The following is a 49,484-nucleotide window of genomic DNA, read 5'->3' on the forward strand; positions in this document are numbered from 1 at the left end:
CAGCCGCGACAGGCTTTACCGGTAAAGCCTGTCGCGGCTGATGGCCCTAGGCCACCCAGAGCCGCTCCTACAGAGGTGCCGCCGTTCAGCCCGGCGGCGTGCCGAGTTTGAGTGACAGGTCAATCGCCTGCACGTGCTTGGTCAGGCCGCCGATCGAGATGAAGTCCACGCCGTCCTCGGCGATGGCGCGCACGCTGGTCAGGTCGACGCTGCCGGAGACTTCCAGCGGAATGCGCCGATCGAACGGTGCGGATGCGGCGATACGCACCGCTTCACGCCGCGTGGTTGCGTCGAAGTCATCGATCAGGATCCGGTCACAGCCAGCCTGCAGCGCCTCGCGCAGCTCGTCCAGGGTTTCGACCTCGACGATCAGCGGCAGCGTTGGCTGCTGCATGCGCGCGGCCTGGACGGCAGCCGAGATCGAGCCGGCGGCGCGGATGTGGTTTTCCTTCAGCATCACCGCATCGAACAGGCCGATCCGGTGATTGACGCCACCGCCGCAGCGCACCGCGTATTTCTGCGCCAGGCGCAGGCCGGGCAGGGTCTTGCGGGTGTCGAGAATGCGTGTGCCGGTGCCGGCCACTGCGGCGACGTAGCGCGCGGTGATGGTGGCGGTGGCCGAGAGCGTCTGCAGGAAGTTCAGCGACGTGCGTTCGGCGCTGACCAGGCTGCGGCTGCGGCCTTGCAGTGTCGCCAGCACGGTGCCGGCGGTCACGTGTTGACCCTCCGTGATGCGCCAGTCGATCCGCACCTGCGGGTCCAATGCCTGGTGACAGGCGTCGAACCAGGGGCGGCCGGCGATCACTGCGTCCTGCTTGCATAGCAGGTAGGCGCGGTCCTCGGTATCCGGCAGCAGTGCCGCAGTGACATCGCCATTGCCGATGTCCTCGGCCAGCGCGCGTGCGACGTCAGCCTGTACCACCAGTGGATCGGGAGCGGTCACGGCTTGCATCGCGGCGAATTACTTTTCCGGGAAATCGGCCACCTGGGCGGTGGCGATGGCTTCTTCGGCCAGCAGCACCGGAATGCCGTCGTCGACCCGGAACAGCTGCTTGCGGTCACGGGTGACCAGCGCCTCGCGCAGCGGCTGTTCCTGGTGGCTGCCATCGGCGCGCTGCACGGTGCCGGCGGCGATGGCGCGATTGAGTGCTTCCAGCCCCTTGGCGTCCAGCAATGAAAGCGACTGGCGGGTGTCGGGCGAGCACAACAGGTCGAGCAGTTTGCGGTCCATGAGCCTTCGTCGGGTCTTGGTCTTGCGTGGAAGACGGCTAGAATACGTCTTTAAGGCAGGACAGGGCCATGACCTCCAACCAATCCGCGCCGCTGGTCGGCATCGTGATGGGCTCCCGTTCCGATTGGGAAACCATGCAACATGCGGCACAAAAGCTCGATGCGCTGGGCGTGCCCTACGAAGTGAAAGTGGTCTCGGCGCATCGTACGCCGGACGTGTTGTTCTCCTACGCCGAACGGGCGAGCGAGCGCGGCCTGCGCGCGATCATCGCCGGTGCCGGCGGCGCGGCGCATCTGCCGGGCATGTTGGCGGCGAAGACCGCCGTGCCGGTGCTGGGCGTGCCGGTGCAATCCAAGGCGCTGAACGGCATGGATTCGCTGCTGTCGATCGTGCAGATGCCGGCGGGCATCCCGGTGGCGACGTTTGCGATCGGCAATGCCGGCGCTGCCAACGCGGCGTTGTTTGCCGCGGCGATGCTGGCACCGGAGCAGCCCGTGATCGGCACGGCGCTGGCGCAATTCCGTCAACGCCAGACCGACGATGTGATGGCCGCGGACGATCCGCGCCAATGACGACGGTTGGCATCCTGGGCGGCGGGCAGCTGGCTCGCATGATGGTCCTGGACGGTGCACCGCTGGGGCTGCGGTTCGTGGTGCTCGATCCGTCCACCGATGCTTGTGCGGGGCAGGTTGCGCCGCTGCGGGTGGGCGGGTTCGAAGACAAGGCTGCGCTGGCCGAGTTTGCCGCTCAAGTTGACGTGGTCACCTTCGATTTCGAGAACGTACCGGCGCGCAGTGCGCAGTGGTTGGCTGAACATGTGCCGGTGTTTCCGAATCCGGGTGCGTTGGCGGTGGCACAGGATCGGCTCAGCGAGAAGACGCTGTTCCGTGAACTGGACATCCCCGTGCCCGACTTCGCTGCGGTCGATGATCGCGCCGGACTGGATGCTGCGCTGGCGCGCATCGGCACGCCATGCATTCTCAAGACCCGTCGGTTTGGCTATGACGGCAAAGGGCAGTTCCGGATCAAATCGTTGGCTGATGCCGATGCGGCGTGGGCCGCGTTGGGTGAGCAGGCGGACAAGGCGGGCCTGATCGTCGAGGCGTTCGTGCCGTTCCAGCGCGAGGTCAGCGTGGTGGCGGTGCGCGGTCGCGATGGCGAGTTCCGCGCCTGGCCGCTGACCGAGAACTGGCATGTCGACGGCGTGTTGTCTGCGAGCCTGGCGCCGGCGGCGATCGATGCCGGCATGCAGCAGCGTGCCGAGGCGCATGCGCGCAAGTTGGCAGAGAAGCTGGATTACGTCGGCGTGTTCGCGTTGGAGCTGTTCGTGCGCGATGGTGAGTTGCTGGCCAACGAGATGGCGCCGCGGGTGCACAACTCCGGGCATTGGACCATCGAAGGCGCAGAGACCTCGCAGTTCGAGAACCACGTGCGGGCCGTGCTCGGCCTGCCGCTGGGCAGCACCGCAATGCGTGGGCATGCCTGCATGCTCAACTGGCTTGGCGAGATGCCGCCGGTCGCGGCGTTCCTGGCGGTTGCCGGTGGGCATTGGCACGATTACGGCAAGCAGCCGCGTGCCGGGCGCAAGGTCGGGCACGCGACGTTGCGTACCGACAGCATTGAGACGTTGAGTGCGGCGTTGGCGCAGGCGGGTGAGGCGCTGGGCCGTCAGGCGCAGGTGGCGCCGGTGCTGGAGCGGTTGGCGCAGGCTTGATCTTGTGTAGGAGCGGCTTTAGCCGCGATGGAGCTTTCTCGGTAAAGCCCCATCGCGGCTGAAGCCGCTCCTACGGAACGCGTCATTGCAGCCGGCTGGCGACGAAATCCCAGTTGACCGCTTTCCAGAACGCTTCCAGATAGGCTGCACGCGAGTTCTGGTGGTCCAGGTAATAGGCGTGCTCCCAGACATCGCAGGCCAGTAGCGGCGTGTCATCACCGGTCAGCGGTGTTCCGGCGTGCGGGGTGCTGACCAGAGCCAGAGCACCATCCGGTCGCTGCACCAGCCACACCCAGCCCGAGCCGAACAAGGCGAGCGCGGCACGGTTGAACTCCTGGCGCAGGTGCGCGACACCGCCGAAGGCCGCACCGATCTTCTCGGCAAGCAGGCCGCTCGGATCGCCACCGCCGCGTGCGCGCAGGCATTGCCAGTAGAAATTGTGGTTCCAGACCTGCGCGGCCGCATCGAACAGGCTGCCCTGGGCGCGTCGGACGATCTCCTCCAGTGCAAGCTCGGCGAACTCGCCGCCTTCGATCCGCGCATTGAGTTCATCGACATAGTGCCGGTGGTGCTGGCCGTAATGGCTGTCCAGCGTCGCCGCCGACAGGTGTGGTTCAAGAGCGCTGCGGGAGTAAGGCAGGGAAGGCAGTTCGATCGGCATGAAGGCTTTTTTCCAGGGGCGGTCCACGCTTGGACATGGGGGGCTTACAATGTCTGCCCAACGCGGAAGTCTATCTGACCAGGACGGTCGAGCTTCTGCCCTGCAAGGAGAATCCCATGGCGGTGATCGAGCGGATCCAGGCCGAAGTCGAGCGGTATCCCATCGTGCTGTTCATGAAGGGCACGCCGCAGTACCCGATGTGCGGATTCTCCAGTCGCGCAGTGCAGGCGCTGCTGGCCGCGGGCGCCGAGCAGTTGCATACCGTCAACGTGCTGGAGGAGCCGGAAGTCCGCGCCAACCTGCCGCGTTTCTCGAACTGGCCGACCTTCCCGCAGTTGTTCATCCACGGCGAGCTGATCGGCGGTTGCGACATCACCCTGGAGCTGTTCGAGTCCGGCGAGCTCAAGCGCATCGTCAGCGAGGCCTACCAGCCGTGAGCCAGGTGGAAGACATCGCCTCGCCAACATCGGCGTTGGCGGGGCGTGTCGTGTTGGTTACCGGTGCGGCCGGTGGGCTGGGTGCGGTGGCGGCGCGGGCTTGTGCCGCGGCTGGCGCGACCGTGGTGTTGCTCGGCCGGCAGGTACGCAAGCTGGAACGCATCTACGACGTGGTGGCTGCGGCCGGGCCGGAGCCTTTGTTGTATCCGCTGGACCTGGCCGGGGCGACGCCGGACGACTACGCCGAGCTGGTCGGGCGCGTACAGGCAGAGCTGGGACGCCTGGATGGCGTGCTGCATTGCGCAGCGGATTTTCCGGGACTGACGCCACTGGAGAACACCGAGCCGGCGACATTGGCGCGTTCGCTGCATGTCGATCTCACCGCCCGTCTTTGGTTGTCGCAGGCCTGCCTGCCATTGCTGCGCCGTCGCGACGACGCAGCGCTGGTGTTCGTGGTGGATGATCCGGTGCGAATGGGGCAGGCCTACTGGGGCGGTTACGGTGTCGCGCAGCATGCGCAGCATGGGCTGGTTTCGAGTCTGCACCAGGAAACCGCCGCAAGTCCGGTGCGGGTCAGTGGGCTGCAGCCGGGGCCGATGCGTACGCCGCTGCGCGCGCGTGCTTTCCAGCATCAGGATGACCATGAAGCCGCCGATCCGGGCCGCTACGCCGACGCCTGCGTGACATTGCTTTCTCCGTCGGGCATCCCGCACCGCGGCGCCATCTGGAATTTCCGGGCATGACCATCCTTTCCGCGGCGCTGCTGCTGTTCCTGATCCTCGATCCGCTGGGCAACATTCCGGTGTTCCTGAGCGTGCTCAGGCCGCTGCCGTCGCGACGCCAGCGCGTCGTGCTCGCGCGCGAACTGCTGATCGCGCTGGCCGTGCTGATGGGCTTTCTTTGGGGCGGCAAGTACGCGCTGGAGTTGATGCACCTGCGTCAGGAGTCGGTGGCGATCGCTGGCGGCATCGTGCTGTTCCTGATCGGCATCCGGATGATCTTCCCTCGCCCGGAAGGGCTGATGGGGGAGATCCCGGACGGCGAACCATTCATCGTGCCGCTGGCGATCCCGCTGGTGGCCGGCCCGTCCGGCATGGCGGCGGTGATGTTGATGGGCAGCAACGAGCCTGCACGCCTGCCCGAATTCAGCCTGTCGCTGTTGCTGGCATGGGGCGCGACCGCGGCGATCCTGTTCTGCTCGCCCTTGCTCTACAAGTTGCTGGGCCACCGAGCCCTGACCGCGCTGGAGCGGTTGATGGGCATGCTGCTGGTGGCGATCTCGGTGCAGATGTTCCTGGATGGCCTCGGGACCTATCTCAAGCTGCCGGTGAACGTCTGACGCGGACAGCATGTGTGTGACAGATTGATGGCGTGCGAAGACATTTTTCTTGCTCTTCTATGTCAATGAATGTCTCGTTTGAAAAAAACGGAGACATATGCCGGCGACATGCCTCGCTTAACGTGATCCTCACGTTTTAAGCAGTCTCCCGCGCATTGTGCGAATCAAGCACCAGCCAGGCCAAGGGCCGCGCTGGCGGGAAGGTTGTGTCCATCCGCATCCCGCCAGCCTTATGAGGTCATTCATGAAATCCCGCCAGCCGTTCCCGTTGTCGGTGCTCGCCATCGCACTAGCCAGCGTGCTCTCCAGCCAGGCCCATGCCCAGAGCACCGATGCCGACGAGCAGAGCACCCGCGTCACCGCTTCCAGCACCTCCAACACCACCGCGGCTTACGAGACCAAGCGCGTACAGGAGCTGGACAAGGTCAACGTCACCGGCAACAAGGATGCGTACGTGCTGGGCGGTGGCAACATGACCGTGCAGACGGCGAGCAAGGCGATCTCCACGGTGACCCGCGAGGCGATCTCGCATGCATCGGGCGGCAGCAACTTCACCCAGGTGATCGATGCGATCCCGGGCGTGGACGCATCCACCAGCGACGTGACCGGCCTGAACAACGGCAACTACAGCCTGCGTGGCTTCGACTCCTCGGCGATCGGCATCACTGTCAACGGCGCACCGGTCACGGACAGCGGCAGCTACTCCGTCTATGCCACCGAGTATGGCGATGCCGAGAACTACAACGACATCACCGTTATGCAGGGCACGCCGAACGTCGACCAGCCGGAAATGGGCGCCACCGGCGGCCAGATCGCCTGGTCCACGATCGATCCGACCCATGACTTCGGCGTGGACTTCAACCAGAGCTTCGGCAGCAACGACTACCGTCGCACCTTCATCCGCGTGAACACCGGCGACACCGGCCCGGTGCGTTCCTGGATCTCCTTCTCGCGCAATACCGCGGACAAGTGGAAGGGCGCGGGCACGATGGATGTCAACAAGATCGACGGCAAGACCCTGTGGGATATCAGCCCCGGCAACTCGATCAGCGGCTCGTTCCAGTACAACCGCCAGTCGAACTACTCGTACAACACCGCCAGCAAGACGCAACTTGCCAGCGACTACGAGTACGACTACGTCGATACGTGGGGCAGCGGCTCGACCTCCTACTACAAGCTGCGCCGCAACCCGTACAAGAGCCTGCTGGCCAGCCTCGATGGCGAGTTCACCCTGAGCGACAGCCTGCGCCTGTCGGTGGTGCCGTATGTGTGGTGGGGCCAGGGCGGCGGTTCCAGCGCCAGCACGGTCAAGACGACGACCAACAGCAGTTCGAACTTGTATGGCTATTCCACCAAGGTGGACGGCAGCACCGACTACATCTACACCTACTCGTATTCCAGCACGGTGCGCCCGGGTGTAGTGGCCAAGTTCTTCCAGGACATCGGTCTGGACCACAACCTGGTCTACGGCGTGTGGTATGACCGTTCGCGCAAGAGCCAGAACAGCAGCAGCGTGGCGGTGAATCAGTCCACCGGTGAAGCCTGTGATGTCTGGGCCGATACCGACAGCTGCTTCATCACCTATCCGGACGGCTCGGTGCAGCAGAGCTACCGCACCTACACCGTGACCACGGTGCAGAAGTACTTCATCCAGGACAACTGGACGCCGGCCGACGACTGGGCGTTGAACCTGGGGGTTTCGTGGATCCGCGCCAACCGCCAGGGCCACAACTACCAGTGGCCGGGTTCCACCAAGGAAATCGCGGTGGATTTCGACAACGACTACAGCAAGCTGCTGCCGGCATTCGGCGTGAAGTACAGCCCGGACAGCCACAACCAGTTCTACTACGGCGTTGCCAAGACCTTCCGCGTGCCGGCGACCAACTCGATCACGTTGAACCTGTCGACCGACGAGGTGATCCCGCAGCCGGAATCGGCCTGGACGCACGACATCGGCTGGCGTTACTACGGTGATCGCTTCTCTGTCTCGTCGATGCTCTATCAGAGCAACTACAAGAACAAGCAGATGACCAGCTATGACAACAGCACCGCGCTGACCACCTATATCTCGATCCCGAAGGTGCGCATGCGCGGTTTCAACACCGAAGCCAGCTATGCCTTCACCGACAGCCTGAAGTTGTATGGCTCCTACACCTACACTCAGGCCCAGATCCAGAGCGCCACGCTGGCGGTGGGCACCTCCAGCGGCACCTACCAGTACGCGGTGGATGGCAAGCAACTGGCCAATACCCCGAAGAACCTTGCCAACCTGCGCCTGAGCTACAGCTACGGCGATTTCTGGGTCGCGCTGAAGGGCCGCTACTCTGGCTCCCGTTACGGTGACTACATGAATACCGAGCGTGTCGGTGGCTACACCACCTTCGGCATGGATACCGGCTATACCTTTGGCGACTGGGGCTGGCTGAAGAAGCCGTCGATCAAGGTGAACCTGTACAACCTGACCAACAAGCAGGCGATCACCTGGGCCAGCAGCACGCAGGTGCTGGCGGCTTCGGGGGCGAGCGAGTATCCGGACGTGGTCTCCACCGGCACTCCGTACTACCAGGTGCTGGAATCGCGTGCTTTCGGCATGACCTTCGGCGCATCGTTCTGATCTGATCGTTCAAGTTCTGCCCGAATGGGCAAGAGGGCCGACGCATCGCGTCGGCCTTTTTTTGTCCGCGTTTTTTTCGCCAGTTGTGGCGGTGAGTTGGCCCGCCGGATGACATGCGGATGTCATCTTTTCGTCGCCTGGTCGGGGCGATGGCCGATCGGCTCCAGTCCGGCCGGGCTCTGCAACTTGCTCATGGGGTGGGGCGAGGGTTTTGGCCTGCCTCATGAATGAGTTCAGCAAATGCCGCCCAGAACCCCCGCTCTGATGGCAGGCGTGCGGCCTGCCTGAGCCGTTTCAGGCGCCGGATATTGGTCTCCGGATTGCAGGCGGATTCACTTGTCGGCATAAATGTCCATCAATGCGAAAAATGTCACGTCTTCGTCACAACGCGCGAATACCGTGTTAACCTGTTGTTAACCGTTGCGGCTGCAACCGGCTGCCCGGTCAGGGAACCCCAAAGCACAACATCGACTTTCATCCCCCTCAAACGGGATGGATTAGCGCGCTTTTTTGCGTATCCGCCAAATTTACGTACCCGCCAAATTTCGCATCGAGGCTACCGAAATGACTGACCCACGCCGTCTCCGCATGTCAAAGCTGACACTTGGTCTCGTGGTGGCGCTCGCCGCCGCCCCCGTCTTCGCGCAGAGCACCTCCTCAGGTGTCGGCGGTCTGGTGACAACCACCAGCGGCCAACCGGTTGCCGGCGCCGAAGTGACCATCACCCATGCCGAGTCGGGCACCGTGAGCCGCGCGACGACGGACAACGCCGGTCGCTACAACGCGCGCGGCCTGCGCGTCGGTGGTCCGTACACCATCACCATCACCAAGTCGGGCGAAGGCACCCGGACCGAGGATGGCATCTATCTGACGCTGAACCAGGTCAGCACCATCAATGCACAGCTGACCGGTGACCTGACCACGCTGGAAACCGTCAATGCGGTCGCCATGGCTGGCGGCTCGGAAGTGTTCAGCGCGACCAAGACCGGTGCCGGTACCTCCATCAGCCAGGAGAAGATCGAGGCGCTGCCGTCGATCAACGGCAACATCCAGGACTACATGCGCCTGGATCCGCGCGTGGCTTTCGTAGATCGTGCTTCGGGCACCATTTCTGCCGGTGGCCTGAATCCACGCTACAACTCGGTCAGTATTGATGGCGTCGCTGCCAGCGACACCTTCGGCCTGGAAGGCAACAACATGGCGACCCGTCGCCAGCCGGTGTCGATGGAGGCCATCGAAGCGATCGACATCAACCTGTCCAACTACGACGTAAGCATTGCCAGCGCTGCGGGCGCCACCGTCAATGCCGTCACCAAGTCGGGTACCAACGAGTTCCACGGCTCGGTCTATGGCACCTATCGTGATGGTGACTGGTTCGGCGACAACCCGGATGGCACGCCGTTCAATGGCTTCACCAAGGAAAAGACCTACGGCATGACCTTGGGCGGCCCGATCGTCAAGGACAAGCTGTTCTTCTTCGCCAACTACGAAAAGTTCGAGCAGAACGCGCCAGGCGCCGATCTGGCGAGCACCGCCTACGGCAAGACCAATGCGGTCATCAACGATGCCTACATCGCGCGTGCCCAGCAGATCGCCCGGGACACCTGGGGCATCGATCCGGGCTCGCTGAGCAGCAACGGCAACACCGATCTCGAAGAGTACGCGCTGAAGCTGGACTGGAACATCAACGATCAGCACCGTGCCAGCATCCGCTACAGCAAGCTCGACCAGAGCAAGCTGCGCATCAACGGCATGACCAGCAGCTCGGCTTCGCTGAGCTCGTACTGGTATCAGCATGAGAAGTCGATCAAGAGCTACGTCGGCCAGCTGTTCTCCGACTGGAGCGACAACTTCTCGACCGAGTTCAAGGTGTCTTACCGCGACTACTCGGCCATCCGTGTCACTCCGACCACCGCGCCGAGCATCCAGATCCAGCAGGGCTCCGATTCGCTGTACCTCGGTACCGAGCTGAGCTCGCAGAACAACATCCTGACGACCAAGACCTGGAACTACTACGGTGCCGGTACCTGGACGCTGGGTGACCACGACCTGAAGTTCGGCGTGGACTACAGCACCAACGAGATCTACAACTACTTCGCCCAGAATGGGTGGGGCAGCTACATCTTCCAGGGTCTGGACAACTTCGCCGCCGGCATCTGGTCGAGCTACCGCCTGGCCGCCGAGACCTCGCCCGGTTCGATCCCGGCCGACTACAAGTACAACAACCTTGGCCTGTTCGTGCAGGACACCTGGTACGTCAACAGCAACCTGACCCTGACCCTGGGCCTGCGTGGCGACCGTCCGGACACCAACCCGTCGCCGACCTACAACGCGGCGGCCTCGAATACCTTCGGCTACAACAACAGCAAGATCTTCAGCGGCGACTTCCTGCTGCAACCGCGCTTCGGCTTCAACTACAACTTCGACAGTGAGCGTCCGACTCAGCTGCGCGGTGGTGTGGGCCTGTTCCAGGGTGACTCCCCGCAGGTGTGGATCGGCAACAGCTACTCCAACACCGGTCTGAACTACACCTCGTACAACCAGACGACCTACAACGCGGCCGTGCCGTTCTCGCCGGACGGCCTGAACCAGCCGGTCCCGACGGTGGCCGGTTCGGCGCTGCAGAGCGTCAACTTCGTCGGCAACGACTTCAAGCAGCCGTCGCTGTGGAAGGCCAATCTGGCCCTCGACCACGAACTGCCGTGGTACGGCATCGTCGCGTCGGCCGAGCTATTGGTGACCAAGGTCAAGGATGGCCTGTACTACCAGGCGCTGAACCTGGGCCCGGGTTACACCGGTCCGGACGGTCGCACCCTGTACTGGAACCCGAACAAGGTCAGCTGGACCTCGTCGGAAACCGGCAGCAACTCGGCTGCCAGCCGCTATGGCCGTTACAGCAACTACGATGCCGTCTACCTGATCGACAATACCGACAAGGGCAAGACCTCGCAGTTCACCGTCTCGCTGACCAAGCCGTTCAGTGAAGGCAGCGACTGGTCCTGGACCCTGGGCTACACCTACACCCATGCGACCGAAGTCGGCCCGCTGACCAGCTCCACTGCCAGCTCGGGCTGGGCGTACCAGTACGCCTTCGACGTCAATTCGAACCAGGAAAACACCTCGCGCTACGAGATCAAGGATCGCATCAGCGGTTCGCTGGACTGGAAGCACAAGTTCTTCGGTGACTACGAGACCCGCATCGGCCTGGTGTACGAAGGCCGCAGCGGTCGTCCGTTCAGCTACGTCTTCGCCAACGACTTCAATGGCGACGGCCGTACCTACAACGACCTGTTCTACGTTCCGAATGGCGACGTACTGTTCGGCAGTGTGAGCAGCGCCGGCCAGTTCACTGCGGACGCGGCGATGGCCGCCAACTTCAATGCATGGCTCGCCGCGCATCCGGAAGTGGCGAAGTACGCTGGCGGCTACGCTCCGGCCAATGCCTTCCGCACCGGCTTCGTGAACACCTTCGACGTGCGCATCAGCCAGGAGCTGCCGGGCTTCTTCAAGGGCCACAAATCGCAGATCTGGCTGGACATCCAGAACGTTGGCAATCTGATCAACAAGGACTGGGGTCACATCGTCGACTACGGCTTCTATGCCGATGCTTCGGTGGCGCGTCTGGCCGGCATCTACAACGGCCAGTACGTGTACAACTACACCGGGACGAGCAATCCGACCGCCGCCAACTCGGATGCCGACGGCTTCAACGTCGGTGTGTCGCAGTGGTCGATGCAGTTGGGCTTCCGCTACGAGTTCTGATCGCTCGCGGTACTTAGGCAGTCCACCGAAACGGCCGGGGCAACCCGGCCGTTTCCTTTTGGGTGGGGGAGTGCGCTACATTCCCGCGGTTGCAGACAGGAGCACATGATGGAAACAAGCATTACGGCATCGAGGGCGTTGCCGGTGGTGGATGCGCGGATCTACCCGCGAGGCGGTCTGGACGTGCTGTCGCGCGCGGAGGTCGCCCGGTTGCGCGATGCCTCCAGCGGTGGCATGCACGAGCTGCTGCGCCGGTGCGCGTTGGCGGTGCTGACCAGCGGTAGCGCTTCCGACGACCCGCGCGCGGCTCGCGATCTCTATCCGGATTTCGACATCCAGGTCGCGCAGCGCGACCGCGGCATCCGCCTGGAGCTGTCGAATGCACCGGCCACGGCCTTTGTCGATGGTGAACTCATTATTGGCGTGGCCGAGCTGCTGTTCGCGGTAGTGCGCGACCTAGCCTACATGGCCATCGAGCTGGGCCCGGATTCCGTGGTCGACCTCGAATCGAGTGACGGCATCACCAATGCGGTATTCGGGTTGCTGCGCAATGCACGCATGCTGCAGCCATCCGATCCCAACCTCGTTGTCTGCTGGGGAGGTCACTCGATTTCGCGCGATGAATATCTCTACACCAAGCAGGTCGGCTACGAGCTGGGACTGCGCGGGCTGGATATCTGCACGGGATGCGGGCCGGGCGCGATGAAGGGCCCGATGAAGGGCGCGACCATCGCCCACGCCAAGCAGCGCCGCACCAGCACGCGCTACATCGGTATCACCGAGCCGGGCATCATCGCGGCCGAGTCGCCGAACCCGATCGTCAATCACCTGGTGATCATGCCGGACATCGAGAAGCGCCTGGAGGCCTTCGTGCGATTGGGGCACGGCATCATCGTGTTCCCGGGCGGCGTGGGCACGGCCGAAGAGATCCTGTATCTGCTGGGCATCCTGCTGCGCGAAGAGAATCGCGGGCTGCCGTTCCCGCTGGTGTTGAGTGGACCGGCCATCGCCGCGCCGTACTTCGAGCAGATCGATCGTTTCATCCGCCTGACTCTCGGAGACGAGGCCGCTTCGCGTTACGAGATCATCGTCGGCGATCCGGTGGCGGTGGCGAGGCGGATGGCCGAGGGCATCGTGCGCGTGCGCGAGTACCGTAAAGACCAGAGGGATTCCTATTACTTCAACTGGTCAATCGACGTCCCGCTGGAGTACCAGCGTCCCTTCGTGCCGAGCCACGAGGCGATGGCTGCACTGGATCTGCATCATGGCCGCCCGGCTCATGCATTGGCTGCGGACCTGCGTCGGGCCTTCTCCGGCATCGTCGCCGGCAACGTCAAGGAAGACGGCATGCGCCGGATCGAGGAGTTCGGTCCGTTCGAGATCAACGGCGATGCCGACATCATGCAGGCGCTGGACGGCCTGCTACGCGCTTTCGTCGAGCAGCGCCGGATGAAGATATCCGGGGAGTATCGGCCTTGTTATCGGGTTGTGACCTGATGGGGGACAGGGCGGGGCAGGACGATGGTGGCGATGTAGCAGCCACCGTCGACCCGGGTTTCCACCCGGCCCCGCCCGCCAGTCAATGTATGTACCCGGCTGCGTACGGCATCCAGTCCGATGCGATGGCCGGTGTTTGATGCCATCGAGGCTGTCGGCAAGTCGTTGGTGATGCTTATTTCCCAGGCCTCGGCCTGAGGGACGACAGCGATCACCACCTTGCCCCCCGTTGCAGATGTCTCTACGCCATGGCGGACCGCATTCTCGGCCAACGTCTGGATGCCGAGGGTGGGAACCGGCAACGTGGGCAGCGGCGATGGCAGCTGCCATTCGATGCGTAGCCGCGATCCGAAGCGCAGCGCTTCAATCTCAAGATAACGGTGTGTAAGCGCCAACTCTTGCGAGAGTTCGACTTCCTGAGGGCCGGCGAGTGCGGCCCGGAATAGCTCCGCCAAGTCGAGCAACAACTGTTCCGTGGCCTCGGGGCGCTCGTGAATCAGTGCTACGCCGGTGTTCAATGTGTTGAACAGAAAGTGGGGGTGGATGCGCGCCTGAAGGGCGTCGAGCTCGGCCTGCTTGGCGCGGATCGCCAGTTGATGGGTATCCCAGGAGCTCCGGAAGATCGCCAGTCCGACCAGCCCCACCGCAAGGGCGATACCACTGAACTGCAGCCACAGCGACCACCAGGCATCGTCAGGCAGGTGCAGCAGGTTGCGTAGCAGCAGCCAGACCAAGGAGCAGACTGCGCCGGTGATCACCAGTAGAGCGGCAAATGCGAAATAGGCCACTGCCAGGGGGCGCAGTTGGCCCAGCGGGCGGCGAAGCAGCGATAGCAGCCCCAGGGTCAGCAGGCTGATCCACTGGATCAGCAGCGACGTCAGGCCGAAATGCATCCAGCGGCTTCCCGTGATGCCGGGAGCCAGTGCCAGTATTGTGGCCAGCATTTCGCCTGCGAACACGACGGAGATGAGGATAGGTGGCTGCCACAGCATCTCCAGCCGCTTGCCTATTCGGTCCCGGGCGTGGGCAGGGTTCTGCGTCGATTGGCTACGGGGCATGAAGGGCGAGAATATGGCCGCTTGCGACAAAAATTGCGCCGCTTATCCGTATGTGCTGGATGTTGCGGAAGTGTTGCCATAGCGTACAGCCATCGAAACGGGGATGGGGATCTCCATGTTGCGGATGGGCAAGGGGGGGCAGTGCCCGGCTGGGTCACGTCGGGGCGGCGGAAAGCCTCATGGCTTTAGTTTGCTGGAGCTGATGACGACGGTGGCGGTGCTGGCCATCCTCGTTGCCATTGCCGTGCCGAGCTTTACCGTCTTGATCAACAGCAATCGGCTGACGTCGCAGGCTAATGAGCTGGTGGTCGCATTCCAGTATGCCCGGTCGGAGGCGGCGCGCCTCAATAGTCGCGTGACCCTGTGTCCATCCACCGACGGGGAGAGCTGTTCGGGAGGGGACTGGTCTCGGACCATCGCCATCGTCGCCAAAAACAACACCGTGCTCCGGGAGTCTGCAGTAAGTGGCAAGACATCAATTAGCGCCGACGTCGCCAGCGTGACATTCGGGGCCGATGGACTGGCCCACGACACGAACGGCTTGCTGGCCACGGCCAACGTCACTGTGTGCCTCGACACGACCCGGCCAAATGAGAACCGCCGGATTGTGCAGCTCGTCGGAGGTTCCCGCGTTTCCATCCAGCAGGCATCCGGGGCCTGCCAATGACCGATCAATGAGGTGGTAGGGGTGAATCGACATCTTTGTATGCCTCGGTCTCTTGCTGTCCAGCAGGGGGCTGGCCTGATCGAGGTGCTGATTGCAGTTTTGATTCTGGGCATCGGCATGCTCGGCATTGCCGCGATGCAAGCGACAGCGCTGCGCAATGGTCAGAGTTCGTTGGAACGTAGCCAGGCGGTCATCCAGACTTACACGATCCTGGATGTGCTGCGCGCCAATCGCACCAATGCCATTGCCGGCTATTACAACACCGCTGGCGGCACGCCCCAGTGTTCTGCCGCAGCCGTCGATGCATCTACTCCGTCCGGGCAGCAGTCGGCACAGGGGGATCTCAATCAGTGGCTGTCATCGCTCAAGCAGACTATCGGCACGGAGGACGATACGACGACGTGCGGTCGCGTTTCTTGTGTCACCAATACGTTGAGTGGAGGAACCTGCACCGTGGTTGTGCAATGGGACGACAGTCGTGGCAGTACTTCCAATACCAATGGGGTGGCCGATGAGAATGCCGAGGGTGGCACCCAGCGCCAGGTGACGACGGTGGTGGCGATATGAGCCGGATGTTTCCTTTCCGGCCGGTACGCCAAACAGGTTTCAGTCTCATCGAGCTGATGGTCGCGCTGCTGCTCGGTCTGTTGGTGGTTGGAGCCGCGATCGGCATTTATCTATCCAATAGGCAGACCTATGCCACCACGCAGTCTCTCGGACGCATGCAGGAGAGTGCTCGCGTCGCGTTTGAGCTGATGGCGCGCGATATCCGCGAGGCGGGCGGCAATCCATGCGACAGCTCGCTGGTGCCCAACAACATCACGGATGTAGCGTCCTCCTCAACGCCAACCGGGGCGAGCTGGTTTCTCTCGCTCAGCCAGCCCTTGTATGGATTTGAAGGCAGCGATGCCAGTGCGCCCAGCCATGTGGCGGGAACCGATGTGATTCAATTGGTAGGGCCTGCGGCCGGGACCCGTAGTGTCACTGTGGACACCACGGCTGCAACCGCGGCAGTGACCTATGCACCCGGCACGCCCGCCTTTGCCGACGATCAGGCCGTCATGATCTGTGACATGAAGGTGCTCGGCGTATTCAAGGCCAATGGTGCCAGTACAACCGGCACTTCGGGTACGGTGAGCTACGCGGCGGGCTCTGGTCGCAATGCCTGTGGCTATTTTCCTTATCCGAATACCGGAGTCTGTGCTGGCTCCGGCACGTCTTACCAATTCGGAAAATTCGCGCAGCTCACCGCGATTCAAGGGGTGCGGTGGTTTGTCCGTGACCCGGACAACAATGCGGCGAACGGCTATTCGCTTTATCGACAGATCGACGATGGCAGTCCGCAGGAAGTGACACAAGGGGTACAGGATTTGCAGATCACCTATCTCACGGACGCAGGTTACGTGACTGCTGATTCAATCACCAGCGCGGACGCCTGGAACAGCGTGCGTGCAGTGCGGATCGAGATGGCCGTACAGGATTCCGAGAAAGTCGGGACCGATGGTACGAGCAGCCAGCCGATCGTGCGTCAAGTCGAACACGTCGTCACATTGCGGAATCGCGTGCTATGAGGATCCGGTCCAACAAGTCGTTTCGTCTGCAGGGCGGAGCTTCGCTCGTAGTGGTGCTGATCCTGTTGTTGATCATGACCTTGCTGGGGTTGGCGATATTGCGCAGCACGCTGCTCGATGAGCGAATGAGCGCAAACATGTATGACCGCAGCCTGGCGTTCCAACAGGCCGAGTCCGCATTGCGCGAGGGCGAGGAGAAGGTCCGCGCGGCGGTGCTCGCCAATGGCAAGGGCTGGGTGATCGGTGTGAAGTGTGGAGACGATCCCTCCAATGGCGGTGTTTCGGGCATCGATGACAGCAAATGCGGCAATCCATCTACCGCTTATACCGGTGGTGCCTCCTGCGGTGGTTCGAGCCTGACGGCGGATTGCTGGTTCGGCGCCACCGATCAGTTGGGGACTGCGAACAACTCGGCGGGTACACCGCAGTTCTATGTCCAGTACATGGGGTTGCGCGATTCCGAGGATGAGCTTGGATTGGACTCCAGCGCGGCTGGCAGCCAATACGGCGGCGGCGGTGGCGGAGTGGTGCAGGAGGCCATGTACCGGATTACCGCGCGCAGCCAGGCGCCTTCGGACACCTCGTACAGGGCGGTCGTGGTCCTGCAGGGTACGGTCATTGCGAAGTGATCATCGGTTGGTCGGGTCAACAGAAAATCCAAATGAGGTTGGTATGAGTGCCACCAGCGGAACCCCCTTTCCCGGTAGATCGCGTCGATCGTTCAGGCGCGTGGCTGCCTTTGCCATTGGCTTGTTGGCCGGGCTCAATTCGCTGGCCGCGTCCTCGGGCGTGGTGATTGATTCCAGGCCTCTGAGCGCTGCCAATTCCGTGCCGGGCAATCTGGTCCTGGTGCCTTCGGTTGAATGGCCGACCGTGGTGACTCAAGCCAACGCTCCAGGCGTTGGCGAAACGTCGGCTACCTACAGCACCGGTACGGCCTATGCCGGCTATTTCAATACGGAGCTCTGCTACGCCTATCATTATGACGGCACTGAGGCGAACCGTTACTTCTATCCGGTAGTGGCGGCCAGCAGTCGCGGTTGTTCCGGCAAGACCGGAGGCAAGAGCGGAGAGAGCCAGAACCTGTGGAGTGGCAACTTCCTTAATTGGGTCACGATGCAGTCCATCGATACGTTCCGCCTGGCACTGACAGGTGGCTATCGTGTGCATCGTCCGGCCGATGGTACGCCGCCGAACGTGAGCATCACGGTGGCGACGGCCAGCGGCTATACCACGGCGAGCAAGGCCACCAGCGAGATGCCGAATGTCACGTATCTGGAGAAGGCCAATTCGGATCGCTGGGATGACAGCTACACAAAACTTCGCCGGTTGAGCAGTGCGACCGCAGTGGCTGGCGCAACACCGGTGCAGACAACCGCATCGAGTTTCCGGGCCCGTATTGCCTCTCTTCGCAATCAGATGTGGTTCGTCCCGAATATAGAAGTTGGCTTGGGAAAATCATTCTCCTACAGTGATCCGCACCCACTTTCCCTGCCGATCACCAATGGCAGCCAGACCGTGGCCGGCGACACTGGGGTCACCGCCATTCCATATAATCCCGCGTATCACAATTTCGCGGTTTCCGCGAATACGACTTATACGGATGGAAGTAGCTGCGGAACCTATGAAACGGGGTGCTCCGGGCCAACCACGGTAGCCGCCTGTCAAAATGGCAACAATCCGTATTTCAATACATCCAATGGCAACTGCTATAGTAACAGCAACAGTACGACCGGCGGGCTCGCCAATAGTTGTCCATCGGGCTCGCAGCTGCCAACCTCGAACGGGAATAACAGGGTTTGCAGCGGCGTATATACGCATACCAACTACGGCATCAATCAAGTGTATGCGGTAAGCATCCGTGTCCAGGTCTGTGACGGGGCGCTGGATACCCGTGACATATGCACCAAGTACGGTAGCTACTACAAGCCGGAAGGCCTGCTGCAGGCCAACGCCAAGAAAACCCGTTACAGCCTTTTCAGTTATCTGACTGAAACTGGACAGGTCCGTCAGGGCGGTGTCATGCGTGCACGCCAGAAGTTGATCAGTCCAGTTTCAGTGGCCGAACAGGATGGCTCAGAGAAGCTTTATCCCGATCGTTCCCGGCGCATTGCGAGCATCGATAACCCGGAATGGGATCCGGTCACTGGTGTTTTCATCAATGATCCGGATAGTACCGATTCGGCTGCCACCTACAGCAATATTGGTGCCTGCACGACGGGGACCGTTGCGCCTGATGGCAGCGGTTGCTCCATCAAGTACAGTGGTGTCATCAATTACCTGAATCGCTTTGGTCAGATCAACACTGGCCAACCCACGCTCAAGGCCTACGACAACCTGAGCGAGATGTATTACACCGCACTACTGTACCTGCGTGGCGAAGCCAATAAATCGGCATTCAGTAACTTGACCCCGTTGGCTAACACCGACCTGAAGGGTGGTACCGGATCGTTGGGTAAATACCAGAATGCCGATGGTTTGCCGGTGATCGAAGATTGGTACAAGACTGGCGCCAACGTAGCAGCAAGAAAATGGAATACTTCGCCTGCGATCAGCGTGGGCGCCGATGGCGACCCGATCCTGTACCAGTGCCAGACCAACGTGGTACTGGGTATCGGCGACACCCATACGAACAGCGAGGATGATGCCTACAGTAGCGACAGCGTCGCCAACGCGGTGACGTGGCGCACATATACGGAAGGGAGTAGCGCTTCACGCATGAATGTGGCCGGTTTGGCCTATTGGGCGCACTTGAACGACATTCGTCCGGACGTGCCCAATACATCGCTGAATACTTCGCCGGCAAGTGCAAAAGGCCAGTCGATCAGCACCTACTGGGTGGATGTGGTCGAACAGAACGATCTGTATGCAAAGACCAGTAATCAGTATTACAACGCCACGAAGTATGGCGGTTTCACCATTCCAGATTCGTCGTACGATGCCAATGGTAATGCGGCGCGTCCTTCTTCAGCCTGGTTCAGTAGTAATACCAGTGCCTGGACATCGGCGACGCAGACCGTTAAGGCACAGACAGGTCTCGGGGGCACGGGGGATTACTACCTGCCGAACAATATGTACTTGGCCAACAATGGCCAGGCGATGATCCAGGGACTGAATGCCGCATTCCAGCGTATCGCGAACAACTCCAGTGGCTCGGGCAGTTCATTCGCGAGCAACAGCACCAAGCTGGAGAATGGTTCATATACCTATCAGGCCAGGTACATCTCCAGTACCTGGGGTGGGCAGCTGATCGCCAGTACGGTCGATACCGCCACCGGCAACCTGACCAATGTGTGGGATGCGGCGACGTGGCTGACCGGCAGCGCGACCAGCAAGGATTACAGCAAGCGCAACCTGCTTTACAACAATGCAGGAACGCTTGCCAAGCTCATAAGCAACTGGAACAGCTACACGGTCCTGTCCAGCCCAACAGTAGTCAAGCCCAGCGGGCTGTCGTCCATTACGGACGATCAGATGAAGTATCTGCTGGGTGATCGCAGCGGTGAACGCCAGTACGGTGGCAGCTTCCGCAATCGCTCCGGCATGCTGGGTGACATCATCAACTCGCAGCCCATCTACGTGGGGACGCCGAGTGTTGGCCTCTACACCAAGGACGCCAGTTACTCTGCCTATCGTGCCGCGAAGCTGAGTCGTACGCCCGTCGTGTACGTGGGTGCGAACGATGGCTTCCTGCACGCGTTTGACGCCAGTACCGGAACGAATGCAGGCAAGGAGGTGTTCGCCTTCATGCCGACTGCATCAATGGCGGTGCTGAAGCAGAGCGACGCCAGCTCCAACATCTACCCGAACTGGGATTCGAGCTATGAGCACGCCTACTCAATGGACGGTGAGCTGAGCGTTGCAGACGTCAAGGTCGGCAATGCCGGCACAGCAGCGGACTGGAAGACGATCCTGGTCGGTACGATGGGGCGTGGCGGCAAAAGCGTGTTTGCCTTGGATGTGTCGGACCCTGCTTCGCCGACGCTTCTCTGGGAAAAGAACGCGAGTGATATTTCGACGCTGGGCAATAGCATCGGCAAGCCGATCATCGCCAAGGTCGCTGACGGGGACTGGCGGGTGTTCCTGGGAAATGGGCCCAATAGCAGTACGGGGGGCTCCGTGATGATCGCGCTGAATGTACAGACTGGAGTGCAAAGCGGATCCATCAGCGGCGGTACCGGTGACGACAACGGTCTGGGGCCGGTGAATGTCTGGGATTCGGATAAGGACGGCAATTACGACACGGTCTATGCCGGCGACATGTCGGGAGCGCTCTGGAAGTTCAGCATCGGTGGTTCGGCGAAGAAGCTCTTCACGGCCAGCTCCGATGCCAACGCTGTCCAGCCCATCACCGTGGCGCCGCTGGTCGCCAGGAATCCCTACAAGCCTACCGAGACCTGGGCGTTCTTCGGGACCGGCCAATACCTGAGTCTTATCGACGTCAGTGAGTCGGCGAACCAGGTCGTCCAGAGTTGGTATGGCGTCATCGATCGTGATGCGGAGGTGGCAAGAAACACGCTCAAACAGGTCGAGATCATCTATCAGGACTCGGTGGGCCGTGTCATCGAGAGTTCGACGGCAGCCGGCCTCAACGGCTGGTACATCAACCTGCAGTCGCCGGAGGAGGCGGCGGGAACCGTGGGGGCTCGTGGGGAGCGTATGGTCGTCCCCAACTTCTTCCAGGGGTTGACGTTGATCGGCACGTCCCGTTTCCCCGGTTCAACCGATCCATGCTCTCCATCCGGCGAAGGCTTCACCATGGCCATCGATCCGTTCACGGGGGGGCGCCTGAAGGATGCGTTCTTCGACGCAAACGGTTCCGGTGCGGTCGGGGACAGTGGCGACTACTACGGTGGGAATACCGGCGTGCCGTACTCGGGAATCGGGTATGGCAGTGGTCCCAACAACCCAATCTTCATCGGTTCATACATGTACACCAGCCTGGACGATGGTACGGCGAGAAAGACCGTCACCAATTCAGGGGGCAGCGCAGTCAAGCGTGTCTCGTGGAGGGAAATGCTCAATGTCGAATGAAATCCTGCGTCGCCGTCACTTGAGATGCGGCGCGGCTACCCGTACCGCTGGATTTACTCTTATCGAGTTGATGATCGTGGTGGCCGTCATCGCGATCCTGGCGGCGATCGCGAATGCGAGCTATCAGAAATTCATCGTCAAATCGCGCCGGGCCGCTGCAGCAACCTGCCTGCAGGAGCGCGCGCAGTACATGGAACGCTACTACACCACCAAGCTGACGTATGCGGGAGCTCCCGATCCGGCGCAATGCGGTGCCGATATCGATCCGTTCTATGTCATCGCGTTCAACGGCACGCCAGATACGAAGGACTTCACTCTGACCGCAACTCCGACCAGCCGCCAGAATGATGCCACCTGCGGCACGCTTTCGATCGATGCCAAGGGGGGGCGGGGCAAGAGTGGTACCGGTAGTGTTGCCGAATGTTGGTGAGCTGCTCGACTTGCAGTGCCCGGATTTTCCATCCGGATCGATGTCAGCGCTGTAAACCCAGCGTAGGGCTTCGGGCCATTCGATGAGAGGCGGGTTTCTGAATGGGAACGCTTCCGGCTAAAAGATCTGCAGGCAGGGACTTGTCGACGGTTTGCATATCATCGATGCAGTCGTCGACAACAATCCGTGGTGTGGGGCTGGATTCGTTGTTCGGCTGCTGAGCGTGCTCCAGCCTCTACGCCGCGAATCCGCCGGCGGGCATGGGAAATGCAAGGAATAAAACAAACAAAGCCCGCCAATGGCGGGCTTTGTTTGTCTGTTTGGCGCCCGAAGTTGGACTCGAACCAACGACCCCCTGATTAACAGTCAAGTGCTCTAACCGGCTGAGCTATTCGGGCGAGGCGCGCATTGTAGCGGGCGATTTTGGAAGCGGCAAGCCCGGAGGAAGAGAAATTTTCATCTAGACGGGGCAGGGCACGGCGTCGCGCCTGATTTCAGACCGTGGACGGCCAGTGTTGTTGACGACAACCCGCGCTACCAATTGTCCTGAATGGCATAGCGAGAGGGTCAGATTGGTGCCGCTGGCCAGCCCGTCGGGGCGGTAGCGTAGTCGGGTGCGTCCTGCGCTGGAATGGACCGTGATTCCGGTGCCGGCACGAGACTCGCTCAGCAGGATGTCAGAGCTGGAGCCGGGTTGGTAATCGCCGTCGGGATCGGTGAAGACGATCCAGCCATGGCTCCAATCGGTGCCACGTTGACAGCGTTGGCCGTCGAGGGAAGGGCACAGCACAGCGCTCGCCCGGCGTGTGATCGCGGCGTTCCGGGCGAGGTGCATGTGGGTGATCAACTGGTTCACATTGCTGACGGTGCGGTGTCGGGAGACCAGGGCGGCCAGCGAGGGCATGGACATCGTGACGACGATCGTCAGGATCGCGATGGTCATCAGGCTTTCCAGCAAAGTGAAGCCATGAGCTTTGCGGTGGCGGGGCTGGCTTGGATGCGAGGGTGATGACAGCGGCATGCGACGTTTCGAGGTCGTAAATCCTGCCGCCGAGCATCCTTCTCCGGGCTCGTTCCAGTAAGCAGGCAATGTCTGTACTACCCGTAGGGGTTTCGTGCACGGACGCGTCAGGCTCGCTCGCTATACTGCGCTGCTGGCTGCCTCCTAGGAGTTCCATGAGCGACACCTTCCAACTGGTCTCCCCTTACTCCCCCGCCGGCGACCAGCCCGCGGCGATCGAGAAGCTGTCGGCGAACTTCGAGGCCGGGGTGGCCAAGCAGGTGCTGTTGGGCGTGACCGGCTCCGGCAAGACCTACACCATCGCCAACGTCATCCAGCAGATCCAGAAGCCGACGCTGGTGATGGCGCCGAACAAGACGCTGGCCGCGCAGCTCTATGGCGAGTTCAAGGCATTCTTCCCGCACAACGCGGTCGAGTATTTCGTCAGCTACTACGACTACTACCAGCCGGAAGCCTACGTGCCGGCGTCGGATACCTTCATCGAGAAGGACAGCTCGATCAACGAGCACATCGAGCAGATGCGGCTGGCGGCGACCAAGACGCTGCTGTCGCGTCCGGATGCGATCGTGGTTGCGACGGTGTCGGCGATCTACGGCCTTGGCGCGCCGGAAGACTACCTCTCGCTGCGCCTGATCCTCTCGATCGGTGAGCACATCGACCAGCGCGAGCTGATCCGGCACCTGACGGAGCTGCACTACACGCGCAACGAATTCGAGCTGACCCGCGGCACGTTCCGTGTGCGTGGCGAAGTGGTTGACGTGTTTCCGGCCGAATCCGACAGCGAGGCGCTGCGCATCGAGTTGTTCGATGGCGACATCGAGAACCTCACCCTGTTCGATCCGTTGACCGGCGAGACGTTGCGCAAACTGCAGCGCTACACGGTCTATCCGAAGACCCATTACGCAACCACCCGCGAGCGCACGCTCCGTGCGGTCGACACCATCAAGGAAGAGCTCAAGCCGCGGCTGGAGCAGTTGTATGCGCAGAACAAGCTGGTCGAAGCTCAGCGGCTGGCGCAGCGCACCCAGTTCGATCTGGAAATGATGGCCGAGGTGGGCTACTGCAACGGCATCGAGAACTACTCCCGGCACCTCACCGGCAAGGCGCCCGGCGAGCCGCCGCCGACGCTGTTCGATTACCTGCCGGCGGATGCACTGCTGGTGGTCGACGAATCACACGTGACGATTCCGCAGATCGGCGCCATGTACAAGGGCGATCGTTCACGCAAGGAGACGCTGGTGGAATTCGGCTTCCGCCTGCCGTCGGCGCTGGACAACCGGCCGCTGCGTTTCGAGGAGTGGGAAGCGCGTTCTCCGCGCAGCATCTACGTCTCGGCAACACCCGGGGCCTACGAGTTGCGCGAGGCGCCCGATGAGATTGCCGAGCTGGTGGTGCGTCCCACCGGGCTGGTGGATCCGGCGGTGGAGATTCGTCCCGTTGCCACACAGGTCGATGACCTGATGTCCGAATGCAACGAGCGGATCAAGCTGGGTGATCGTGTGCTGGTCACGACCTTGACCAAACGCATGGCCGAGAATCTCACCGAGTACCTGGGGGAACACGGCATCCGCGTGCGCTACCTGCATTCGGACATCGATACGGTCGAGCGCGTGGAGATCCTCCGCGATCTGCGCCTGGGCAAGTTCGATGTCTTGGTGGGCATCAACCTGCTGCGTGAAGGCCTGGACATGCCGGAGGTATCGCTGGTGGCGATCCTCGATGCCGACAAGGAGGGCTTCCTGCGTTCGACCGGCTCGCTGATCCAGACCATCGGCCGCGCCGCACGCAACCTGCGTGGCAAGGCGATCCTGTATGCCGATCGCATGACCCGCTCGATGCAGGCGGCGATCGACGAAACCGATCGCCGCCGACAGAAGCAGGTCGAGTACAACGAGGAGCATGGCATCGTGCCCAAGTCGGTCGCGCGGCCCATCACCGATATCCTGGAAGGGGCGCGGGACGAGGGAGCCTCTTCCGGTGGCAGGGGCAAGTCCAAGGGGCGCCGTGTCGCCGAGGAGCCAGCAGACTACCGGCCGCTGGGGCCGGCCGAGGCGGCGGCCAAGATCAAGGCGCTGGAGCAGCAGATGTACCAGCATGCGCGCGATCTGGAGTTCGAGGACGCAGCACGGATCCGCGACCAGATTCAGCGTGTGAAGGCGGCGAGCCTTGGATGAGCATGTGCGGGAGCGCCGGCGGCGGGTCACTTTCACTGGGCTATTGTGAATTGCCTGGAAGCTGGGCTAGAATGCGCGCCCCGCAGAGAGCAATTCGCTGCAGGGATTGGGCGGTTAGCTCAGCGGTAGAGCACTACCTTGACATGGTAGGGGTCACAGGTTCGAACCCTGTACCGCCCACCACTTAAGGCCCGAATCAAGGGTTTTTCGTGGGAATGAAACAAGCCGGCCAGTGTGCCGGCTTTTTGTTGTCTGGCATCTTGAGCTTGGTTGCGATAGGCGGGAGCGCGGCCGATTGCCCGTGCTTGATGACACGCCCTGGGGTTCAATGTGGAGCTCATCTCAAGCACTGCCAATCTGGTCGTTCCTTGGTCATCTGATGGCGGATAGTGCGATCGATCGCTCACCGTATTGGTGTCACTGGATGGCGTCATGAGCATGAACGCGCCACACTGCGTGTTCCTGCACGGTTCGAATTCGATCAGTGCCAAGAGGCCTCGTGGTGCTGTTCGGTTGGGGTGTCCGGACAGGCGTTCCGCGGGTTCCAGATAGCTCCGCGGGTTGATCACCTCGACAGGGTGGGATCTGCCGAGGCCGCTGCCGTCATCGAAGGAAGCATCCAGTGAAAATTTCCCCCGATATCGTGGGCCTGGTTGGCCATACGCCCTTGTTGAAGCTGCGCGGGGCCTCTGCGCTGACGGGATGCACGATCCTCGGCAAGGCCGAATTCCTCAATCCCGGTGGTTCGATCAAGGATCGCACTGCGCTGGGGTTGATCCTCGATGCCGAAGCACGCGGCGAGCTGCAGCCTGGCACCACGATCGTGGAAGGCACTGCCGGCAACACCGGTATCGGTCTGGCGATGCTCGGCGCCAGCCGCGGATACCGCAGCATCATCACCATGCCCGACACCCAGAGCCGGGAGAAGATCGAGGCGCTACGCGCCACCGGTGCGGATGTGAGGCTGGTGCCGGCGGTGGCCTACGCCAATCCTGGGCACTACGCACACGTGGCGCGACGGCTGGCCGATGCGATGAATGCCGCAGAGTCACGCCGTGCCTGGTTCGCCAACCAGTTCGACAACACCGCCAATCGTGATTTTCACGAGCGCACCACCGGCGTGGAGATCTGGGAGCAGACCGGTGGCGATGTGGATGGCTTCGTCTGCGCCACCGGTACTGCCGGCACACTCGCTGGCGTTGGCCGCGCGCTGAAGGCGCGCAAGCCTCAGGTGCGGATCGCGCTGGCCGACCCGGCGGGATCCGCGCTGGCCAGCTATATCAATACCGGCGAACTGAAAGCCGAGGGCGGTTCGATCAGCGAGGGGATCGGTTCCAGCCGGGTCACTGCCAACTTCGATGGCGCGCCGATCGACCTGGCCTGGTCGATCCCGGACGAGGAGTCCGTTCCGCTCATCCACGAGCTCATCGTGCGCGAGGGGATCAGCGTGGGCGGTTCGAGTGGAGTCAACATGGCGGGTGCGATCCGGCTCGCTCGCGAGCTGGGGCCGGGTCATACCATCGTCACGATCCTCGCCGACGCTGGTACCCGCTATCAGGGCAAGCTGCTCAATGCGGGATTCCTGGCCAGTCGGGGCTTGCCGGTACCGGAGTGGCTGGGGGCGATGTCGACCGGATCTTCTCCATAGACATCGGGGTGCCTGGCAATCAGGGGAATGCTCCAGTCTTGTCGGTTGTGATCGTCTGTTCGTGCCGGAATCAGGGTCCATCGCGGTTCCAGCTTGGAGTCGATCGCGACCGTCATGCCATTTTCTTGACGATTCGGCGATGTCTGCGTTGGAAAGGGAGTGTCCCGTGGGTTAGCATCCTGCCGGTTCCTTGACAGGGAGGCGGCTGGCGATGGAGATCGTGCGCGGTACGGGGGCTTATCGGCTGGTCAGGCTGGAGCCGTTGCCCGGGGAGGAGCAGCAGGTGAGGCCGCGATATGCGGTGCTCTCCGCGTCTGGCGCCCAGATATCGCCTTCGATGCCGCGCCATGAGGCCGAGGCCTGGTACGAGGCGCTGCTGGCGGAGGTGTACGCCACGGAACTCGATGACGATCTGGCCAGGAATACCAGTCGCGGGCGCTGAGGCCGGCGGCATCACGGAGGATGGTGTGTCTAAATCGAAGATTGCGGTTGTGCTGGTCTTGCTGTCGTTGGTGGGCGGCTATTTCGTTTCGGGCGCACTGGTAATCGCGCTATTGGGCCTGAAGGGGCAATCGCTCGCCTGGGATACCTACTATCGGTATGTCAGCGCCTTGGGCCTGCCGCAGGTCGCGCCCTTTGTCGGCAAGATCAAGCTGGCCGGGTATCTGGGCTTTGGCGCCTGCGGCTTGATGTGTCTGATCGTCCTGATCCTGATGTTCAGGCCGCGCAAGCAGTCGTTGCACGGCGACGCACGCTTTGCGACGGCTGGGGATCTCAGCAAGCATGGGCTGTTCAAGGAGAGCAGCAACGGCATCGTCGTCGGCAAATTCAATGGCCGTCTGGTGCGGTTGAGCGGCCAGCAGTTCGTGATCCTGGCGGCGCCGACCCGTTCCGGCAAGGGCGTCGGCATCGTGATCCCCAATCTTCTGGAGTATCAGGATTCGGTCGTGGTGCTCGACATCAAGCAGGAGAATTTCGACCTGACCAGCGGCTGGCGTGCCAGCCAGGGGCACGAGGTCTACCTGTTCAATCCCTTTGCCGAGGATCGCCGGACTCATCGCTGGAATCCTCTCAGCTACGTCTCCACCGATCCGGCTTTCCGTGTTTCCGATCTGATGAGCATCGCTGCGATGCTCTATCCGGACGGTGCGGACGAACAGAAATTCTGGGTCAGCCAGGCGCGCAATGCCTTCATGGCATTTGCTCTGTACCTGTTCGAGAACTGGGACGATGAGAGGCATATCGGCTTCCCTGGGGGCGCTGGCGCGCCGACCCTGGGCAGCATCTATCGCCTGTCCTCGGGCGACGGCTCGGACCTGCGCAAGTACCTGAAATCCCTGTCTGAACGCCCCTTCCTCAGTGCCAACGCGAGGTCGGCCTTCGCCAACCTGCTATCCCAGGCCGACGAGACCTTCGCCTCGATCATGGGCACGCTGAAGGAGCCGCTGAACGCCTGGATCAACCCGGTGCTGGACGCCGCCACCAGCGCCGACGACTTCCTGCTCACCGACCTGCGCAAGAAGAAGATGACGATCTACATCGGCATCCAGCCCAACAAGCTGGCCGAGAGCCGATTGATCATCAACCTGCTTTTCAGCCAGATCATCAACCTCAACACCCGCGAGTTGCCCAAGAGCAATCCGGAGTTGAAGTACCAGTGCCTGTTGCTGATGGACGAGTTCACCTCGATCGGGCGCGTGGACATCATCGCTTCGGCTGTCGCGTACATGGCCGGCTACAACATCCGCCTGCTGCCGATCATCCAGAGCATGGCCCAGCTCGATGCCACCTATGGCAAGGATGTCTCGCGCACGCTCATCACCAATCACGCGCTGCAGATCCTGTATGCGCCGCGTGAGCAGCAGGACGCCAACGACTACTCCGAGATGCTCGGGTACACCACCGTGCGTCGCAAGAACCTCACCAAGGGGCGCGAGGTGAGCCACAGCATCTCCGAAGAGCGTCGCGCGCTGATGCTGCCGCAGGAGCTCAAGGCGCTGGGCAACGAGCAGGAGGTCTTCCTCTACGAGGGCATCGCCCATCCGGTGAAGTGCCAGAAGATCCGCTACTACCAGGATCGCTACTTCACGTCAAAGCTCAAGGAACGCGTGGACATCCCGCAATTGCGAATCTGAATATTCGTGATGTCTATCACGGTATGAGGGTGATTCAGATTTTTCCTACAAGGATACGTACGTCATTTCCTTGACGCTGAATGTCAGTGGAGTGTCAAATTTCCAGCCTAAGATGTGTGTCGCGGATTGTCAGGTTATTGCGGGTTCATCAAGGAAGAGGTTCTCGGCGGTCGGTGGTGCAATGTGGTTTGAAACGCCGGTTTGCTTTGACGGGGCGGTTTCCGGGGTTCTTGGGACTTGAGTGACGTGTTTCAGCATCGGCGCGAGAGAGGGCTCTCCCGTTCGATGTTCTTGGGGGCCGGTCAGCCGGTACATGAAAACGTTTTTTTACGCGGCAACCGTTCGTTGTTGCGGCCATGGAGAAGTTGCGTGCGGCAAACGCCTATCAATCATCTACTCGTCGTGCTGGCCATTGCGGTGCTCGCCGGCTGTGCCACCAAGCCCGCCCGTGACTTCGGGGGGCGCTGGAAGCCAGTCAACCATTTCGACGAGGCACCGACGGAAATTCCGCTCTACAGCTCCTACGTCTACCAGGCGACGCCGATGGATCGCACGCTGAAGGCGATGCTGACGCGCTGGGCAGCCGACTCGAACCTCCAGCTTGTCTACCAGTTGCCATCCGATTACACCCTCTACGGGCCGGTCTCGAAGATCAGCACGACCAGCCTCCAGCAGGCTACGGCTGAAGTCACCAGCGCCTATTCCGCGCAGCGGGTCGAAGTGAGCGTTCAGGGCAACCGGATCCTGGTTCGTCCAGTGGCTTCGTCTCCTGCCGCAGCATCGTCGCCGTGAACCCAGGCACAGGCCGGGGCAATGTCTGTTCTCCCGGTCGCTGGCGGTATCCGGGTTCCGGCCTCAAGGCCCTAAATCGTTTGCGGATTGAGCATGTTTCGTAGAAAGGATGGCGACAAAGCGGATTCAGGAAAGATGACCGCGGCGGCCCAGAAGGGCGTCAACTACGAGGTCAGCATTGCCGATCTGGCCCGTCGCAGCGAGCGCAGGGCGTGGATCGTTGCATGCACGTCGATGGCGGTCACCGTGATGACGGCAGGTGGTTACTACTACATGCTGCCGCTGAAGGAGAAGGTGCCTTATCTCGTCATGGCCGACGCCTATTCGGGAAACAGCACTGTCGCGAAGCTGGAGCCGAATTTTGGTGGCCAGACGATCGGTGCCAGTGAGGCGCTGGCACGCAGCAATGTGGCGCGCTTCGTGATGGCGCGTGAAGCGTACGACTTCGCCATGATGGGCCTGCGCGACTGGAACACGGTGTTCGCGATGGCTTCGACGCCAGTCGCGACCGAATATCGTGTGCTGCACGCGCCGAACAATACTTCTGCTCCGTATTACATCTACGGCAAGATCCGTGCGGTTCGCGTCAACATCCTCAGCATCACGTTGCAGGGCGGCAATGGTCGGCCTTACACCGGCGCCAATGTTCGTTTCCAGCGCACGATCTACGACAAGAACTCGGGCAGCTCGACCTTGCTCGACAACAAGATCGCGACGATGGGGTTCGCTTACAAATCCAACCTCAGCATGCCCGAAAGCTTGCGCGTGGAGAATCCGCTGGGCTTCCAGGTAACGGACTACCGCGTCGATAACGACTACTCGTCCACGCCGGTACCGCCGGCCAGTGCCCAGACCGTCACGCAGCTGCCGGATGCGTCCGTGGGGCAGCCAGGAGTGGCGCCGGTGGCTTCGCCGGCGGGCGGTGCGCCCATGCAGTCAGTACCGCAGGTCCCGGGAGCGGAGTTCCCTGGCGGTGCCGGACAGGCAGCGCCGGTGCAGCAAGGAGCGCCGGTCTATCCGGATCAGATGCAGCAGGTCCCGCAGCCGACCGGAAACGTCGGTGCGCAGAACAGCAATGCTAATGGAGCCAACGGCAGATGAAATTGATTTATCGGGACACGTGGACAGTGCTTGCCGCGTTGCTGCTCGCGCTCTTCGCCACCTCCGCATCGGCGCAGGTGGTGCAGGAGTACGAGTACAAGGACGAGCAGATCTACCAGGTTCGCACGGGCCTGGGCATCACCACGCAGGTGGAGCTCAGCCCCAACGAGAAGATTCTCGACTACAGCACCGGCTTCAGCAGTGGCTGGGATCTGAGTCGCCGCGGGAACGTCTTCTACCTGAAGCCGAAGAACGTCGATGTGGATACCAACATGGTGATCCGCACGGAGACGCATTCATACATCCTCGAACTGCGCGTCGTCGCCACTGACTGGAAGCACCTTGAACAGGCCAAGCAGGCCGGCGTCCAGTACAAGGTGGTGTTCACCTATCCCAAGGACACCAGCTTTGCCAACGCCAATGCCGCCGAAGAAAAGACGGAGGACGCGGCGCAGCTGAACACCGGCATCCTCAAGGACCGGCAGTACTACTTCGACTACAGCTTCGCCACGCGTACCAAGAAGTCCTGGTTGATTCCGAGCCGCGTCTACGACGACGGCAAGTTCACCTACATCAACATGGATCTGACCCGTTTCCCGACTGGGAATTTCCCGGCGGTGTTTGGTCGCGAGAGGGAGCACAGCGAGGATTTTCTCGTCAATACGACCGTGGAAGGGAACACGCTGATCGTGCATGGCACCTACCCGTATCTGGTGGTGCGTCACGGTGACAACGTCGTAGGTCTGCGAAGGAACCAGCAAAAGTGAATCAGAACACGCCGAACAACTCCGAAGAGCGCGCAGGTGCCGCGGGCGATCAGCCGGGACAGGCAGGGCAGGGTGGTGCGGAGCACCGTGAGAACCCGTATTTCGCGCGTCAGCGCGAGATGGAAACGCCTGATCTGGATGCCAATGAGCCGGTGCTGCGTTCGAGCGACCTGAAGCGCATGAACCGCAAGGCGCTGTTCTTCCTCGCCTGCATCGCGGGACTGCTGATCCTGACGGTGCTGTGGCTGGTATCCAGAGGCGATGACAAACCCGTCGAGGTCAAACCACGGGCCGAGTCGGTGCAGGTGCCGGCCTTGCCCCAGAACGTCAATGCACCGCCAGTGCAGGCGCGCCCGGTGCCGCTGGAGCAGAGCCCCGACATCCCGCCGTTGCCGCCGATGCCCGACGTGGAGTCGGCCCGTCGCGATGCCGCGCCCGCCGACCGCGGTCCGTCCATCCTGGATCGCCGGATCATGGCTTCCGGCGGAAGCAGCGGCGATGGTTCGTTGCCTGCTGCACCGGGCGGTGGCCCGTTCGGCTTGGCCCGGCCGCAGACGGCGATGCCCGGGCTGGAGGACCAGCAGACCTCGGCGAAGCCAATTGCGAACCCGGATGGCCTGCTCGTGCGCGGCACCTACATCCGCTGTGTGCTCGAGACTCGGATCATCAGTGACTTCCCGGGCTTTACCTCGTGCATCATCACCGAGCCGGTCTATTCGATAAATGGTCGACGCCTGCTGCTGCCGAAGGGTTCGAAGATTCTCGGACAGTACGGCTCAGCCGAGCCGGCCGGGCCGCGTATGGAAGTTATCTGGGATCGGATCACCACGCCGACCGGCATCGACGTGAATCTGGTTGCACCCGGCATCGACAATCTGGGTAGTTCCGGTCATCCGGGCCAGTACTCGGCGCATTGGGCAAGCCGTATCACGTCGGCGCTGCTCATCAGCATGATCAGTGATGCCTTCAAGTGGGCAGCTGCCGAGCATGGTCCGTCCACCACCACGGTCGGCCTGGGGAGCGGGATCATCACGGAGCAGCCGTATGAGAGCAACACGGCACAGACTATGCAGAGGTTGTCAGATCAGGCGCTTGATCGTGCCGGTCGTCGACGCGCCACGGTGACCATCAATCAGGGCACCGTCGTCAACGTTTACGTTGCCAAGGATGTGGACTTCACCTCGGTTCTGCCGAAGTAAGGCCTCTTGCCTGCCATGACGATCGACGACTCGCTCACCGCCAATATCTCCAACGACTTCCTGGATTACCAGTACGGCGTGCTTGGAATTCTGGACTATCTGAATTCGCCGGAAGTCACGGAGATCTGCATCAATCGGCCGGGCGAGCTTTACCTGGAAACCGTACATGGCTGGCAGCGCGTCGACGTGCCGTCGCTGACGTTCGATCGCGCGCGCCAGTTCTGTACGGCGGTAGTGAATGAAAGCAACACCGGCCAACGCATCACCGATGCCGAGCCGGTGGTGTCGCTGACGTTTCCGACCGGCCAGCGTGCGCAGTTCGTGATTCCGCCGGCCTGTGATGCCAGCAAGGTCTCGATCACCATCCGGTTGCCATCCAAGCACACCAAGACACTGGAGCAGTACAAGCACGATGGCTTCTTCGAGCAGATCCTCGAAGAGAAAGCAGACATCAGCGAGCAGGATCGCGAGCTGATCGATCTGCGCAGCCAGCGCAACTACGCCGAGTTCTTCAAGAAGGCGGTTCACTACAAGAAGAACGTCGTCGTTGCCGGCGCCACCGGCAGCGGCAAGACCACGTTCATGAAGGCGCTGGTCAACCACATCCCGCACGAGGAGCGCCTGGTCACCATCGAGGATGCCCGCGAACTGTTCATCAGCCAGCCGAATACCGTGCACTTGCTGTATTCGAAGGGAGGGCAGGGTACGAGCAACGTGACCGCGAAAGCGTGCATGGAGGCCTGCCTGCGCATGAAGCCTGATCGCATCATCCTGGCCGAGCTGCGAGGAGATGAGTCGTTCTACTTCATCCGCAACTGTGCTTCCGGCCATCCAGGTTCGATCACCAGCTGTCATGCTGGCAGCACTGAACAGACCTGGGACCAGCTGGCACTGATGGTCAAGGCGTCCAATGAGGGCTCTGGCCTGGAGTTCGGCGTGATCAAGCGCCTGCTGCGCATGACGATCGATATTGTCGTGCACATCAAGGCGCATGCCGGACGACGTTACATCACCGGCATCGATTTTGATCCTTCGCGAACACTGCGAGGGGGAGAGTAGTCCGATGACTACGAAGATGAATCACCCGAGGAGGATCCTATGCTGCCAGGCATGGAGCTGATGGGCTGTACCGGCCTCGCCGTTCCCGGCACGGTCATGCAGCACGTGGTGCAGGTGGAGTCTTCCAGGAATCCCTATGCGATCGGGGTGGTCGGTGGCCGCCTGGCGCGTGCGCCGCGCGCGCTCGACGAAGCCGTTGCCACAGCGAAGATGCTGGAGGAAAAGGGCTACAACTTTTCCCTGGGCCTGGGGCAGGTGAATCGTTACAACCTGGAGAAGTACGGGCTGCAGACCTACGAGAAAGCCTTCGATGTCTGCCCGAATCTCGTCGCGGCTTCGAAGATTCTTGCGGAGTGCTATTCGCGCTCGGGGGGCGATTGGGGCAAGTCGTTCAGTTGCTACTACTCGGGAAACTTCGAAACCGGCTTTCGACATGGGTATGTCCAGAAGATCTACGCATCCATGCGCCAGACGTATGCGGCATCAGATGCCACGCCGATTCCGGTGATCTCCGAATCCAGTGCAAGAGCGCTGGCGCGGAGTCAGGCCAATGGCAGGCGGCTTGCGACCGAGTTGGTCGATTCGATCGTTTCCCGGCGGATCAGCCAGTTCGCCGAGCCTCGCCAGGAAAATCCCGCATCAGCTGCGCTGGTTTATCCGGCGATGCCGGTCGGTCCGGCTGCGCCAGCGCAGTCCGCTGTTTCTGGCGTGGCTACAGGGGCCGCGCCCGTAGCTGCTGCATCTGCACAGTCCAGCGACCTCTACGTCATCCAGGCAACCAGCCAGGGGAAAGGAGTTGCAGTGCCGGCGGGTTCCCTCGTGCCCTCAGTACCGTCGGCTGCCCCCGTCGCTGGTGCGGTGGCTGCTGGTTCTCCGGCTGTATCGCCGACGCCTGCTGGCGATGGCGCCTTTGTGTTCTGACAAGGAATGACGTTTGCCAAGGATGGCAGCACCACCCACCTCGTTCCAAACAGTTCCCTCGATCCAACAAGGAGATGAATCGTGAAATTTGAATACGACAAGCAGACGGCGGCCCGAGCCAAGATGGTGGGCAAGCAGGCTTTCAAGGCATTGCTCTTCACGGCGGCGATGTTGGCGACCAATGTCGTGATGGCAGATGAGAGTGGCACTTTCGCAGGTACCGATACCAAGGTGTGTGGCTTTTTGAGCAACGTTAACAGTCTGCTCAACATGGGTTCGATCGCGGTCGTGACGATTGCCGTGATCATCGCCGGCTACCAGATCGCATTCGCCCATAAGCGCATCTCCGACGTCTCGCCGATCCTGATCGGTGGTGTGCTCATTGGTGCGGCTGGCCAGATCGCCAAGATGCTGATCGGTGATACGGGGAGCACCCCCTGTTCAGCCACGGGTTCTCTGGTGCAGATGTTGAGCCACTATGCGTAAGGACGTGCTCTTCCGGGGCTGTACCCGTCCGGCGATGTTTCTGGGAGTGCCTTACATCCCTTTCTTCATCGGTGCGGGTGGCGGTTTCCTGTTGGCGATCTACTTCAACCTGTGGTTCTTGTTGCTCATCCCTGTGGTCATCTTCGGCATGCAGCAGATGGCCAAGCGGGACGAGATGATCTTCAGGTTGTTGGGGCTACGCTGGCAGTTCCGGATGAAGGCCCGCAACCTCCAGCGATATGAGGGCATGTGGGTGTTCAGTCCCAATGAATACCGCAAAACACCTCCAGGAAAGCGCTGACGCTTCACCGCAGTTCCTCTCCACCAGCCCCCTGGAAGTATCGCCAGGGGGCTGGTGACCGTAGCAGGCCGCAGTCTGCAGAAGTTGTCCATATGGTGTTGTCATGTTGAGTCCAGACAGTCCGATCAGCGAATTCATTCCGGTGTCGACGCACGTTGCACCTGCCGTGGTCAAGACCACGGGGGGCGACTACCTGCTGATCTGGCATCTGTCGGGCCTGCCGTTCGTTGGTCGTGATGAAAGCGACATCGAGCATCGGCACAGCACCTTCAACCGGTTGCTGCAGACCTTGCGTGCCCCGGATTTTGCGAATGTGGCGTTCTGGGTGCACGACGTACGTCGCCGTGGTCGGATCGCCAATACTTCGCGCTTCAGACAGGCTTTCAACCAGTCGCTGTCCGATCAGTATTACGACACGCTCTCGTCGCAGAAGATCATGCAGAACGAGCTCTACTTCACCATGATCTACCGGCCAGTGGTGACGGGAAAGCGCTTCATGGAGCGCTCCGCCAACCCGGATCAGCTCCGAGCCGAGGAGCAGGAAGCGGTCGCCAAGGTGATGGAGCTTGCCAACAACGTCGAGGCGGTGCTCAAGGACTACTCGCCCTATCGGCTCGGGATGTATGAGGCCAAGAATGGTGTCGTGTTCTCCGAGACGCTGGAATTCCTGGGCTATCTGGTGAACCGCATCGACGAGCCTGTGCCGGTGTTGCAGGCGCCGATTCCGGCCTACCTGCCGGTCAGCAAGCATATGTTCGCCAACAAGACGGGCGACTTCGTGATTCGCACGCCAGAAGGTGTGAATCACTTCGGTGCGATCCTCAACGTCAAGGAATACACCGACGGTACCTATCCGGGCATCCTCAACAGTCTGAAGTATCTCGACTTCGAATATGTCATCACTCATTCCTTCAGTCCTGTCGGGCGTCACGACGCGCTGAAGGTTCTGGAACGCACCAAAGGCATGATGGTGTCTTCGGGCGACAAGTCGTCCACCCAGATCCGCGAACTCGACGTTGCGATGGACGATGTGGCCTCGGGCAACTTCGTGCTGGGCGAATACCATTTCACCATGGCGGTGTATGCCGAAAGCCAGGAGAAGTTGGCCAGGCAGATCGCCACGACTCGCGCTGAGCTGTCCAACGCAGGCTTCGTATCGTCCAAGGAAGATCTGGCGGTCGCTTCGGCGTTCTATGCACAGCTGCCGGGCAACTGGCGCTTCCGTACCCGGTTGGCGAACCTCAGTTCGCTGAACTTCCTGGGGCTGTCGCCGCTGCACAACTTTGCTCAGGGCAAGCAGTTGAACAACCCTTGGGGCGACTGCGTGACTGCGCTGCAGACAACCAATGGCCAGCCGTATTACTTCAACTTCCATGCCACGCATCCAGCAGAGAATTCGCTGGGCGAGAAGGCGATCGCCAACACGATGGTGATCGGCAAGTCGGGTACGGGTAAGACCGCACTGATCAACTTCCTGTTGAGCCAGGTGCAGAAGTTCAATCCGACCCCGACGATCTTCTTCTTCGACAAAGATCGTGGTGCGGAAATCTTCGTGCGCGCATGCGGTGGCAACTATCTGGCCCTGGAAAATGGTCAGCCTACGGGCTTCAACCCGTTCCAGTGCAAGCGTACCGAAGCCACCGTCCAGTTCCTCGCCGAACTGATCAAGGTGTTGGCCGGCAAGATCGAGTACAGCGCCCGCGAGGAAGAGGATATCTATCGCGCGGTGGAAGGCATCATGGACACGCCGATGCACCTGCGGACCATGACCAATTTCCGTAAGAGTCTGCCCAACATGGGCGACGACGGCCTATATGCGCGTCTGCGTCGCTGGACCGCGGGCAATGCGCTGGGCTGGGTCTTCGACAACCCCGTCGATACGATCGATCTGGAAAAAGCGCCGATCATCGGTTTCGATTACACCGACGTCATCGACAATGCCGAAGTGCGTGCTCCTGTCATCAACTACCTGCTGCATCGGCTTGAGGAGTTGATCGATGGGCGCCCGCTGATCTACGTGATGGACGAATTCTGGAAGATCCTGGACGGCAAGGGCGGTCTCAAGGAATTCGCCAAGAACAAGCAGAAGACCATCCGTAAGCAGAACGGTCTCGGCATCTTCGCCACGCAGAGCCCGGAAGATGCACTGGCCAGCGACATCGCAGCCGCATTGATAGAACAGACCGCGACCATGGTGCTCCTGCCTAATCCGAACGCCAGTCGCGACGACTATATCGACGGTCTCAAGTTGACCGAGGCGGAGTATCAGGTAGTGGTGTCGCTGGATGAACGTTCACGCTGCTTCCTGGTCAAGCAGGGTCACGGTTCGGCGGTATGTCAGCTCAATCTGCGTGGTATGGACGATGTGCTGTCGGTGATTTCCTCGTCGACCGACAACATCCAGATCATGCACGAGGTGCTTGAGCGAAAGTCGCGTCAGATCGGTGTTTCCGTCGATGAATTGAAGCCGGAACAGTGGCTGCAGGATTTCTACGAGAACCGGAAAGGATCGGGCAAGGGAAAAACGCAGCATCAGCGGGCACAGAGTTCCGAGGTGGCGCGTCGTGCCTGAGTTCACTGCCATGCAACATAAACCCGAGCGAGTTCGCACGTCTGGAGATACGAAGATGATGGCCTATCCAAAAAACATGCTCAGCATTCTGTTGGGAACTTTGCTGCTTGGAGTGGCGGGGACGGCGGCCGCTCAGTGGCAGGTGATTGACAATGATCAGATCAGGGAAAACAACACGAATACGGGGAAGATTACCGATAATGCTAATAGCAATAGGGAAAAGATCACCGATAAGTTGAACGACATCTATGTGTCGAACAAACTCGGAACAACGCCAACTGTGGATAAGCCCAGTGGTGACGAGGTCGAGAATCCCAAGGAAGCTCTTGCGAAGGTGGCCGACGATTACGGTGTGGCTGCTTGTGCCGGTCAGACCAACGGAACCCCGGTGGCTGACAAGCAGAAGACTACCTGTGAGTTGATGCAGCGCACGCGGAACTCACAGTACAACTACATGGTGGCGATGCACGAGATCACCAAGAAGCGACTTGAGCGCCTGCGTGCGATCGAAAAAGAACGCAACCAGATTCAGGACACCCAGATCGGAAAGCTTGAGGACAACACGAACAAGCTGATCGCACTGAAGGCTCTGATGGACATCGATCGGCAGCAGATGGAGTCGGCCATGTTCGCCTACGAGACCCGGCTGAATTATCTGATGAAGCAGCAGACCAGCCAGTCCAAGACCGCAATGACCGGCAAGGAGGTCGACGATACCGGGGGTGGCGGTGCATTCGGCAACATCACTGACGGGCTCAAGTCGTTGGCGGGGCAGGTGGCAGCGGGTGTAGTGATGAAGGGAGTGCTGGAAACATTGAAGAGCGAATCTCAGAGCAAGCAGCAGATGAGAAGGCTGAGCATCGACTAGTCGATGGCTGAAATGGGCTGGTGCGAAAGGATGCGGTCCAGAGCGATGGATCGTTGTGGTAGCAGGGGCTGAGGCTCCATGGATACGGTGATTTATGTTGGACAATTTGACCAACTATGCGTTCTTCTCGCTGATCAATGAGTATTTGCGAAACGAGATCGATGTCTTCCAGTGGGACCTTCTGCAGCGAACCACTGCTTGGGTCGGGGCGATCGCGCTGACTGCACTCACGTTCTGGATTCTTATCCAGGGCTATCGCGTGGCGACCGGACAGCTGCGCGAGTCGGCGATGTCGCTGGTTGTTACCTCGCTGCGCGCGACCTTGATCATTGCGGTCGCCACCAGCATGGCTATGGGGTCCTCACAGCTGTATTGGACGATGACCGATGGCGTCAGCGAGGCCATCAACAAGACCGTTTCCGGTGATTCGAGCAGTCCCTACCAGCAAATCGACAAGAACCTGGCGATGATGCAGGTGGCAATGGGGGTGATCGATCAGCTCCAGACGGGAGGCGACGCGCAGCAGGAACAAGAGAAGAGCCGTGCCCGCTGGTTCTCCGGATTGGGCATGGCGGGTCCAGGGGTCATTGCGGGCTCCATGCTGCTGCTGAACAAGATTGCCATCGCGCTCTTCGTCGGATTTGGGCCGTTGTTCATCCTGGCTCTGTTATTTCAACCGACCAAGCAACTCTTCAATCGGTGGCTTCTATATGGAATTGGAACCGTGTTCTCGCTGGCAGTGCTCAACGTGATGGTCGCATTGACGATGAAGATGATCGGTGCCGTGGCGGCGGCGTTCCTGGTGAAATGGGCAGCATCCAGTGCGGGTTGGGACACCGGTGAAGGTATCAGCAGCATGGCCCTGCAACAGGGCGGTATCGGTCTGGTGATGAGTACGCTGATCATCAGTACGCCCCCGATGGCTGCGGCGTTCTTCCAGGGTACGCTGGGCCAGTTCTCTGCCTATTCGGCGATGGGGGCACTGGAGCGTGGCGGACATCCTGCCGGTGCGGGTGGAGCCATTATTCCAAATCATCCTCAGCAAAATTCGAATGTTAACGCAGCCCCAACTTCGAGCAGTGGGCGTGGAGCAGGGATTCCTGTCTCAAGTGATGACAGTGGAACAGGGAGGATGGGAAATGCGAGATAACAATCGCGAAAGTATTCTCCTTGGTATCTGTTTTATTATGATGGGACTGGGCGTCTGCGTTGTTCCCGTGAGGGTAGTCGCGCAGACCGCATGCCCTGCTGGTGTCTCACCCGGATCTGTATCTTGTCTTCCAGACCAGTTACCCGCCCCTCCTCCTCGTCCGGCTGGCGAATGGATAAAGACGTGGGGAGCGCTTGCTTATAACGAACAGAGGGATCTGGGTTTCTCTTCGCAGAAGATTTCCAAGGCTGATGCCGAAGAGGAGGCTATTAATCAATGCAAGACATGGGGGATAGAAGGTTGTCATGTGGAAACTTTCTTTTTCAATCAATGTGTTGCGGTGGCCAGAACAGATAGTGGGGCTGGCACTGTGGTGACTGCTGCTCCAAAGAAGAAGGCCGTCGATCTTGCAAAGAAAAAATGTGATCGTGATACCGGTGGAGTTTGTAAGGTATGGCTTGCAGAATGTTCTTCACCTATTTTTGAATTTTATAAATAGTCATAGTGAAGGAAGGGCTCTCGGGGGCGTAAGTAACTCTAGGTATAGCCGGAAGATAAGCCAACAGTTGATGGGACGGGGACTAGAGGCCTGGCTTCACGGTGAGTGAAGTTGAGGCTATAGAGGAACTTCAATGAAATCCGTGAAAATCTTCATTCATGCTGTTTTGCTTCTTCAAAGCATGATCTCATTTTCCGCTTTTGCGCAGACAAGATGTCCGGTTGGTGCGACCCCAGGAAGTGCCGCTTGCCTTCCTGATTCGAATGGAGCACCTCCTCCTCGTCCGATTGGTGAATGGATAAAAACCTGGGGGGCGTTGGCTAGCTCCCCGGAAACCGGTGCCAGTGCCGCCTCGGTGGGAAAGTTATCCAAGGAGGATGCTGAGAGTGAAGCGCTGGCAACATGTTCCAGAAATGGAGCAGAGGACTGCAGTGTGGACTTTACCTACAGGAATCAATGTGTGGCTGTTGTATCGATTAAGGGCGGGGGGGCAAATATCCAGGGGGCTGCCACCAAGGAGAAAGCGCAAAAAATGGCTATGAAGAGCTGCAAGGAAAAAAATTCATCAAATTCTTGTTCGCTTTTGTACACTGAATGCTCGGAGCCGATATTTAGGAAGTTTTGAGTTAGGAGAAGATCAGGGCTACAGCTTAGCAAGGGTGCGTCTGTTAGTCATCTGTATAAGGCTTATGCTATGTGCTGATCCAATTTTTATATGTTTTGATTAGATGTCGGATATGACAAATGGATTGAGGTGAGAGCTAAACAGTCGGAGGGATATGTATGAGAAAGCTTGCGCTGCTCTTGTTGGGAATATGCTCGTTCTCTGTGTTGGCGCAGTCGAGTGGCTACTACCAACCGCTTAACTACAGAGATAACGATCCGTTTGTCTTCTGCACCCAGGGGCAGAAGAATATGGACAAATGCTGGATACCGATTGCGCCTTTTCTGGGGCAGTTCATGATGATGCCGTATTGTGATCCGCCGAATTATTATGGGATGCCTTGGACTTCCGATGACTATGCCTCGCTTGCGCAGTACGAATCCACCTGCCCCATGGCAGGGGCGTCGGGTATCTGGAGTGGTCAAGGGGCGCCTGAGAATTCGCCGACAGATCATTAGTTGCAAAACGGCGAATGTAATTGGCTGATTCCTGAGCAAGTCGGACTTGGTCGAGTGCCATGAATACGTATGCGAACCAACGCCCTGAAACCCCGCCGACGCTAAGCTAACGGGGTTCTCAGGGCGTCGGTTTTCAGACGCCTCCAAGCCCGGAAGGGGGGCGTTTGATGTCGCAGACTCCATGGTGGCGGGGCGCCGTCATCTATCAGATTTATCCGCGTAGCTATCTCGATACCAATGGTGACGGCGTCGGTGATTTGCCGGGCATCATCGATCGGCTGGACTATGTCGCATCGCTGGGCGTGGATGCGATCTGGGTGTCGCCGTTCTTCAAGTCGCCGATGGCGGACTTTGGCTACGACATCGCTGACTATCGGGATGTCGATCCGCTGTTCGGCACGCTCGAGGACTTCGACAGGCTGCTGGTCAAGGCGCATGCGCTGGGTCTGAAGGTAATGATCGATCAGGTGTTCAGCCATACCTCGGTCGATCACGCCTGGTTCCGCGAGAGCCGAGAGGATCGCAGCAATGCCAAGTCGGACTGGTATGTCTGGGCGGATGCGCGCGAGGACGGCATGCCGCCGAACAATTGGCTGTCCATCTTTGGCGGTGTGGCGTGGCAATGGGAGCCGCGGCGCCGGCAGTACTACCTGCATAACTTCCTGGCCTCGCAGCCGGATCTCAACTTTCATAATCCTGCGGTGCAGCAGGCCACGCTGGATTATGTGAAGTTCTGGCTCGATCGAGGTGTGGATGGTTTTCGCCTGGATTCGATCAACTTCTGTTTCCACGATGCCAAGTTGCGTGATAATCCGGCCAAACCGACTGAGTTGAGACTGGGGCGGGGGTTCAGTCCCGATAATCCGTACGCCTTTCAGTATCACTACTATAACAATACGCAGCCGGAGAACATCGGTTTCCTCGAGCGGTTGCGTGAGCTGCTGGACGAGTATCCCGGTTCGGTGATGCTTGGAGAGATATCTTCAGAGGACTCACTGGCAACGACCGCCGAGTACACCATGCCCGGTCGTTTGCACATGGGCTATAGCTTCGAGTTGTTGGTGAACGATTTCAGCGCCGCCTACATCCGTGGCACGGTCGAGCGCCTTGAGACCACGATGCGTGAAGGCTGGCCATGCTGGGCGATCTCCAACCACGACGTTCAGCGGGCGCTGACACGTTGGGGTGGTGAACCGGCGCAGCCGCAGTTGGCGAAGATGCTGTCGGCGATGCTGTGTTCGCTGCGTGGTTCGGTATGCGTCTATCAGGGCGAGGAACTCGGGCTCGGCGAAGCGCATGTGCCGTTCGAGGCATTGCGGGATCCCTATGGCATCACCTTCTGGCCGAACTTCAAGGGGCGCGACGGTTGTCGCACGCCGATGCCATGGAACGATGAGGATCAGGCGGGGTTCACCACCGGCAATCCATGGCTGCCGATTCCGATAGAGCATCGTGCACATGCAGTGCAGGCACAGGAGGTCGAGCCGGATTCGGTATTGAATGCATTCCGGTCGTTCCTGGAATGGCGCAAGTCGCAGCCGGCTTTGGTTGGAGGTGACATCGAGTTCGTGGATTCGCCGGAGCCGGTTCTGATGTTTCGACGGGCGGTTGAAGGCGAGACGCTGCTGGCGGCGTTCAATCTTTCCTCGGACACCACGTCGTTGTCGCTACCGGAAGGACGCTGGACACAGCTCGATGTGCCTGGTCAGGTATCAGGTACGACTACAGGAAGCGGACGGGTGTTGCCGGGGTATGCGGTGTTTTTCGCCAGGCAATCCTAGACGAAGTGTTTGCATCCTCTTAAGGCCCACTGGATGGTGCTCGGTGACGCGAGCCTCGGCACAGTGGAAGCCATCGGACTCCCGTCTGAATGACCACAGAAAGAAGGCCACGGATCCATATCCGTGGCCTTCTCACTTTCTCCGGGGGGACGGCTACCGCGAGGTCATCGTGGGATAGAGGACGAATGCAGTTCCGGAATCAGGACGCTCAGGATACCCGCCAAAAAAAAAAGCCCGCCGTAGTAAGCGGCGGGCCGTGCATCAGCACTGGGAGTCGATCAGAACTTGTAGTTCGCGCCTAGCAGGTAGGTGCGGCCCCACTGGATGGTTTCCAGCGGGCGATCCTTGGTTTCGGCGTAGGTGTGGTACTTGGAGTTGGTGAGGTTGCTCGCCTGCAGCAGGAAGCTCAGGCCTTTCAGGCGACTGTGGTCGCTGAAGGTGTAGCTGAGCTGTGCATCGGTGATGTCCTCGCCCTCCACGTAGCGCAACGTACGTACGCCGGAGAAGTTGCCGATCTCACCGATGAAATCCGAGCGCTTGCGTTGACTGACGCGTGCTTCGAAACCATTACGCTCGTAGTACGCGGTGAAGTTGTAAACACGCTTGGACAGGCCCGGCAGCATGATCTCGCCCGAACCTACGCTGGAAGCGCTCTCCGGATCCATGATCTTGATGTTGCTGTCATTGAAGCTCGCGCTGGCGACGACGCCGAAGCCCTCCAGGGCGTCAGAGAACATATCCAGCGGCAACGATGCGGTCAGTTCCGCGCCGCGCAGCGTGCCGCCTTTCCCGTTGAACGGTGCGCTGTAGTTGCCGGTGTTCTGTACCGGGACGGTGACGGTATCGCCGTTGGCGGCCAGCCACGCGGCGACCTGGTCGGTGAAGTCGTAGCCGTCGCGGGTCTGGGTGAAGATATAGCTCTTGAGCTGCTTGTAGAAGAATGCGGCCGCCACGTAGGCCTTGGTGCCGAAGTACTTCTCGTAGGAAATGTCGAGCGCGTTTGCACGCCACGGATCCAGATTGGGGTTGCCGCCGCTGGCGCCGGGCTTGCCGGTACTGGTATCCACGCCGAATTCCATCGAGGCGCGCAACTGGTCCACGCGAGGGCGTGCGACCTGGCGGGCGAGGGCGACACGCAGCGTCTGCTCGGCCGGGAACATGAAGGCGAGGTTGAGGCTTGGCAGGAAGTCGGTATAGGTCTTGCCCGCCTTGATCGGGATCACCTGGCTGCCCACCGGTTGCGAGTCGTCCCAGTAATTGGAACTGGATGACTGGTCGACGTGCTGGGCCTGGATGCCGACATTGCCGCGGACCGGTATCGAGCCGATTTCGGTATCGATGTTGGCGCGCAGGAAAGTCGTGGTGATCTTCTCGCTCACCGACCATTGCTTGGGAATCAGATAAGACTCGGTGGTGGTCGGGTTGAACACCATATAGCGGGCCACTGCGGCCGGGACGTTCCAGCTCGGGATGTAACCGACGCCGGCGAAGCCCAGGTTGACCAGGCCGTACTGCAGATCCGAGGCGATGCTGGTATCGCCTTGCGCGCCCAGCAGGATGTTGCCTTCGGGCTGCGACTTGTTCTTCTCGCGGTCGGCATAGTTGATGCCGGCGTCGACATCGGAAAACCAGTTGAGGCCTTCCGGAGCGGGGAAGCTGACAGCCAGCTTGTAGCCCTTCAGTTCATCGTCCACACGCGGGGTCTTGCCGTAGCCGGAACCGTAGATGGTGTTGGTCAGGTAGAGCGAGTTGTAATCCGAATAGTTCAGGCCCGGCGTGAACTGCGGGAAGCTGCCTGCGCCGTAGTTGAGCGTGACCGAATCCAGCTGCGGTGCCGGCAGCAGTTGCAGATTGTTTTCGAGACTGATCTCGTCGCGCTCGGCCTTGGACCAGCTGACATCGGCGACCAGTTTGACGCTGCCAGCCTGGATTTCGTTGTTCCAGCCGAAAGCCTTGATGCGGTCTTCGCGGTAGTTGTACATGCCGCGTACCAGCGGGTAGACGTTGTTGGCCACGCCGCCGGTAAAGGTGCCGTTCTCATTGACGGTGGCACCGGTCACGTTAAGCGGGTCATAGCCGCCATTGTAGTTGCCGAGATGAACCTCGAACTGATTGGCGGTGTCGTATTCCTTGGCCTTGGTATAGAACGCATCGAGCGTGCTGGTCCAGGCATTGTTCGGACGGAACTGCACGGTTGCCATCACGCCGTCGCGTTTGGCGTTGCCGGTGCGACGCAGGGCCTTGATGCCATCGGAGTAGTAAGTGCCCGCTTCGACGCCGGGCCGCCAGCCATCGCCGACGGCTTGCCACGGCTCGTACAGGCCGACCTGATTTTCCTGCTTGGGCATGTCCGAGTGGGCGTAGCCGATTGCCAAGCCGAGGGTGTGATCGGCGAACTGGTCGATGTAACTGGCACTGATGCGGTTGCCATAGGCGTCGACGCCGGCAGCCTTGCCCAGCGAATTCTTCTGGTAGCGGCCGCCGAGGGAAATCACGCGATCCTGATAGCTCAGCGGGCGCACGGTCTGCATATCGATCGTGCCGGACAGGCCTTGTCCGATCAGGCCGGAGTCGGGGGTCTTGTACACGGTGACGCCGCTGATCAGTTCTGATGGATATTGGTCGAACTCGACGCTGCGATTGTCGCCGGTGCTGACCATTTCGCGGCCGTTGAGCAGGGTGGTCGCGAAGTCCGGCGACAGACCGCGCACGCTGATCACCTGGGCGCGACCGGCCACACGCTGCGCGGCCAGGCCGGGCAGGCGGGCGATCGATTCGGCGATCGAGACATCCGGCAGCTTGCCGATGTCTTCGGCGGAAATCGCCTCGACGATGGACGTGGCGTCCTGCTTCACCGAGATCGCACTTTCGATGCCGCGGCGGATGCCGGTGACTTCGACGCGGTCCAGATTCACCGTTTTGTCTTCGGTGGTCTGGGTCGTGTCCTGTGCGCTCTCGGATTGGGCTGCGGCCAGCGCAGGCGTCAGAGCAATGGTCAACGCGGCGGTAAGCGCGCTGCGCTTTGGATTCAACATTTTCCCCTCCCAGGCAATGTTGTGGATCGGATTGTGTGCGTCCGGGTAAGCGCCTGGACGTTTGTTGCGGACCATGGAATGGTCGGTTGGTACTTGCGATCTATGTTAGACAGCGCGATCCGTCACGGAATCGGGGTGCATACGTATTCAATGAATTTGGCGGTGTTGGAATCGATTCCAGACGGCGTGGCGGTATACCGGACGTGTGGCGTCGGTGAAGCGAACATCGTAGGAGCGGCTTCAGCCGCAACCAGGTTTCCCCGGTAAAGCCTCATCGCGGCTGAAGCCGCTCCTACGATGGGGGGCATTAATGGGCGGCTTCCAGCGGTACGAACCGGATGGCCTGTCCGCCGCCGGGTGCCAGCTTCAGTACGAGCCGATCCGCACTGGTTACCTCACGTGTTTCGTGTACGAACGCAAATGGGTTGCTGCGGTAGTCGGCATCGTCGCCATCGCGATAGATCTCGGCGCGATAGCGCACGCCAGGCTCGAGGAAGGCGAGATCGATCGGCAGCACGCGACCGTGTTCGTCGGTGATGCTGCCGAGGAACCAGTTGCGGCTATGGCGATCCTTGCGCACGATCGTCACGTAGTCGCCGACTTCGCCGTTGAGCACGCGGGTATCGTCCCAGTCCATCGCAACGTCTTCGATGAAGCGGAAGGCATCGCGGTGTTGCAGGTAGTGTTCGGGAAGATCCGCGGCCATCTGGATCGGGCTGTAGACCGTCACGTACAACGCCAATTGGCGGGCGAGCGTGCTGGGGATGGCCTGGCCGCCGCGCCCCTTCAGGCTGAGGACGCCAGGGGTGTAGTCCATCGGGCCGGACAACAGACGGGTGAAAACGAGGTTGACTTCGTGTTCCGGCGGGTTAGGCGGCTGGCCCCAGGCGTTGTACTCCATGCCACGCGCGCCCTCGCGAGAAAGCCAGTTCGGGTAGGTACGACGCAGGCCGGTGTCCTTGATCGGCTCGTGCGCGTTGACTGACAGGTGTCGTTTCGCCGCTTCCTGTACGACCTTGAGGTGATGGCGGGCCATGAACTGGCCGTCGTGCCATTCGCGCCAGAGCGGGCCGCCGGCAGGATTACGCCGATCGACCTGGCCGTCATCGCAGACGTAGCCGGTCTTGAACGTATCCACGCCGAGCCGAGCGTAGAGGTCGAGTGCTGCGTCGAGCTGGTCCTCGTAATGTTCGACGGCGCAGCCGGTCTCGTGGTGGCCGATCAGGTGCACGCCTTTCTTGGCGGCGTAGGCGCTCAATGCTTCGATATCGAAATCCGGCGTAGCGCGCGTGAAATCGAAGGCATAGCCATTGCCGAACCATTCGCCATTCCAGCCGGGATTCCAGCCTTCCACCAGCACGCCGCGGAAGCCATGTGCGGCGGCGAAATCGATGTAGCGTTTGGTGTTGGCCGTGGTGGCGCCATGTTTAGGCCCGGTGGCCCAGCTCTCCTGGTCGAGGTGCATCGACCACCACACGCCGATGTATTTGGCCGGATGCACCCAGCTCACGTCGCCCAGCACGTTGGGCTCGTTGAGATTGAGGATCAGGTTGGATTCGACCAGACCGCCGGCGCTGTCGGCGATCTGAAGCGTGCGCCAAGGCGTATCGAATGGCAGTGTGCGGCGAACTTTCCAGCCCTCCGCCGAGGGCGAGAGCTGCGCGCGCAGACGCTGGCCGTCGGTACGACGCAGCCACATGCCGGCGTAGTCGACCAGTGCGGCTTCGTGGATGGATACGTGCAGACCATCATGGCTGCGCAGGGTGATCGGAGTGTGCGCCAGCGGTACCTGGTCCAGCGGTGTACGTTGGTAGAGGTATTCGTAGTGGATCGGTTCACCGGCCGGGATCCACCAGGCGGTGGACTCGGGCTTGATCGCGAATTCGGTCAGCTCATCGTCGATGATCGCCTCGCGCATCGCCGCTTGTTCGGGGAAGCGATAGCGGAAGCCGAGGCCGTCGTCGTAGACGCGGAACTCGATCTCGATGCGTCGCTTCAAACCGCTACGTTCGACCAGTTGTACGATCAGCGCGTTGTAGTGGTTGCGCACGTAGCGACGCTCGCCCCAGGGTTGTTCCCAGGTCTCGTCGTGCTGCGACGTGGATTGGCTCTGCAACACCAGATCGCGATCCAGTCGGCCGTCGCGCAACTGGAAGCCGAGCCGCGAAGGTTCCACAACCGTTTCGCCGAAACGCTCCACCGTGTAGCTCGGGTGGCCACCATCCAGTTGCAATGACACACGCAGCACATGGCCGGGTGATTCGATGCTGGCGACAGTGGCGGGTTCGGCCAGTGCCGGACTGCCGGCGAGCAGGGCGAATGCAACAGCAAAACAGCGAATGACGGTGTGGTGCGGCGTCAGCGGCATGTCCCCTCCCAAGGTGGCCGGTGATGGATATTGCAGGGGAGAAGGGTTTGCCGTATCTGCGCAATATGGCGCTGAAAAACTTGCGGGCTTTCGACGCCCGCCTACACGGGAACAACCGTTTCAAGCGATGAATCTCCCGGAGCCGACTATAGCGATGCATTGCGGTGAACCCGCGGTTTCCGGGATGAATACGTATGCAGCTGTGCATCGCATCGTCGCTCGCGTCTACCATGTCGGCACGGCACCCAGGGTCTGTTGGGATGCCCAAGCAGGTCGCGCCACTCTTGCGCGCATTCGGGGCAAGGAAGAGGGAGGAAGTGGACGTCTGTCCACGACCGAGCGATGACGCCGCACCGGACGCGCGCAAGAGCGGCCCTTCGGGTTGGGTCTGTCGGGGGGGGGGGGGGGGGGGGGGGGGGGGGGGGGGGGGGGGGGGGGGGGGGGGGGGGGGGGGGGGGGGGGGGGTGGGG

General features: G+C 60.8%; 40 protein-coding genes and 2 tRNA genes. 34 read left to right on the forward strand and 8 right to left on the reverse strand.

Annotation, left to right across the window (positions count from 1 at the left end):
- Positions 1-85 precede the first annotated feature (85 nt).
- Together nadC and AC3WJE_RS18165 are read right to left on the reverse strand one after the other, a co-directional pair.
- A complete protein-coding gene (nadC, locus tag AC3WJE_RS18160; protein ID WP_493732231.1) occupies positions 86-943 on the reverse strand; it encodes a carboxylating nicotinate-nucleotide diphosphorylase in 858 nt (285 codons plus the stop codon).
- Positions 944-961: 18 nt separating this feature from the next.
- Positions 962-1,231 carry a Trm112 family protein gene (locus tag AC3WJE_RS18165; RefSeq protein WP_493732232.1) on the reverse strand — a complete coding sequence of 90 codons (270 nt, stop codon included), beginning with the start codon at positions 1,229-1,231 and terminating at the stop codon, positions 962-964.
- A gap of 68 nt (positions 1,232-1,299) precedes the next feature.
- On the opposite strand from AC3WJE_RS18165, the gene purE reads away from it, so the two are divergent.
- Positions 1,300-1,803: a 5-(carboxyamino)imidazole ribonucleotide mutase gene (purE, locus tag AC3WJE_RS18170; protein ID WP_493732233.1), complete on the forward strand. Its 504-nt coding sequence runs from the start codon at positions 1,300-1,302 to the stop codon at positions 1,801-1,803.
- The gene (locus tag AC3WJE_RS18175; RefSeq protein ID WP_493732234.1) at positions 1,800-2,945 is read left to right on the forward strand and encodes a 5-(carboxyamino)imidazole ribonucleotide synthase; all 1,146 of its coding nucleotides are present in this window, start codon (positions 1,800-1,802) and stop codon (positions 2,943-2,945) included. Before purE ends, AC3WJE_RS18175 begins: the two co-directional genes overlap by 4 nt.
- A gap of 82 nt (positions 2,946-3,027) precedes the next feature.
- On the opposite strand, the gene AC3WJE_RS18180 is transcribed toward AC3WJE_RS18175, so the two are convergent.
- Positions 3,028-3,606: a superoxide dismutase gene (locus AC3WJE_RS18180; protein ID WP_493732235.1), complete on the reverse strand. Its 579-nt coding sequence runs from the start codon at positions 3,604-3,606 to the stop codon at positions 3,028-3,030.
- 116 nt (positions 3,607-3,722) lie between these two features.
- On the opposite strand from AC3WJE_RS18180, the gene grxD reads away from it, so the two are divergent.
- From grxD to ppnN, 6 genes are all read left to right on the forward strand, one after another.
- Positions 3,723-4,043 (forward strand): Grx4 family monothiol glutaredoxin, encoded by a 321-nt coding sequence (grxD, locus tag AC3WJE_RS18185; RefSeq protein ID WP_493732236.1) that lies wholly within the window; start codon positions 3,723-3,725, stop codon positions 4,041-4,043.
- The gene (locus AC3WJE_RS18190; protein WP_493732237.1) at positions 4,040-4,786 is read left to right on the forward strand and encodes an SDR family NAD(P)-dependent oxidoreductase; all 747 of its coding nucleotides are present in this window, start codon (positions 4,040-4,042) and stop codon (positions 4,784-4,786) included. The genes grxD and AC3WJE_RS18190 overlap by 4 nt, the downstream gene beginning before the upstream one ends.
- Positions 4,783-5,382: a YhgN family NAAT transporter gene (locus tag AC3WJE_RS18195; RefSeq protein ID WP_493732238.1), complete on the forward strand. Its 600-nt coding sequence runs from the start codon at positions 4,783-4,785 to the stop codon at positions 5,380-5,382. The genes AC3WJE_RS18190 and AC3WJE_RS18195 overlap by 4 nt, the downstream gene beginning before the upstream one ends.
- Before the next feature lie 244 nt (positions 5,383-5,626).
- Positions 5,627-7,996 carry a TonB-dependent receptor gene (locus tag AC3WJE_RS18200; protein ID WP_493732239.1) on the forward strand — a complete coding sequence of 790 codons (2,370 nt, stop codon included), beginning with the start codon at positions 5,627-5,629 and terminating at the stop codon, positions 7,994-7,996.
- A 588-nt stretch (positions 7,997-8,584) separates the two neighbouring features.
- A complete protein-coding gene (locus AC3WJE_RS18205) occupies positions 8,585-11,758 on the forward strand; it encodes a TonB-dependent receptor (RefSeq protein ID WP_493732240.1) in 3,174 nt (1,057 codons plus the stop codon).
- 108 nt (positions 11,759-11,866) lie between these two features.
- Positions 11,867-13,255, forward strand: coding sequence for a nucleotide 5'-monophosphate nucleosidase PpnN (gene ppnN / locus AC3WJE_RS18210; protein WP_493732241.1), 1,389 nt, complete (start codon positions 11,867-11,869; stop codon positions 13,253-13,255).
- Here ppnN and AC3WJE_RS18215 read toward each other — a convergent pair.
- Positions 13,237-14,247 carry a sensor histidine kinase gene (locus AC3WJE_RS18215; protein ID WP_493732242.1) on the reverse strand — a complete coding sequence of 337 codons (1,011 nt, stop codon included), beginning with the start codon at positions 14,245-14,247 and terminating at the stop codon, positions 13,237-13,239. The two genes, ppnN and AC3WJE_RS18215, sit on opposite strands and share 19 nt — an antisense overlap.
- A gap of 190 nt (positions 14,248-14,437) precedes the next feature.
- On the opposite strand from AC3WJE_RS18215, the gene AC3WJE_RS18220 reads away from it, so the two are divergent.
- Genes AC3WJE_RS18220 through AC3WJE_RS18245 form a run of 6 tightly spaced genes read left to right on the forward strand, consistent with a single transcriptional unit; the run spans position 14,438 to position 22,015 of the window.
- The gene (locus tag AC3WJE_RS18220) at positions 14,438-14,980 is read left to right on the forward strand and encodes a GspH/FimT family pseudopilin (RefSeq protein WP_493732270.1); all 543 of its coding nucleotides are present in this window, start codon (positions 14,438-14,440) and stop codon (positions 14,978-14,980) included.
- Between the two features lie 39 nt (positions 14,981-15,019).
- The gene (pilV, locus tag AC3WJE_RS18225) at positions 15,020-15,547 is read left to right on the forward strand and encodes a type IV pilus modification protein PilV (RefSeq protein WP_493732243.1); all 528 of its coding nucleotides are present in this window, start codon (positions 15,020-15,022) and stop codon (positions 15,545-15,547) included.
- Positions 15,544-16,551 carry a PilW family protein gene (locus AC3WJE_RS18230; RefSeq protein WP_493732244.1) on the forward strand — a complete coding sequence of 336 codons (1,008 nt, stop codon included), beginning with the start codon at positions 15,544-15,546 and terminating at the stop codon, positions 16,549-16,551. The genes pilV and AC3WJE_RS18230 overlap by 4 nt, the downstream gene beginning before the upstream one ends.
- Complete coding sequence (locus tag AC3WJE_RS18235; protein ID WP_493732245.1) at positions 16,548-17,180, forward strand: pilus assembly PilX family protein; 633 nt, start codon at positions 16,548-16,550, stop codon at positions 17,178-17,180. The genes AC3WJE_RS18230 and AC3WJE_RS18235 overlap by 4 nt, the downstream gene beginning before the upstream one ends.
- Positions 17,181-17,223: 43 nt before the next feature.
- Entirely contained in the window at positions 17,224-21,585 is a 4,362-nt protein-coding gene (locus tag AC3WJE_RS18240) for a pilus assembly protein (RefSeq protein ID WP_493732246.1), read from the forward strand.
- Positions 21,575-22,015 (forward strand): type IV pilin protein, encoded by a 441-nt coding sequence (locus tag AC3WJE_RS18245; protein ID WP_493732247.1) that lies wholly within the window; start codon positions 21,575-21,577, stop codon positions 22,013-22,015. Before AC3WJE_RS18240 ends, AC3WJE_RS18245 begins: the two co-directional genes overlap by 11 nt.
- A 321-nt stretch (positions 22,016-22,336) precedes the next feature.
- On the opposite strand, the gene AC3WJE_RS18250 is transcribed toward AC3WJE_RS18245, so the two are convergent.
- Positions 22,337-22,413: transfer RNA gene (locus AC3WJE_RS18250), tRNA-Asn, on the reverse strand.
- Positions 22,414-22,475: 62 nt separating this feature from the next.
- Entirely contained in the window at positions 22,476-23,036 is a 561-nt protein-coding gene (locus tag AC3WJE_RS18255) for a GspH/FimT family pseudopilin (RefSeq protein ID WP_493732248.1), read from the reverse strand.
- Positions 23,037-23,191: 155 nt separating this feature from the next.
- Here AC3WJE_RS18255 and uvrB point away from each other — a divergent pair, with 155 nt between their 5' ends.
- The 20 genes from uvrB to AC3WJE_RS18355 all read left to right on the forward strand — a co-directional run bounded on the left by uvrB (position 23,192) and on the right by AC3WJE_RS18355 (position 43,611).
- Positions 23,192-25,210, forward strand: coding sequence for an excinuclease ABC subunit UvrB (gene uvrB / locus AC3WJE_RS18260; protein WP_493732249.1), 2,019 nt, complete (start codon positions 23,192-23,194; stop codon positions 25,208-25,210).
- A gap of 108 nt (positions 25,211-25,318) precedes the next feature.
- A tRNA-Val gene (locus AC3WJE_RS18265) sits at positions 25,319-25,393 on the forward strand.
- A 439-nt stretch (positions 25,394-25,832) separates the two neighbouring features.
- Positions 25,833-26,858, forward strand: a complete 1,026-nt coding sequence (locus tag AC3WJE_RS18270) for a cysteine synthase A (protein ID WP_493732250.1) — start codon at positions 25,833-25,835, stop codon at positions 26,856-26,858.
- Between the two features lie 283 nt (positions 26,859-27,141).
- Positions 27,142-27,300: a hypothetical protein gene (locus AC3WJE_RS18275; RefSeq protein WP_493732251.1), complete on the forward strand. Its 159-nt coding sequence runs from the start codon at positions 27,142-27,144 to the stop codon at positions 27,298-27,300.
- A gap of 25 nt (positions 27,301-27,325) precedes the next feature.
- Positions 27,326-28,993: a type IV secretory system conjugative DNA transfer family protein gene (locus tag AC3WJE_RS18280; protein WP_493732252.1), complete on the forward strand. Its 1,668-nt coding sequence runs from the start codon at positions 27,326-27,328 to the stop codon at positions 28,991-28,993.
- A 369-nt stretch (positions 28,994-29,362) separates the two neighbouring features.
- Complete coding sequence (locus tag AC3WJE_RS18285) at positions 29,363-29,785, forward strand: TcpQ domain-containing protein (RefSeq protein WP_493732253.1); 423 nt, start codon at positions 29,363-29,365, stop codon at positions 29,783-29,785.
- A 135-nt stretch (positions 29,786-29,920) separates the two neighbouring features.
- Positions 29,921-30,886, forward strand: a complete 966-nt coding sequence (locus AC3WJE_RS18290; protein WP_493732254.1) for a VirB8 family type IV secretion system protein — start codon at positions 29,921-29,923, stop codon at positions 30,884-30,886.
- Positions 30,883-31,653: a TrbG/VirB9 family P-type conjugative transfer protein gene (locus AC3WJE_RS18295; RefSeq protein WP_493732255.1), complete on the forward strand. Its 771-nt coding sequence runs from the start codon at positions 30,883-30,885 to the stop codon at positions 31,651-31,653. The genes AC3WJE_RS18290 and AC3WJE_RS18295 overlap by 4 nt, the downstream gene beginning before the upstream one ends.
- The gene (locus AC3WJE_RS18300) at positions 31,650-32,852 is read left to right on the forward strand and encodes a TrbI/VirB10 family protein (RefSeq protein WP_493732256.1); all 1,203 of its coding nucleotides are present in this window, start codon (positions 31,650-31,652) and stop codon (positions 32,850-32,852) included. The genes AC3WJE_RS18295 and AC3WJE_RS18300 overlap by 4 nt, the downstream gene beginning before the upstream one ends.
- Before the next feature lie 15 nt (positions 32,853-32,867).
- The gene (gene virB11 / locus AC3WJE_RS18305; RefSeq protein ID WP_493732257.1) at positions 32,868-33,911 is read left to right on the forward strand and encodes a P-type DNA transfer ATPase VirB11; all 1,044 of its coding nucleotides are present in this window, start codon (positions 32,868-32,870) and stop codon (positions 33,909-33,911) included.
- Between the two features lie 39 nt (positions 33,912-33,950).
- Complete coding sequence (locus AC3WJE_RS18310) at positions 33,951-34,832, forward strand: lytic transglycosylase domain-containing protein (protein ID WP_493732258.1); 882 nt, start codon at positions 33,951-33,953, stop codon at positions 34,830-34,832.
- Between the two features lie 81 nt (positions 34,833-34,913).
- Positions 34,914-35,318 carry a TrbC/VirB2 family protein gene (locus tag AC3WJE_RS18315; RefSeq protein ID WP_493732259.1) on the forward strand — a complete coding sequence of 135 codons (405 nt, stop codon included), beginning with the start codon at positions 34,914-34,916 and terminating at the stop codon, positions 35,316-35,318.
- Positions 35,311-35,619, forward strand: coding sequence for a VirB3 family type IV secretion system protein (locus tag AC3WJE_RS18320; protein WP_493732260.1), 309 nt, complete (start codon positions 35,311-35,313; stop codon positions 35,617-35,619). Before AC3WJE_RS18315 ends, AC3WJE_RS18320 begins: the two co-directional genes overlap by 8 nt.
- Before the next feature lie 103 nt (positions 35,620-35,722).
- On the forward strand, positions 35,723-38,191 hold the full coding sequence (locus AC3WJE_RS18325; protein WP_493732261.1) for a VirB4 family type IV secretion/conjugal transfer ATPase: 2,469 nt from the start codon (positions 35,723-35,725) through the stop codon (positions 38,189-38,191).
- Positions 38,184-39,059, forward strand: a complete 876-nt coding sequence (locus AC3WJE_RS18330) for a hypothetical protein (RefSeq protein ID WP_493732262.1) — start codon at positions 38,184-38,186, stop codon at positions 39,057-39,059. The genes AC3WJE_RS18325 and AC3WJE_RS18330 overlap by 8 nt, the downstream gene beginning before the upstream one ends.
- Positions 39,060-39,153: 94 nt before the next feature.
- Positions 39,154-40,209, forward strand: coding sequence for a TrbL/VirB6 family protein (locus AC3WJE_RS18335; protein WP_493732263.1), 1,056 nt, complete (start codon positions 39,154-39,156; stop codon positions 40,207-40,209).
- A complete protein-coding gene (locus AC3WJE_RS18340; protein ID WP_493732264.1) occupies positions 40,199-40,708 on the forward strand; it encodes a DUF4189 domain-containing protein in 510 nt (169 codons plus the stop codon). Before AC3WJE_RS18335 ends, AC3WJE_RS18340 begins: the two co-directional genes overlap by 11 nt.
- A gap of 133 nt (positions 40,709-40,841) precedes the next feature.
- On the forward strand, positions 40,842-41,333 hold the full coding sequence (locus AC3WJE_RS18345) for a DUF4189 domain-containing protein (protein WP_493732265.1): 492 nt from the start codon (positions 40,842-40,844) through the stop codon (positions 41,331-41,333).
- 158 nt (positions 41,334-41,491) lie between these two features.
- Positions 41,492-41,830 carry a hypothetical protein gene (locus AC3WJE_RS18350; RefSeq protein WP_493732266.1) on the forward strand — a complete coding sequence of 113 codons (339 nt, stop codon included), beginning with the start codon at positions 41,492-41,494 and terminating at the stop codon, positions 41,828-41,830.
- 167 nt (positions 41,831-41,997) lie between these two features.
- Entirely contained in the window at positions 41,998-43,611 is a 1,614-nt protein-coding gene (locus AC3WJE_RS18355) for an alpha-glucosidase (RefSeq protein ID WP_493732267.1), read from the forward strand.
- A gap of 278 nt (positions 43,612-43,889) precedes the next feature.
- Here the strand turns inward: AC3WJE_RS18355 and AC3WJE_RS18360 are convergent, their stop codons facing one another.
- Positions 43,890-46,646 (reverse strand): TonB-dependent receptor, encoded by a 2,757-nt coding sequence (locus AC3WJE_RS18360; protein ID WP_493732268.1) that lies wholly within the window; start codon positions 46,644-46,646, stop codon positions 43,890-43,892.
- Positions 46,647-46,953: 307 nt separating this feature from the next.
- Positions 46,954-49,014, reverse strand: coding sequence for a glycoside hydrolase family 97 protein (locus tag AC3WJE_RS18365; RefSeq protein ID WP_493732269.1), 2,061 nt, complete (start codon positions 49,012-49,014; stop codon positions 46,954-46,956).
- Positions 49,015-49,484 lie beyond the last annotated feature (470 nt).

It is taken from the genome of Pseudomonas sp. GW821-FHT07E12, assembly GCF_058986605.1.

Excerpts from the sequence above, each read along its gene's own strand:
- AC3WJE_RS18165 (WP_493732232.1), bottom strand. The coding sequence starts at position 1,231 with ATGGACCGCAAACTGCTCGACCTGTTGTGCTCGCCCGACACCCGCCAG.
- purE (WP_493732233.1), top strand. The coding sequence starts at position 1,300 with ATGACCTCCAACCAATCCGCGCCGCTGGTCGGCATCGTGATGGGCTCC.
- AC3WJE_RS18175 (WP_493732234.1), top strand. The coding sequence starts at position 1,800 with ATGACGACGGTTGGCATCCTGGGCGGCGGGCAGCTGGCTCGCATGATG.
- AC3WJE_RS18180 (WP_493732235.1), bottom strand. The coding sequence starts at position 3,606 with ATGCCGATCGAACTGCCTTCCCTGCCTTACTCCCGCAGCGCTCTTGAA.
- grxD (WP_493732236.1), top strand. The coding sequence starts at position 3,723 with ATGGCGGTGATCGAGCGGATCCAGGCCGAAGTCGAGCGGTATCCCATC.
- AC3WJE_RS18195 (WP_493732238.1), top strand. The coding sequence starts at position 4,783 with ATGACCATCCTTTCCGCGGCGCTGCTGCTGTTCCTGATCCTCGATCCG.
- AC3WJE_RS18200 (WP_493732239.1), top strand. The coding sequence starts at position 5,627 with ATGAAATCCCGCCAGCCGTTCCCGTTGTCGGTGCTCGCCATCGCACTA.
- AC3WJE_RS18205 (WP_493732240.1), top strand. The coding sequence starts at position 8,585 with ATGTCAAAGCTGACACTTGGTCTCGTGGTGGCGCTCGCCGCCGCCCCC.
- ppnN (WP_493732241.1), top strand. The coding sequence starts at position 11,867 with ATGGAAACAAGCATTACGGCATCGAGGGCGTTGCCGGTGGTGGATGCG.
- AC3WJE_RS18215 (WP_493732242.1), bottom strand. The coding sequence starts at position 14,247 with ATGCTGTGGCAGCCACCTATCCTCATCTCCGTCGTGTTCGCAGGCGAA.
- AC3WJE_RS18220 (WP_493732270.1), top strand. The coding sequence starts at position 14,438 with ATGGGCAAGGGGGGGCAGTGCCCGGCTGGGTCACGTCGGGGCGGCGGA.
- pilV (WP_493732243.1), top strand. The coding sequence starts at position 15,020 with ATGCCTCGGTCTCTTGCTGTCCAGCAGGGGGCTGGCCTGATCGAGGTG.
- AC3WJE_RS18230 (WP_493732244.1), top strand. The coding sequence starts at position 15,544 with ATGAGCCGGATGTTTCCTTTCCGGCCGGTACGCCAAACAGGTTTCAGT.
- AC3WJE_RS18235 (WP_493732245.1), top strand. The coding sequence starts at position 16,548 with ATGAGGATCCGGTCCAACAAGTCGTTTCGTCTGCAGGGCGGAGCTTCG.
- AC3WJE_RS18240 (WP_493732246.1), top strand. The coding sequence starts at position 17,224 with ATGAGTGCCACCAGCGGAACCCCCTTTCCCGGTAGATCGCGTCGATCG.
- AC3WJE_RS18245 (WP_493732247.1), top strand. The coding sequence starts at position 21,575 with ATGTCGAATGAAATCCTGCGTCGCCGTCACTTGAGATGCGGCGCGGCT.
- AC3WJE_RS18255 (WP_493732248.1), bottom strand. The coding sequence starts at position 23,036 with ATGCCGCTGTCATCACCCTCGCATCCAAGCCAGCCCCGCCACCGCAAA.
- uvrB (WP_493732249.1), top strand. The coding sequence starts at position 23,192 with ATGAGCGACACCTTCCAACTGGTCTCCCCTTACTCCCCCGCCGGCGAC.
- AC3WJE_RS18290 (WP_493732254.1), top strand. The coding sequence starts at position 29,921 with ATGACCGCGGCGGCCCAGAAGGGCGTCAACTACGAGGTCAGCATTGCC.
- AC3WJE_RS18295 (WP_493732255.1), top strand. The coding sequence starts at position 30,883 with ATGAAATTGATTTATCGGGACACGTGGACAGTGCTTGCCGCGTTGCTG.
- virB11 (WP_493732257.1), top strand. The coding sequence starts at position 32,868 with ATGACGATCGACGACTCGCTCACCGCCAATATCTCCAACGACTTCCTG.
- AC3WJE_RS18310 (WP_493732258.1), top strand. The coding sequence starts at position 33,951 with ATGCTGCCAGGCATGGAGCTGATGGGCTGTACCGGCCTCGCCGTTCCC.
- AC3WJE_RS18320 (WP_493732260.1), top strand. The coding sequence starts at position 35,311 with ATGCGTAAGGACGTGCTCTTCCGGGGCTGTACCCGTCCGGCGATGTTT.
- AC3WJE_RS18325 (WP_493732261.1), top strand. The coding sequence starts at position 35,723 with ATGTTGAGTCCAGACAGTCCGATCAGCGAATTCATTCCGGTGTCGACG.
- AC3WJE_RS18335 (WP_493732263.1), top strand. The coding sequence starts at position 39,154 with ATGTTGGACAATTTGACCAACTATGCGTTCTTCTCGCTGATCAATGAG.
- AC3WJE_RS18340 (WP_493732264.1), top strand. The coding sequence starts at position 40,199 with ATGCGAGATAACAATCGCGAAAGTATTCTCCTTGGTATCTGTTTTATT.
- AC3WJE_RS18345 (WP_493732265.1), top strand. The coding sequence starts at position 40,842 with ATGAAATCCGTGAAAATCTTCATTCATGCTGTTTTGCTTCTTCAAAGC.
- AC3WJE_RS18350 (WP_493732266.1), top strand. The coding sequence starts at position 41,492 with ATGAGAAAGCTTGCGCTGCTCTTGTTGGGAATATGCTCGTTCTCTGTG.
- AC3WJE_RS18355 (WP_493732267.1), top strand. The coding sequence starts at position 41,998 with ATGTCGCAGACTCCATGGTGGCGGGGCGCCGTCATCTATCAGATTTAT.
- AC3WJE_RS18360 (WP_493732268.1), bottom strand. The coding sequence starts at position 46,646 with ATGTTGAATCCAAAGCGCAGCGCGCTTACCGCCGCGTTGACCATTGCT.
- AC3WJE_RS18365 (WP_493732269.1), bottom strand. The coding sequence starts at position 49,014 with ATGCCGCTGACGCCGCACCACACCGTCATTCGCTGTTTTGCTGTTGCA.